Genomic DNA, 56,603 nt, shown 5'->3' with positions numbered 1-56,603 from the left:
CAGGAGAAGAAAATAATTGTGAATCCAGTTCATTACTATATTACTATGAACTTTCTTGGTTTGTGTTATAATAAACAGGAATTTATAGGTATAATATAATGGATCGAATGCATTTAATAGATGATTATCCAATTAAAAAGTGACTCAAGGAGGCTGTTCAAAATAGCTGCAAATTGTATGTCCCAATCCATAGGCAATGCTAAAATTGCTAATTCTGACTCTATCGATAAACTCACAAAGTGCCTGTATCAAACCGCCAATATCGAGCTCGGCAAATTAACAGCTTCGATAAACAGTGCCCAGGAAGAACTTAATTTATTAATGCAGGAAATTCAAAGGCTCCAGGGTAAATCCGTATGATGCCTGGATACATGCGAAGCACCTATCTATCAGCCTAAAAACAGACAGGGCATAGTGCCTCTGTCTGCTTTTAGGCTGCCCCTATTTTTTTATCCAAAAGGGCGGCGATAACGAACATAAAAATCATGCCGACGCTTACGACGAATAAGTCGGGCCCGATCCAGCGGGTGAATACAATGCTTAAAATTAATACAGAGAAAAAGGCGATAAATGTTACATTCGCTGCGGCGAACCGGTGCCGGCGGCCGTGCTGTTTAATGCGGGCGATGACGTAAATAGCGGCATTTAATGCCAGGCCGATAAATAAAAGGTAATACAGATTTAATGTTAGTTCCATGACTCATCGATCTCCTCAACTACGTTCTGGTATGTATTCGTGCATCGGGACATCTTTTCATATCACTTTACATGGTAACATGAACTTGAAAAAGGCGGTAGGAAAGATAAACCGTGCCTGCATATGCTACACTTGCCGTAGAAGTTAGTGATGGAAGGAAGGAACAATTACGATGCAGATAGAAAAATACGAAGGCATGCCTCCAAGCGAAGTGCTGCAGGGTATCCTATATTTACACGCTCAGCTTTTTGAAAAAATGGAACCAATGCACCAGACTCTCGAACAGGCAGAGGCGTCTCTCGTGCAGGTAGCGCGGGAGGAAGGGAAAATACTCGGCTACGACATCAGCTACGCGAAAGATGAAAGCGTATGGTACAGCTGGCTGAACGGCATGGAAGAAGCGTTTGAAGATGACGGATGGAGAAGCCGTCTTGTCGGCAACGTTCTTATTCATGCCCGGGAGCAGGGTTATGAGGTGGTGCAGACGAAGCTTGCCCACCGGTACCCGGAATTTATTGATATGCTGCAGGCCGCGGGCTTTCAGGTGAAAGAGGAGTTAACAGATGAACGCATCTGGCTTGAGAAAAAGCTGTGAAAAGGGACCGTTTCCGGTCTCTTTTTTTATAGGCAGAAATCACGTATCTTCGTATAGTGCCTTTTCAAATTTGCAGTAGTTCCGCATACTAATGAAAAAGAAAAAGGAGGAAATCATATGAAAAATATCGAAGCCGGACTGTTGATCCTCCGGGTCGTGACAGGCGTGATATTTTTAGCCCACGGAGCAGATAAATTACTGAACGGAATGGGTGACCAGGCTGCATCGTTTGGCAGCATGGGCATGCCGGAAGGCACGGCTTACGCTGTAGCAGTCATCGAAGCCGCGGGAGGAATTTTACTGATTCTAGGACTGCTGACGCGTGTCGTGGCGGGGCTGTTTGCACTCATTATGCTTGGAGCGATTGTAACGGTCAAATGGCAGCAGGGGCTGATTGGGGGCTTTGAGCTTGATCTTATACTGATGGCTGCCTCTATTCATCTGGCGCTTACTGGAAGCCGCATGCTTGCCTTGAAAAAACGAAAAAAGAAACGTTCTTTCTGAAGCAGTAAACGGCCTGCAGGGATAAACCCCTGCAGGCCGTTTACTGTTTATGCATTTTCATTTGACGTATAAGGCTCCATCTTTTTCCACTGCGTACGAATAGTGGACGAGGCCACGCCGTAGCGTTCGGCGATTTCTTTCTGGGTGCCGCCTCCTACTGCGTATTCAAGGGCTGCTGCCTGGGCTTCCGGCTTGCGGATAACAGGATTTTCCTGTTCACAAAAGCGTGCCCACAGCTCTGAAGCTGCAGCTGCTGCGTCTTTAGACAGCTGATCGGAGCTTTCGAGCGCCTCCACTACCTTCTGCTGGTCGTCGTTCAGGCCTGAAGTGGATGCCGCAGCGGTCTCTGTTGTATCGGCCGCAGCATCTGAACCTGTTTCAGACGGGGTGGTGGAGGTGCTATCTGCTTCCTGGTATTTTTCCTGAAGATCATCCTTAAGTGTGCGAAGCACGTCCGGCAGGTGATGCGTGATCCAGCCGGCTTTATCCGCTTCGTTATCCGGAACAGAGCCGGTAACACTTTTAATGACGTCATCGCCGAAGTCCGGATGAAACGGCAGCAGGCCGAGCATTGGATACCATTTGTCCTCCACAGGAACTAAAAAGGCGAGGAATACAATGTTTTCCTGCAGGTCGCGGAAAAAGGACAGTGGTTCAATGTGGTGAACTTCATCGCTCAACAGGTCAGTGACTTCGTACCAGTCGTCGGTCATTTTATTCAAACGAAATAATGACAGGTTATGCCCGGTCCAGTTGGAATAAAGCCGCTGAAGCCGCGGGTGCTGACTGTTCTGCTCTATCTGCTGATGGATATTCATCCATTCCCTGCGCTCATTGCCGTGCAGTAAAAAGTCGGCAAGCGCCAGGTTTTGGACAAATTTATGCCAGGCATAAGGGAAATAGTTCGGCCGGTAGACCCGGCGGTAATAATGGCTGAAATCCTTCCGGCTGTCTTTGTTCGCAGCGGCTGCAAGATCCAGCTGTATGTTGGTTACTTCTTCAGTCGTATAAGCTGGCTGGTTGGCGGGATCGCCGCAGCATTTTTTGTATTTTTTACCGCTGCCGCAAGGACACGGATCGTTACGTGAAATACTCATACATTCAGGCTCCTTCTCACTAGTATGTTACTATTCCTTCAAATTCTAACATACATTGCCCCGAAATGGGGAATCCGTGCGCTTCAGGGGGGTGGAGACGTGAAAAAACCCTTCGCAGTGGAAGGGCTGTATTTGTATAATAAGAGACCTGCTTAATTAGCAGCTTGGCCGTTCGCATTTTCCCATACGCTGCGGAGTGTCTCTGCGCTGTGGTGGAAGTCTTGGGCTTCCTCTTCATTCAGTGGCAGTTCGATCACTTCCCGTATTCCCTCGCGGTTAATGACGGCCGGCACACCGATGCACAGATTATTTTCTCCGTACTGGCCGTCAAGGTGGGCGCTGACGGTCAAAACGCTGTTTTCGTTTTTAAGAATCGCGTTTGTAATACGGGTGAGTCCCATTGCGATGCCATAGCTGGTGGCGCCCTTACGCTCAATGATCTCATAGGCAGCCCCGCGGACGTCTTTAATCATGCCTTTCATTTCCTTCACATTTTTGTTTTCTTTTTCATCTGCGAGTTCTACTGCGTTTCGGCCGCCGACGTTTGCCTGGCTCCAGACGGCAAGCGATGTGTCGCCGTGTTCACCAATGATATAGGCGTGGGCATTCTGGGCAGCAGTATCAAAATAGTCACTCAGCATAAACCGCAGGCGGGCGGTATCCAGAATTGTCCCGCTTCCAATGACCCGTTCTCTTGGAAGCCCGCTGAACTGCTGGGTGGCATACGTAAGAATATCCACAGGGTTAGTGGCAATAAGGAATATTCCGTCAAAGCCGTTATCCATCACCTGACCGACGATATTTTTAAATATAGCCGTGTTTTTGCCTACAAGATCGAGACGGCTTTCCCCGGGTTTTTGGTTGGCACCGGCAGTAATACAGACAATGTCGGCATCCTGGCAGTCTTCATAGGTGCCAAACCATGTTTTAGTAGGATGCGGGGCAAAGGCTTTACCGTGATTGAGATCCATCACGTCCCCTTCGGCCTTGCGCTCATCCAGATCGATGATCACGAGCTCCTCGACGACGCCCTGATTAATTAACGAAAATGCATAGCCGCTGCCGACAGCTCCGGCTCCGATAACAACAACCCGGTGGACGTGATTTCTTTTCATGTATAAAATCCCCTTTCGAATATGAATCATGTGAATGAATGAGCAATCTTTATCTATTTATATTGTGCACTATTTCACAAAGTGATGCAAGTACAGAAAATATATAATTGTGAACAAATGATGAACTTACGTGTTGGGAGGAAATCGAAACGGGAAAGGAGCAGAAGAGGGGGAATGACTCGATGGAAAATGCGTTAAAATATGCGCTGCCGACAGCGTTGACGTGGGCAGTGATTGGTCTGCTCGCCGGGTTGAATCTCGACAGAGGATGGCTGTGGGTGCTTGCTTTTGTAGTTTTCGGATTTCTCGTCAGCTTTGTTACAGTGATAATTGCGCAGTGGATTATTTCTAAAATAAATATGTAATTAGCGGCGGAGAAATTAGGGAATGGTGTATGTAAAGCTTATAAGGGAAAAGGAGCGTGCAAGCATGGAGGATATAAACGGCCGGAGACCGGTCATAGCTATTACTGGCGCTAGTGGATATATCGGAAGGAACCTGATGAAGGAACTGAAAAAGCACGCGGATATTATTGCTCTGTCGAGAAACATAGACACAAAAGAAAACGAGGAGCATGTAACATGGCGCTCGTGTGACTTATTTTCATTAAAAGACGCGGAACAGGCACTCGAAGGTGCAGATTACGCTTTATACTTAGTTCATTCGATGATGCCGACGTCCAAGTTAACTCAAGGAAGCTTTGAAGATATGGACGTTATCCTTGCCGATAATTTCGCGCGTGCCGCCGAGCAGAAGCAGGTGAAGCAGGTCGTTTATTTGAGCGGCATTATTCCTGAAGCCGACCGGCTGTCCCGCCATTTAAGCAGCCGGCTGGAAGTAGAAAATATCCTGAAATCGTACCGGACGCCGGTGACCGCTATACGTGCAGGGCTAATCGTCGGCCCGCAGGGATCCTCTTTTCCTATTCTCGCAAAGCTGGTAAAACGGCTGCCGGTCATGATCCTTCCGAAATGGACGCAGACCAAAACCCATCCGATCGCCCTTGCCGACGTATTAAACAGTCTGCAAAAAAGTATCGGGGAAGAATCGCTCTACAACCGTTCGATCGACGTCGGAGGGCCGGATGTAATGACCTACCGGAAAATGATGAATATCACTTCAAAGGTGATGGGGAAAAAGCGCTACGCAGTTACCGTGCCTTTTTTCACCGTGCGCCTTTCAAGACTGTGGGTGAGTGTAACTACCGGGACGCCGAAAAGCCTGGTTTATCCACTGATTGAAAGTCTGATCCATCCAATGGTGGCTGACCCTGCCAAAAGTGTGAAGGGCATCAGTGATGGAAAAATTCCATTCCGGGAGGCGGCAGAAAACTCTCTGAAGGAAAGCAGGAAGGAGCAGTCCTCGATTCTGGCACGCCTGAAGCCGGCACCTGTCGAGCGGAATGTACGCTCTGTCCAGCGTGTCACCATCCCAAGTGGAAGAGACGCAGACTGGACGGCCCGTTATTATATAAAGTGGCTGCCGAAGCTTCTGCGCCCATTCGTAAAGGTGGAAACGACCGATCGCTACCAGTACGGCCTGCGGCCTGCCTTTATGAAAAGAACATTTCTCGAGCTTTCCTATTCCAAGGAGCGCAGCGAAGAAGACCGGGCACTGTACTATATTACCGGCGGACTCCTTGCACAGGTAAATGAAGGAGAACGGGGCCGGCTGGAATTTCGTAAAATTCCTCACACGAACCAGTGCATTGTAGCGGTACATGATTATGTTCCGGCTATGCCATGGTACTTTTATCAATATACCCAGGCGTTTATTCATCTGTGGATCATGAACCGCTTTAAAGCACATCTTGAAAAAGACCAGTGGACGTTACGGAGGTCCCGTCAGCTCCAGCCGGAGTCATAATTTTCCTCGTTTAGTTTCACCTTTTTTAAGGAACACGGAAAAGGATATGAGTAGTCTGCATACAGAAGGGAGACGGTGCCGTATGAGCACCAACCAGTTGATCCGTGACTATTTTGTCAATCACGCAGCGGAAATGGCGAATTCATGGTACGAAACGTTGGAGGAATCAGACAGAGAATCTGCTTACGCAACGACTGACCCAAAAGAAGTTGAGGAACTGAAGTCTCAGACGTATGAGTTTCATTTATATTTCTCGAGTATTTTTATCGAGGACCGGAATACATGGGAGAATACCTTTGAAGTATGGATAGACGGCATTATCAGTGATCCTAAATACTTCCGGACGAAGGATGCGCGGGTCGTCCGGGAAATGATGAGGTACAGGGAACAGTATACTGCCTATTTGAAGCGCTTTTATGCGGAAGAGCACGCAGAGCTCTCTGCCAATATGAAAGAACAGCTTCGGGAGCTCGTAACAAACGGCATGGATCAGATTATTCTTTCTTACGTGGAAAAATCCAACCGGCTGCTCCTGCAGAAATTAGAAGCGAGGGAAAGCATTATTAATGAACTGAGCGCTCCGGTTATCTCTCTGAATAAATCCTCCGCCCTTCTTCCGTTAATTGGAGAAATTGACGAAGAACGGGCTGCAGTAATACTCGAGCACACACTTGAGGCGTGCTCGAAAAAGCAGGTCTCTGAATTGTTTATTGACCTTTCCGGCGTAGCCGGCATCGATACCCACGTCGCTCATCAGATTTTCGGGCTGATACGTTCGTTAAAGCTGATTGGCGTACAGCCTGTTCTGGCAGGCATGCGTCCCGAAATCGCCCAAACCTCCGTCAATCTTGGCATCAGATTTCAGGATGTACCGATTGCCTCGTCGCTTTCCCAGGCAATGGACCAAAAGCATTAAAAAAAGCCGGCTCCCTAATAAAGGATGCCGGCTTTTCTTTCATCTTTAACACAGATTCATCTGTACTTAGACTTTTTCTACAACGTACGTTGGCTTCTCAACGAATTTTTTACCAGCGAGTTCTTCGGAATGATCGAAGTAGCCGCCGAATTTATAAACGACTTTGTACTCGCGGTCCGGCTCTGTAAACAACTGATTTTCATTGTTGGAGATGACCGTGACATGGTTGTTTTCTACAAAGCTGTCGATTTCACTCGCTTTATAGTTTGTACCTGCAGTAAGTTCGGAAACGGATTGGCTTCCCATATATAATCGCTCCTTTGCGTTATAGTTTGTCCACTCGTTACAATACCCGGGTGAAACCTGTCTTAATCATACGATTTAATAGCCGCCCCGGATGCTTGGCTCTACGTCCTCTAAATAAAACTTTGTCAGCTTCTCCTGCTCCTCTTTCGAGAAGGAGGGCACACTGATCGCTTCGAGGCTGTCGGTCACCTGTTTTTCGTTACGGAATCCAGGTATGACACAGGTGACGTCCTCGTTATCCAGAATCCAGCGCAGAGCTGCCTGGGCCATTGTGCCCCGCTGCTCTTTAATCCACTGGAGGGAGGTGCTGAGCTCTACGCCTTTTTGAAAAGGAAGGCCGGCGAATGTTTCTCCGACATTGAAGGCGTCTCCGTCCCGGTTGAAATTGCGGTGGTCGTCTTCAGCGAATGTCGTTTCTTTTGTATATTTTCCGGTTAACAGTCCGCTTGCGAGCGGCACGCGGGTCAGGATACCGACGCCCTGCTTTTTCGCCTGTGGAAAAAGCCGTTCTGCCGGCTTCTGACGGAAAATATTGTAGATCACCTGAAGTGCCTTAACATTTGGATAATGCAGGCATTCCATGCCTTCCTCCACTGTTTCCACGCTGACTCCGTAGTGGCGGATTTTCCCCTGTGCCTGCAGGTCATCAAGTACCTTAAATACCGAGCCGTCTTTTAAAATGTCGATCGGCGGACAGTGAATCTGATAAAGATCCAGGCGTTCGCGTCCGAGACGCTTCAGTGTAGCATCCAGGTAGGCTGTGACACTTTCCCTGGAATAAGTATTTGGGTCATTAATATCGCCGCCGCGTGCAAATTTGCTGGCCACGTGAATCTTGTCTTCTTTGCCTTTGGTTGCTTTTCCAATCAATTCCTCGCTGTGTCCATCGCCGTACACGTCGGCCGTGTCGAAAAAATTCACTCCGGCGTCCATGGCAGCCTCGAGGCCTTTGAGCGCTTCGGTATCGTTTGTTGCTCCCCACGCGCCGCCAATGGCCCATGTGCCAAAGCTCAATTCACTTACTTTTAGATCGGTATTTCCCAACTGACGATATTTCACACCGTCCACCTGCCTTTTAATCAAAGTATGGTACGCTATTCCCGTTCTGCAGATATTTAAGCGTTCTCATGATTAATGGTTTTGATTTAGTGTAATGTTTCCTATAATAAAAGCAGCACATTTTAAAGGAGGCGGAGTCCTTGTATTTATTCAAAGAAAAACCGATCAGAAATACGATTGATGTCAATCAGCAGGCGCTTTCCCTTATTGAAGACGGCTTTCGGCGCCTGCAGGCAGGAGAAGTAACCATGCCTCCTGTACTCAGCATGCCCATTGCCGATAAAAATGGTGAAATGGATGCAAAAACGGCTTACGTCAAGGGCATGGACCAGTTTGCCCTGAAAATTTCGACCGGTTTTTTCGATAACCCGGACAAAGGACTTCCAAGCCTTAGCGGCATGATGCTTTTGTTTCATTCGGATACCGGCTTCCCGGCAGCAGTGCTTCAGGACAATGGATATTTGACCGATGTGCGCACAGGAATTGCCGGCGCCGCGGCAGCCAAGTATTTGGCTAAAGACGAGGCAAGGATTGCAGGTATCGTCGGAACCGGCACACAGGCGCGCTTTCAGCTGCGGGCGCTGAAAATGGTACGGCCGTCAATTGAAAAAGTGTATGTGTACGGACGCAAAAAAGAACGGATTGAAGCGTATCAGCGTGAAATGGAGCATGAGCTTGGTGTTACGACGGAAGCTGCCGATCTTGAAACAGTAGTACGAAACTGCGATGTGCTCGTTACGACGACACCGTCTACAGAGCCGTTCATCAAAAAAGAATGGCTGCATCCGGGGCTTCATATTACAGCTATGGGCTCAGATGCCTCGGAAAAGAATGAAATCGAGCCGGACGTACTCGGAGCGGTGGATATTCTTGCCTGTGATGCGGCTTCGCAGGTATTTTCCATCGGTGAACACCGGACGGCAAAAGAAGCAGGAGTTATCGATGAAAGCAGCACCGTGGAAATCGGGGCGATTATCAGCGGAGATGCCCGTGGCCGGGAAACGATGGAGCAGGTAACCTTCTGTGACCTGACAGGCACCGGGGTGCAGGATACAGCCATTGCCGTCTACACGTACGACCAGCTCAAGGCCTCCGGAGAAGGACTCGAAATAACAGAAGACGAATAAACAGTGGGCGCCGGGTCAAGGATCCGGTGTCTTTTTTATGCTCTTTCCTGGAGAAAGGGTGGCGATTTTTGGAAAAAGTTATATAATAATTTGTAAACGGCTTCAATAAAAGGGGGAGCTCGGTGGTGGGCGAACGGAGGAAGGGTTGGATGTTTGCTGTTTTCTTTCTCGGCTGTCTGGCCAGCCTGGCGGCAACCGTTTATTTTGGTACGAAGGCTTTTTACGTGGAGCCGGTAAATTCAGAGGAAAACGAAGTGTACCAGACGAGAGCAGCGCTCATTATGGAAGAAGCAGGAAATCCCTACTGGGAACAGATTAAAGAGGGCGCGACTGAAGCCGGAGAAGAAGCGGGCATTTACGTCGAAACTTACGGGCCGTCTAAAGCGGATAAAGATGAGCAGCTTGAAACGATGAACCGAATGATTGAAAGCAATGTAGACGCCATTATCACCCAGGGTATTGATGATCCTGTTTTCAGGGAGCTGGTACAAAAAGCGCTCGAAAAGGGGGTGCCGGTCATCACTGTAGACAGCGACGTATCGGAAAGCGGGAGGCGTGCCTATATCGGGACGGATAATTATGAAGCCGGGATTTTGGCAGGTGAAGAGCTGCTTCGGAATACAGAAGGAATGCAGTATGTCGGCATCGTTTCCGGAAGTGCAGAAACGGTCAATCAGCAGGAGAGGGTGGAGGGATTCCGGGATACTGTAGAAGCAAGCAGCCGCGTAGAAATCAAGGATATCGGGTATTCCGGGATTTCCGAGATCGGAGCCGCCCAGGCCGCTTATAGTTTATTAAAGGAGAACCCTGCCATTACGGCGCTGTATGGCACAAGTGCTTTGGATGCTGTCGGCATGGCGCAGGGAATCGAAGAGATTGAAGGGGTCGGCGACCTGTATGTGATCGGGTTTGATACACTGCCCGAAACAGTACAGCTGCTTGAAGAGGGCACAATTGATGCCACGGTCCGTCAGCACCCCGTGCAGATGGGGGAGCAGGCGGTATATGATGTGGCACGGCTGAATCAACAGCAGTACGTGCCGGCGGTACAGCATACAGACACCGTTATTTGGAGAGCTTCTGAAGCTGCCCGGGAAGGGGGAACGGAGCGGTGATACGGTCTATTCGTTCGAAAATGCTGTTTTTTTCCTTTGCGTTTATCCTGCTGTTTAACGCAGTAGCAATCGGTATTTACTGGAGCTCAGAGCGTATTACTAATGAATACAGTTCGAGCTTTGACCGCTTTGTATTACTGAATTCCATTTCCCGGCAGGCCGAAGAGTGGACAGCAGCGACGCAGCAGATAGCGACCAACCCTTCACAGGAAACATGGGCCGCTTATTATCAGGCATCAGGGGAAATGAAAGCACTGACAGAAGAGCTGGGTAATGAAGAAAATCAGCCTGGATCCGTCGAAATGCAGAGCTACATGCAGCTGCTTGATTCACTCGAGCAAAACAGCGAAACGACTGCCGGATTTGTGCTTCAGGGGGATATCGAAAAATACGGAAGCAATCTCGCAGAAACCGAACAGTCGAACGCATATATACAGGAAAGCACCCTGACCCTTATCGATCAGTCCCTAACAGAGTACCAGCAGCTGTATGCCCAGCTGCAGGAGCGCAATACCTCGTTTCGCTATTTTATTATATGCTTGTTTGCCACGTCGCTATTGATTGCTGCTTTTATCGCCTTCCGTTTCTCTTCAAGCATTACAAAGCCGGTCGGCGAATTATCCCGGGCAGCAGAGGAAGTATCACGCGGCCACTTTCAGGGGGAGCCTCTCCGTATCCGCTCCGGAGACGAACTGGAGCTTCTCGGCCGTACGTTCAACCGTATGCGGACAGACATTCATACGTATGTCGGCGAAATGGAAAAAAAGGCAGAAATGGATCAGCTCATGAAGCAGCTGGAGCTGAAGCATCTGCAGAACCAAATTAATCCGCACTTTTTATTCAATACCCTGAACACGATTTCAAAAATGGCTTATTTGGAAGATGCGGAGGAAACGTCGGAATTGATAGAGTCTGTTTCTTCCCTGTTGCGCTACAGCCTTGGAAATATCGAAAAAGAAGTAACACTTCGGGATGAGCTGGAAGTGATCCGGAGCTACTTTCATATACAGGAAACTAGGTTCCGGAACCGCTTGTCTGCGCATATTGAAATTGAAACAGATGAGCTTGATGTCCCGATACCGAGATTGACGCTGCAGCCGGTAATCGAGAATGCCTTTATTCACGGAGTGGAAGGAATGGAGGAAAATGCTGAAGTACGTGTGCAGGTGCGTCTGGAGAACAGTCAGATCGTCGTCCGGGTGATGGATAACGGTAAAGGAATGAACGAGCGGCAGCGCCAGCAGCTTCTTGGTGCGGGGGAAGAGCAGGAAGCGCACGTTGGTCATTCCACTGGTCTTGGCATGCAGAACGTACGCAGGCGTCTGGAATTATTCTTTCAGGCCGGGCAGCTTGTGGATGTAGAATCCGTGCCGGCACGAGGCACCACGGTAAAGCTGTGTATGCCGGTCAAAGAATGGCAGAAAGCAGGGGGGCAGGCAGGATGATACGACTTTTGATGGCAGAGGATGAATGGCTTGAACGTAAAGCGATGAAAAAGCTGATAGCGGCGCATTTACCGGAAATCACAGTGATCGGGGAGGCAGAGAACGGGCTCGACGCAGTGGAGCAGGCTATCGAAAGTAAGCCGGACATTGTGCTGATGGATATTAAAATGCCGGGATGTAACGGCCTCGAAGCCATACAGCGCATTCAGAAGGCGGCAGCCGGTATCCATTTTATTATGGTTACTGCCTATGATTCCTTCGACTATGCCCGGGAGGCGCTCGGACTGGGCGTAAAGGAGTATTTGCTAAAGCCGGGCAAAAAAGAAGAGACTATTCAAACACTCATACGTGTGCAGGCGGCAGTGAACCGCAGCAGGCTGGAGCAGAAGCAATACAGAAGCAGAATGCAAAAGCTCCTTTTCCAGAGCGTCTGTCACGGAGAAGCGTACGAAAACCATGCCGATCTTCTTACAGAAGCAGTGCCGGGCTGCTCATACGGTTTTGCAGCAGTCATGCGGGAGGAGGAAATGCCGGAGGATATAGAAGAAAGAATAGCCCAGTGGACCAATGATTCTTTTCTTACAGACCGTCAGCCGGGCGGCTGGTTTCGGACTTTTTTCTTCCATACGGGCAAAAACAGGGGATCTGAAGAGATCGAACGCCTGCGCCGCCGCATGCATTTTGAACTCGGGGAAAAAGCAGCGATAGGGGTTTCTGAAAAGGAATACGACATGAAACAGCTTTTCCAGGCTTATGTGGAAGCACTGTCCAGTCTTGAAAAAGATCAGTACGCGCTTCCGGAACAGAGCAGCGAGTGGGTCTCCTCCATTGTGAATGCACTGCGGACCGGGGAAGAAAAAGCTGCCGTCTATTATTGGAGCGAATGGTGGAACACCCAGCCCCAAAAATCATCCAGGAGACATTTGTGGCTTCAGCTTGAAGAGCTGGTTAAGGAAATGGGCGGTACACTAGAAGAGAACATGCCGTCGGATACTGCGGAATGGAAGCGTCTCCTTCATATTGTGGGAGCATACCGGGGGCTCCATTTTCGGGAGCATCACCAGATTGAAAAAGTAAAAGCCTACGTTAAAAATCACTATGCCAAGCCGCTCCAGCTTGAAGATATGGCAGGATATGTGCAGTGGAGCCCTGCATATTTTTCCCACCAGTTTAAAGAAGTAACCGGAGTGTCATTTGTTGATTACGTCACGCGTGTAAGGATGCAGGAAGCAAAACGGATGCTTCAGGACCGCGAACGACCGTTAAAGGAAATCAGCATCAGTATCGGGTACAAAGACCCTAACTATTTCAGTCGTGTCTTTAAAAAGCAGGTGGGATGCTCTCCAAAACAATATCAGCAAGGCAAAAAGTAATAGGATAAAGTAACCTAAAAATAATGCAGATAATCAAAAGATTGTATAGAAAATACTTCCATACAATCGCAGGAACCTAACTTATAATCAAAATTGTAAGCGTTATCATAAAATCATATTTATTCCTGCGAGGGGGAGGGTTCATGTTGAAAAAGAGTGTTGGTCTGGTAGGAAGTTCATTGCTGCTGTTCGGTTTGGCAGCCTGTGGGGGAGGCGGTTCGGATTCCGGCTCCGGTTCGGAAAATGAGGGCAGCTCCGGAGGCTCGGGGGAAGGTGGAAGCGACGCCGAAGTAGAAATCTTCAGCTGGTGGACGGGCGCTGGCGAGGAAGACGGCCTGATGGCTTTAATCGATATGTTTGAAGAGGAAAATCCCGATATTTCAGTGGAAAACGCCGCTGTAGCCGGTGGTGCCGGTACAAATGCTAAAGCAGTGCTCGCCACAAGAATGCAGGGTGACGACCCGCCATCCACGTTCCAGGTGCACGGCGGAGCTGAGCTGAATGACAGCTGGGTGGCAGCAGACAAAATGGAGCCGCTCAATGATTTTTACGAAGAGGAAGAGCTGAATGACAAGTTTCCGGAAGAGCTAGTGGATATGGTCAGCTCGGATGGCGATATCTACTCCGTACCGGTCAATATTCACCGCGGCAACGTCATGTTTTACAACATGGAAGTGTTTGAAGAAAACGACATCGAACCGCCAAGTGATATCGACGAATTTTTTGAAGTCGCAGAAGAGCTTGAAGCTGCAGGAGTGACGCCGCTTGCAATGGGTGATAAAGAATCCTGGCCGGCTACACAAATTTACGAAAACCTGCTGCTTGCCAACCTTGGTCCGGAAGACTACGAAGCTCTTTGGGAAGGGGAAGTCGGCTTTGATGATGAGCGCGTAGCAACAGCCACTGAACAGTTTGGGAAAATGCTTGAATATGTAAACGAAGATCACGCTTCGAGAAACTGGCAGGACTCAGCGCAGATGGTTGCAGACGGGGAAGCTGCCATGATTAACATGGGTGACTGGGCGAAAGGCTATTTTGTAAACGACCTTGGCCTGGAAGTGAATGAAGGCTTCGGCTACACGCCGTTCCCTGGAACATCGGAAGAATTCATGGTCATCACTGATACTTTCGGTCTGCCAAAAGGGGTGGAAAATCCGGAACAGGTTAAAGAATTCCTGAGCGTCCTCGGTTCGAAGGAAGGACAGGACGCGTTCAACCCGTTAAAAGGATCGATCCCGGCACGTGTGGACGCGGATGAGTCCAAATACGACGAATATGGCCAGGATACGATGGAAGACTTCCAGGAGACATCGCTTACGCCAAGTCTTGCGCACGGTTCAGCTGCCTCTGAAGGCTTCGTGACGAAAGCGAACCAGGCCGTAAATATCTTTGTTACTCAGGGCGATGAAGAGAAATTGATGGAATCGATGCAGACAGCACTTGAGGAAGAACAGCAATAGGATGAATTAACAGAAAAAAGCCCCGTGCCGGTGAAAGCGGTGCCGGGCTTCTTTTGTTCAAAGGAGGGATGGAAGATGGCCGACGAAGTAATGGACAAAACAGCAGCAAAAGACCGGGTGAAACGTAAAAAAGCAGTCAGGGACCGCTGGTGGGCCGTGGCGTTTATCGCTCCCTCGTTTTTACTGGTCGCTGTATTTGTATACGGATTTATCGGGTGGACAGGGTACGTCTCGCTCAGCAACTGGAACAGCCTGACACCGGACTTTTCTTTTGCCGGGTTCGCAAACTATATATACCTGTTCCAGGACTTCCGTTTTCAGGCGGATTTAAGGAACACTCTGTTTTTTACACTTTTATTTATCGGGTTTGTGATTGTAAGCGGCCTCGGCCTGGCGGTGCTTATCGACCAGAAGTTAAAAGCCGAAACGCTTTTTCGCAATATTTTTCTTTTTCCAATGGCGCTTTCCTTTGTCGTGACGGGGGTCGTCTGGCAGTGGCTTTTGAACCCGTCCACCGGCTACAATACATTTTTGGCATTCTTTGGTATCGAACCGCTCTGGTATACCGACACGAATATTCTGGGCGGCTTTCAGTGGGGGAGTATTGAATTCGGTCTTCCTGTTGCTATTATCGCGCTTGTCATAGCGGCCGTCTGGCAGATGACCGGCTTTTCCCTGGCGATGTACCTGGCCGGTCTGCGGGGCATTCCGGAAGAGCTCCGGGAAGCTGCCCGGGTCGACGGGGCGTCAGAGTGGAAGGTATACATGAAGGTAGTCATTCCGCTGCTTCTGCCAATTACAGTAAGTGTTGTTATTATCATGGCGCACATTTCGCTGAAAATATTTGACCTTGTTTACGCGATGACCGGCTCGGGGGCGAATTTCGTAACTGACGTTCCGGGCGTATATATGTTTGAAACCACATTCCGTGCCAATTACTATGCAAACGGGGCAGCCATCGCCATGGTAATGCTCATTCTGGTCGCTGTATTCATCGTACCGTACTTACTCGCCAATCGAAGGAGGGAAGGCTGATGGCCATTCGATTAACGCCGGTGTTCAAATACGCACTCGCCATTTTTATGTCGCTTTTGTTTTTATCACCGATCTACGTCATCGTAGTAACCAGCCTGAAGCCGCTCGATGAAGTGAGTCTCGCTACGATGTGGGCGTTTCCGACAGCGATCGACTTTTCAAGCTACGCGGAAGCCTTCGCTGCCCTGGCTCCGAACCTGGCGAACAGCTTTTATCTGGTTATTCCGGCAACGATTTTATCCGCGCTGCTCGGGGCGATGAACGGATATGTGCTGTCCAAATGGAAGTTCAAGGGCTCGGAAATTCTTTTTACCGTGCTGCTGTTCGGGATGTTTATTCCGTATCAGAGCATCCTCATTCCGCTCATCCAATTTCTCAGGAGTATTGAATTGTACAACTCGATTCCGGGGCTGATTCTCACCCACGTCGTGTACGGTCTGCCGATTACGACCCTGATGTTTAGAAACTTTTATGCCAACATCCCCGATACAATGATTGAAGCAGCGAAAATTGACGGCGCGGGTTTTCTGCAGATATTCCGGCGCGTCATTATTCCGCTATCCATTACGGGATTTGTCGTCGTGGCCATCTGGCAGTTTACGAACATCTGGAATGAATTTTTGTTTGCGGTAACGATCACAAACGCAGACAGCCAGCCGGTTATGGTGGCGCTGCAGAATTTATCCGGCAGCCAGATCGTGCAGTGGAACGTGCAGATGGCCGGTGCTATGCTTGCCGCCCTGCCGACGCTTATAGTCTATATTGTGCTTGGAAGATACTTTGTCCGCGGTCTGCTTGCCGGCTCGGTTAAAGGGTGATCAAAGCTTCTCTGCTCCGGCAGGGGAGCTTTTTTGTCTGCAGGCTTTTCAAATGATCAATTTTCCCTTCTCAATGCGTGAAGTCGTGTTAAAATAAGACAGTGATTAACCGGAACGTTAAAAGCGAGTATGTGCAGGCATAGAGAAAGGTGGCTCATCGTGGCAGACACAGCAAAGACCCCGGTAAAAGTCGCTATGACAACCAATATGCAGCAGGAAGATGAACGTGAAACCATCCAGCTGAACGCAGATGGCGAAATGTACGAAAAGCAGGAATGGACGTATGTCCGGTTCGAAGAAGAGCTTGAGGGCATAGGAAAGGTACAGACCACGCTGAAAATCGGAAATGCAGAGGTCATGGTACTCCGAAGCGGGGCCGTGGCCATGCGTCAGGTATACGCGTACGGCGAGCGTACCGAAGGCACCTACGACATGGGCTACGGCCGGCTTCATACAGAAGCGGTAACAGACCATCTGGCTGTGACAAAGGCCAACCTCGGCTGGGTGATGCATATTGATTTTCATTACCGGCTGGTACTGCAGGGGACGCCGGTAGGGCGTTACGAAATTTCGATCGTTATTGAGGAGGACGCATAAGCATATGAATATAATGGATCAGGTGAAAGAGCAGTTAAAAACAGAAATTGCGGCGGCAATTGAAGCGGCTGGACTTGCCCGGGGGGAGGACGTCCCGGAGATTGTGCTTGAAACCCCGAAGGAAAAAAGCCACGGGGACTTTGCCTCGAACGCAGCGATGAAGCTCGCAAGCGTGGCAAAAAAAGCACCTCGGGCGATCGCCGAAGATATTGTGAACCACTTAAACACAAACAAAGCCTCCGTCAAAGAGATTGAAATTGCGGGCCCCGGCTTTATTAACTTTTTTATGGATAACCGTTATTTGATTGATGTGATTCCGGAAGTGCTTGATCAGGGGGCAGAGTATGGCCGCTCTGATGTTGGAAAGCAGAAAAAGGTTCAGGTGGAGTTTGTATCGGCGAATCCGACCGGCAATCTGCATCTCGGGCATGCCCGCGGCGCGGCCGTTGGGGATTCGCTCTGCAACATTCTGGACTTTGCCGGCTACGACGTGACGCGTGAATATTACATTAACGATGCCGGCAATCAGATCGTAAACCTGGCAAGATCGGTCGAAAGCCGGTACTTTGAAGCCCTCGGCATGGAGATGGAAATGCCTGAAGGCGGCTATCAAGGAGCAGACGTGCGCCAGTTCGGCGAAGAGCTTGCAAGCGAACAGGGAGACCGGTTCGTCCACGTCGAGGAAGAGGAAAGGCTCGAGTTTTTCCGCGAGTACGGCCTGAAGCGTGAAATCGAAAAGCTGAAGCAGGATCTTGAGCAGTTCAGAGTCCGTTTTGATGTGTGGTATTCGGAAACCTCTCTTTATACAAACGGCAATGTTGAAGAAACGCTGCAATACCTGCACGACCAGGGAGAAACATACGAAGAAGACGGGGCGGTATGGTTCCGTTCGAGCCGTTACGGGGACGATAAAGACCGTGTACTTGTGAAAAACGACGGTACCTACACGTATCTGCTGCCGGATATTTCGTATCACCGGGACAAATTCAGCCGCGGCTTTGAAAAAGTTATCAATATCTGGGGAGCAGACCACCACGGCTATATTCCACGTATGGAAGCAGCGGTACAGGCGCTCGGCCATGATAAAGAACAGCTCGAAACGCAGATCATTCAGATGGTGAACCTGTTTGAAAACGGCGAGCGTGTAAAAATGAGCAAACGGACCGGGAAGGCAGTAACCCTCCGGGATCTAATGGACGAAGTCGGCATTGACGCCACCCGGTATTTCTTTGCGATGCGGAGTCCGGACACTCACATGGACTTTGACCTGAGCCTGGCTAAATCAGAGTCCAATGAAAATCCGGTATACTACGTGCAGTACGCTCATGCACGGCTTTGCAGCATTTTCCGTCAGGCGGAGGAGCGCGGCATCACTTTTGATCCGAAAGCCGATTTGACGCCGATCCACAGTGAAAAAGAAATGGACGTGCTGAAAAAAATCGGGGAATTTCCGGAAGAAGTGGCGATTGCAGCGGACAAATATGCTCCGCACCGCATGACCACCTATCTTCATGAACTGGCCTCTGCGTTTCACAGCTTTTACAACGCAGACCGCGTGATGGACGCGGAGGACGAGCCGAAAACCCAGGCAAGGCTCGTACTGGCGAAGGCAGTCCAGACGACAGTTCAGAACGGTCTCGATCTTATCGGCGTGAACGCGCCGGAAACGATGTAATAACGACGAAGGCACCGCCCGAAATGGGAGGTGCCTTTTTGTTATGCTTTCGCGGGAGCTTTTTCATAGGCGGATTCGATCTGTTCGTCGACTGGGAACCTGGTTCCCACATAGGCTCGGGCCCGTTTAACAAACAGGGCGATAACAATCAGTGTTCCGACAGCTGCAATAATATAACTCAATTCCATCGGAAGTCCGAAGCCGATCGGCGCGTTCAAAATGTAGGTGAACGTCGCCATGGTCATGAACGTGGCTGGAATCGAAGCGACCCAGTGGTTTTTCCCGGCGAGCACGAGGTACATGGCACCGACCCACAGGGCGATCATGGCGGTGGACTGGTTGGCCCAGGAAAAGTACCGCCATAAAATGGTGAAGTCCATGTTCGTTAAAGCAAACGAAGCGACAAACAATGGAAGCGCGATCCAAAGACGGTTCGGCATTTTCTTTTGATTGATCCGGAAATAGTCCGCAATGATCATCCGGGCACTTCTAAACGAAGTATCCCCGGACGTGATTGGAAGAACGATAACCCCAATGACTGCGAGCGTACCGCCGACAGCACCAAGCATCGTCATGGAAACTTCACTAACCACAGCTCCGGGACCGCCGGCAGCGATGATTTCATTCAGGGACACGCCGTTAAAAATGCTCATGGCAGCAGCGGCCCAGATCATGGCGATGATGCCTTCGGCGATCATCATGCCGTAGAAAATTTTTCTTCCGCTGCCTTCGCTCTGGGTGGTGCGGGAGATAATTGGTGTCTGGGTAGCATGAAAGCCGGAGATAGCCCCGCAGGAAATAGTTAAAAACAACAGCGGGAAAATAGGCGCCTGATCCGGGTGCATGTTTTGGAACGAAAGCTCCGGAATCGGCTGTCCCTGAACGATAAGTCCACCTCCGATACCGACAGCGCTGAGTAGAAGGAGCGCCCCGAGAATCGGATAGATCTTGCCGATGATCTTATCGACCGGAAGAAGCGTTGCGAGAGTATAATAGGCGAAAATAACGGTAATAATAGCAGCAAGGCCGATTCCTGCTGGAAGAATACCGCTCAGCAGCTCAGCAGGAGCAGTGACGAAAACGGTTCCAACTAATAATAGAAGAAGCACGGAAAACCCGTTTACAATATGTTTCATCGACTTGCCGAGAAATTTGCCGGCAAGCTGAGGAAGGTGGGCGCCACCGTTCCGGATGGAAATCATTCCGGTTAAGTAATCGTGCACCGCTCCGGCAAATATAGCGCCGAACACGATCCATAAAAAAGCAACTGGGCCGTAAAGAGCGCCCATAATCGGACCGAAGATCGGGCCGACGCCTGCAATGTTCAGCAGCTGAATCATGGAATTCCGCTTTGTCCCCATAGGAAGGTAGTCCACGTTATCCTGTTTAGTGAAGGCAGGAGTCGCCCGTTTTTCATTTGTAGTGAATAATTTTTCAATAAAAGCGCCATATGTAAAATAACCGATAACCAGTAATGCTACTGCGATGATAAAAGTAATCATGATGTCGTCCTCCTGGTAAATTTGAATACGCTTACAGATTAGTTATACAATTGGAAATCATAAACGTCAAGCAGAAAATGAAGCAGGTCCGCGCGGTTTTTATTGCAGATAGGAAGGGTAAATAATGGTAGATCGAGAAGAATAACAGGAAGACATGCTACCATGCAGAAGGAGGAAACGATATGGCCGTAGTTATCCGTTCGATGGAGTATAAAGACTTGGACCGAATCCGTGAAGTAGCAAGAGACTGCTGGTATGACGCCTATGAGGGCATTATTCCGCTGCCGGCCCAGGAGATGTATTTAAGTCAGGCCTACAACGATGAGATGTTAATGCGCCGAATATCCAAGCATACCTCCAAAGTAGCTGAAGTGGACGGGAAAGTCGTGGGATTTTCTGATTTAGGACCGATCGACGATAAGCGAAGCTGTAAAATGTCTGCTATGTACCTGCTTCCTGAATATCAAAGCCAGGGGATTGGAAAACAGCTGTTTGACGAAACGCTGATGGAAGAGCCGAATGCTAAAAAGATCCGCGTCTATATAGAGGAAAAAAATACACGCGGTCAGAAATTTTATGAAAAACAGGGATTCGAGAAAAAGGAAAAGCTTCAGGGGGAATTCGGCGGCTATCAGATTCCGATGCTGATTATGGAGAAAGATATGTAAAAGAAAAGCGGAGGAAGCCTGACCAGCGATGCGTACCCTGGAAGAGCTTTGGAAAATTGGCTTTTTCACTTTGACAAAGGTCTGAAGGGATGCGACATCGTTGGCTTCCGGAGCTGGACAGAGAAAAACGCGATTGGCGAATAGAGGAAACAGTAACACCCGGGTTAAAGGAAGTTCGACTAAGACCGCTACGTCCTGTAGCAGCGTCGAACTGAAATCACGAATGGATTGGGCTGGTAACGCATGGAGCTAGACATGGCCTGCCCCCGGGTCTGCGCTTTTATAAAATAAAAAAGCTGCTCCTCTTTTGTGAGGAAGCAGCTTTGCACTTGATAGATGATTATTTTAATGGGTTACTTCATTTTTTAATAGAACGATGCGGTGGTAAGGAAATTCTTCTTCTTTTCCCACAATTGGATAATCACTGAATTCTACAATAACCGTGCGTTCAAATTCAGAAATAACTTTCATTTCATATCCTTCATAATGAACGACTTCTCCAGGTTCGAATTGGTCAAATTGTTTTTCGCCAGCCATTTACATCAACACCTTTTGACTTTATTAAATTACATTACCCTTTTTTATAATGATTAAACATCACTTGAAAGTACAGGCATAATACGTATATTCTCGTGAAACAGGAACGATTTGTCAATATAGTTGCAGCAGACTTGTAAATCAGCTAAACTAATTGAAGTTTTTGAAGGAACGAAATAAATGGAGGATGATCATGAGCCTGGAAGAAAAAGAGAGAAAGCTGCAGCAGCTCACAGCCAGGGAAGCGCTTCTTGGTGTTGCTATTGCTGTAGGCCATTTTATTTGGTGGTTTGGTTTTGCATATGGGCTTGGGGGCAGAGACCCTCAGAATTATCAATACATACTGGGTATGCCTGACTGGCTTTTTTACAGCTGCGTACTCGGACCGGTGCTTTTACTCGTTACTCTTTGGTTTGTCGTAAAGTTCGTCCTCCGCGATATTCCTCTTGATCAGGAGGAAGACCGATGAATATAGAAGTGATTGTACCATTAGTCGTTTTTTTACTTTTTACGTTTGCGATCGGTATCTGGTCGGCTAAAAAAAGGTCGGGTGCCGCTTCTTTTCTTCATGACTACTATTTAGGAAGCCGTGAGCTTGGAGGACTGGTGCTGGCCATGACAATGGTTGCGACGTACGGCAGTGCGAGCAGCTTCGTTGGAGGTCCCGGCATTGCATACGACCGCGGGCTTGGCTGGGTGCTGCTATCCATGGCGCAGGTGGTTACCGGCTATTTCACGCTGATGATCCTCGGGAAGCGGTTTGCCGTCATGGCCCGCCGGTACCGGGCTGTCACACTGGTGGATTTTCTCCGCTCCCGCTACAATAACGGGCTGGTTGTCATTTTGGGAGCATTCAGCATTGTAATCTTTTTATTTTCCGCTATGGCCGCCCAGTGGGTAGGTGGAGCGAGACTGATCGAATCGGTCACCGGCATGAGCTATCAGGCGTCCCTGTTTCTGTTTGCAGCAGCGGTGCTGTTTTATGTAATCATCGGAGGCTTCCGGGCAGTGGTGGTGACAGATGCGGTACAGGGCATTATTATGGTCGTCGGTACGCTGATCATTTTTACCGCTACACTGATAGCCGGGGGCGGCATGAACAATATCATGACCTCCCTGTATCAGGAAAACCCAAACCTCGTTACACCGTTTGGCGCAGACGGGGATTTAACCGCACTCTATGTATCGTCATTCTGGATTTTAGTCGGTGTGGGAGTGGTCGGACTGCCCCAGGTGGCAGTACGGGCGATGTCATATAAAAGCTCGGCTGCTATGCACCGTGCGCTTCTTATCGGAACGGCAGTGGTTGCTTTTATGATGTTTGGAATGCATATGGCCGGTGTGATGGGCCGCGTCGTCGTCCCGGGCATTGAAGTTGCCGATACCGTTATGCCGGAGCTGACGATGAGCGTTCTTCCCGGATGGCTGGCTGGTATCGTGCTGGCAGCACCCATGGCGGCTATCATGAGCACCGTGGATTCTCTGCTTCTGATGATCAGCTCCTCAGTAGTCAAAGACGTATACATTAACTATATCAGGCCGGACGCTTCGGAAAACAGAATACGCCTGCTGAGTCTGATTGTTACAGCAGCAGTCGGCATTATCGTGGTAGCTATTTCGTGGAGCCCGCCGGAGTTTTTAATCTGGCTGAATCTGTTTGCCTTTGGAGGGCTGGAAGCCGCGTTTATCTGGCCAATCGTTTTAGGGCTGTATTGGAAAAAGGCAAATGGATGGGGAGCGCTTGCAGCGATGATTACCGGTATCGCGTCGTACATGATTATTTCGATCTGGCTCCCGGGGTGGCTCGGTATGCACGAAGTAGCCATGCCTGTTCTATTTTCGCTTGCAGCGTTTGTACTCGTGTCTCTTGTTACAAGCCGGCAGCAGAACGAATGGACGCCTCTGGAAAACAATTAGGCAGACGGCCGGTAAATTCTATCAGTAAGAATTGAATAATAATTATGGAATTTTCCTTCGAAATATGTTTATAATTTTAGGTATGAATTTTCGTAGCGATGAAGCGATTAATATAAAGGAATCAGCATAAGGGCATGTTCGTGAAAAGGAGCGATGAAGCTGTGAAAATAAACGAGTTGAGCGAAGAAAAAGTAAGGGAAATGTCTTCGATGGAGCTGGCGTATATGATCCTCGAAGAAGAGGGCGGAGCATCAGGCTATACGAGAGTTATGGACCGTCTGACGGAATTAAAAGGGTACACAGAAGAGGAAAGAAAAAGCCGGATGATCAAATTGTTTACATCCATGAATCTGGATGGACGGTTTGTGCATCTGGGCGAAAACCACTGGGGTCTTCGCGGATGGTATCCTCTCGATCAGTCAGATGAAGAGCTGAGCCATACAGTACAGGGTTCCGATGAGCTTGCTGAAGAGATTGATCCGGAGGAAGAAACGTATGACGACGACCTTGTGGATATCTCTGATGACCTGGACGCCATCTCTAAAAAAGACGATGCCGATGAAGACACGTTTGATGATAACGATCTTGAAGGCTTTGAGCCGGGTAACTCGGGACCAGGCTTCGACGAAGATGAAGAAGATGAGGAAGAAGACAGTGGAAGCGACAATACAGAGGAAAGTGAAGAGGAGAACCGGTAATTTTATCGTGGTGGAATCTTGACTTTCGAAACTCGTATAGGTACAATCATTTTTGGGCTGTGACGTAAAGGTGAAAATGATACCTATATAAGCATGAACGACAAACAAAAGTGTGCCCCCTCCATATGGTGGCAGGGCGCCACTTTTGTTTTTTTTATGAACAAAGAAAAGCGAAGGAAGCCTGTTTAGCGGTATGGGCCCTGGAAGAACTATTTTAAAGAACATTTATATAAAGAGAGGCAGATAGGTATATGGCGAGTAAATATATTTTCGTTACTGGCGGCGTTGTATCTTCGTTAGGTAAAGGCATTACAGCAGCTTCCCTCGGAAGACTGCTTAAAAACAGAGGACTTAGTGTTACTATCCAAAAGTTTGACCCATATATCAACGTGGACCCGGGAACGATGAGCCCGTATCAGCACGGGGAAGTTTTCGTTACAGACGACGGAGCGGAAACTGACCTGGATCTCGGACACTATGAACGCTTTATCGATATCAACCTCAGCAAAAACAGCAATGTTACGACCGGAAAAGTATACTCCTCCGTTATTCGCAAAGAACGGCGCGGCGACTATCTCGGCGGCACCGTACAGGTTATTCCGCACGTCACAAATGAAATCAAGGAACGGGTGTACCGTGCAGGAAGAGAAACAGGAGCCGATGTAGTAATTACAGAAATCGGCGGTACGGTCGGCGATATTGAAAGCCTGCCGTTTCTTGAAGCCATTCGTCAGATCAAAAGCGATGTCGGACGCGACAACGTAATGTACGTACACTGTACGTTAATTCCATACTTATCTGCAGCAGGAGAAATGAAATCCAAACCGACGCAGCACAGCGTCAAAGAGCTGCGCGGCATCGGAATACAGCCGAACGTCATTGTACTCCGGACAGAAAAGCCGGTACCAGAAAACATGAAGGAAAAAATTGCTTCGTTCTGCGACGTTCCTTCAGAGTCGGTCATTGAAGCAGGGGATGCAGAAGTGTTGTACCAGATCCCGCTTGAACTGCAGCGCCAGCATATGGATCAGATCGTCTGCGATCACCTGAAGTTGACAGCGCCACCGGCAGAAATGACGGAATGGACAGCGCTCGTCGACCGGGTGAAAAACTTAAGCAAAACGGTACGTATTGCCCTGGTGGGAAAATATGTAGCGCTTCCGGATGCGTATCTTTCAGTAGCAGAGTCGCTGAAGCACGCCGGCTACCACTTTGATGCAGACATCGAAATCGACTGGGTGCAGTCGGAGGATTTGGATAAAAATAATGTAGCGGAGCGCCTGAAGAATGTCGATGGCATTCTTGTGCCTGGAGGATTCGGCGACCGGGGTATCCAGGGCAAGATTGAAGCGATCACCTATGCACGTGAACAGAAAATTCCGTTTCTCGGAATTTGTCTTGGCATGCAGCTTGCAAGCGTGGAATTTGCAAGAAACGTGGCGGGCATAGAAGATGCGGGCTCGGCAGAATTTCATCCCGACGCCAAAAACGCAGTAATCGATCTGCTTCCTGAGCAGAAGGATGTAGAAGATCTTGGCGGAACGCTCCGGCTCGGTCTTTACCCTTGTAAGCTAAAAGAAGGCTCCCGGGCAAAGGAAGCTTACGATGAGGCAGAGATCGTCTACGAACGTCACCGCCACCGCTATGAATTCAGCAATGCGTACAGAGAGCAGCTCGAAAACCACGGATTTATTTTCAGCGGTACGAGCCCGGACGGACGTCTGGCAGAAATTATTGAAGTAGCAGACCATCCTTACTTTGTTGCTTCGCAGTTTCACCCGGAATTTGTTTCCCGTCCGACCCGCCCGCAGCCTTTATTCCGCGAATTTATCCGTTACTCCGCAGGGGAATAAATAAAAGTAAGCCTGGATGGTGTCTACGCCATCCAGGCTTCTTTTGTGCAGAATACTTCTGCTTTATTCGAGTTCATCCGATAATTCTTTAATATATAAATATAAAAGCTGACCGGCGAAGAAAGCCGATAAAGCAAATGGGTCCCCGTAGCGCTCTCCCTTTTCATCCGGAATGACCGGTTCGGCCGAGGGTGCTGTAATATGGCAGTTTAACGGCCCGAGCAGTTCATTTATCCGGGTGTCGTCCTGCGTGTAAATAATTAAAGGTGTTTCGCTGTTTTGGCATGTCTGGATAAACGAAAGCATCTCCTCGTGTTCGTCGGGGTGAATGATTAAAAGCAAACGGTCGACCTCGGACAGGGCTTCGGTCTCGGGAGAAGGTATAATGGCCGTTGTTCCTTCCGGGGCGTCCGGTTGAGCAGCAAGCGCCAGGGCAATGGAATGAGCGGACGGAGATCCCGCGACCCATAGCCTGCCCAGTCCCCTGACAGCCTGGACAGCCAGACGCGCTGCGTCTTCAAACTCTTCCTCCTGGTCCATGATGCTTTGAAATTTACCCTGAAGCTGGGTGGAAAAAATTTTCATGAAAATCCTCTTTTCTGCTGTGAAATTAATGGATGGCTGAAACATACGTGGTCATAAATCTCATAGTAATATATACTGCAGGGAGAAGAAAGTAGAGAAGGAGGAATTCATGCAATGGAACGGGTGTTAATTGTAGATGATCAAATGGGAATCCGGCTTCTCTTAAAAGAGGTACTCGAAGAAGAGGGGTACACCGTCAAAGAAGCACATAACGGCGAGCTTGCTTTACATATGGTGGAAGAATGGACGCCGGAAATTTTTATCATCGATATGAAACTCCCGGGGATCGACGGGCTTACCCTGCTTAAAGAGCTTCAAAGCGCCTCCCGCCTCGAAGACGCCTATGTGATTATAATGACTGCCTTTGGTGAAAAGGAACAGGTGGAAGCGGCCAGACAGAACGGAGCGGATTACTATATCGCCAAGCCGTTTGACATTGAAAACTTAAAGAGCGTCATCGGCAAACTTTCGCAAGAAGGGTGACAACTGGCCTCGATATGCTATAATGAAAAAAGAATTTGAGTAAGATCTACATAGCATAGTCGGTCTGTTTTCAAGCGGAAGTATCTGACAGTGAAGACGCCCTGATCATATTATTATTACGCTTTAATACACACTATCCGATGCAGCCTGAATAAAAGCTGCAGATGCTTTCGTGCGCTTAAATATATTTACTATGTATGGAAGCTGCTCAAACATTTTGCTTGAAACGAAGAGGGAGGATATTTTTTATGCCATTGGTATCAATGACGGAAATGCTGAAAACAGCACAAAAAAATCAGTATGCCGTAGGACAATTCAACTTGAACAACATGGAATTCACCCAGGCCATTCTTCAGGCGGCTGAAGAAGAAAAATCTCCAGTAATCTGCGGTGTTTCTGAAGGCGCAGCCCGTTACATGGGTGGCTTCGAAACAGTCGTTACTCTGGTAAAAGCGTTGATGAAAGAATACAACGTAACAGTACCTGTAGCCATTCATCTCGACCACGGTTCGAGCTTTGAAAACTGCATGAAGGCAATGAAAGCAGGGTTTACTTCTGTAATGATCGACGGATCCCACCATCCGCTTGAATACAACATTGAAATGACTAAGCGCGTTGTAGACGCTGCACACGCGATCGGCGTATCTGTAGAAGCCGAGCTCGGCCGTGTAGGCGGACAGGAAGACGACCTGGTCGTTTCTGAAGCGGAAGAAGCTTACGCTATTCCTGCAGAATGTAAAGAGCTTGTAGAGCAGACTGGTGTTGACTGCTTTGCAGCAGCGCTTGGTTCTGTGCACGGTCCATACAAAGGCGAGCCGAACCTCAGCTTTACCCGTATGGAAGAAATCCAGCAGCTCGTGGACGTTCCGTTCGTTCTGCACGGCGGTACAGGCATTCCAACAGAAGACGTGAAAAAAGCGATCCGTTACGGTCACGCAAAAGTGAACGTAAACACGGAAAGCCAGATGTCTTCTGCGGCGAAAGTACGAGAAGTGCTGGCAGAGCAGCCGAACCAGTATGATCCTCGTAAATACCTCGGCCCGGCACGCGATGCCGTCAAAGAAACAGTGAAGTTCAAAATGCAGGAATTTGGTTCTTCCAACCAGGCGTAATTAATGAGTATGAAGCGAAGAAAAGGGGGCCCATTACCGGGCCGCCTCTTTCTCCGCCTTACTTTCTTCTTCTCATAGTAAAATGATTTGCAAGCGTTTGCTTGAACTGGATAAAGAGTACTAAATAATAGGAGGGAACATGCATGAAGTTTTTTGTAGATACAGCGAATGTTGATGAAATCAGAGAGGCGAATGACCTCGGGATTCTCGCCGGCGTCACCACGAATCCAAGTCTCGTTGCCAAAGAAGGCGTCGACTTTCATGAACGGTTAAAAGAGATTACGGCTATCGTCGACGGTTCTGTCAGTGCCGAAGTCATTTCGACTGAAGCAGAAGGCATGATCACGGAAGGCCGGGAGCTCGCAAAAATCGCTCCGAATATTACGGTTAAAGTTCCAATGACACTCGAAGGCATGAAAGCCGTAAAGGTCTTTACAGAAGAAAACATTCAGACAAATGTTACGCTCGTCTTTTCTTCCGTACAGGCGTTAATTGCGGCAAGGGCAGGAGCAACATACGTCTCCCCATTCCTTGGACGTCTGGACGATATCGGCCACAATGGCCTGGATCTGATCAGTGAAATTTCCGAGATCTTTAACGTTCACGGCATTGAAACGAAAATCATTGCTGCATCCGTGCGCCACTCTACTCACGTGGCAGAAGCAGCGGCCCGCGGCGCCCATATTGCGACCATTCCATTTAAGGTCGTTCCCGGCCTTCTGAAGCATCCGCTTACAGATCAGGGAATCGAAAAATTCCTGAGCGACTGGGAAAACCGCAAGCAGTAAAATAAAACAGCACAGGCTTCTGCAGGGTTTCTGCAGAAGCTTTTTTTGTATGAAAATTCAGCCAAATTCTCTTGCTAATAAGTGGAAAAACATCTATGCTGAAAAAAGAAAACACTTTTAACGATTAGTAGGACACAAATAGTATAAAAAGAAGAGTTCCTGCCCGGATCCGGACCCGGGCTTCAGCTTTTACATGCCGTCCATACAGACTGGCTGAGGATGCTGGATAATGACTATAGAGGATGATTGCATGCAGAAAATGATTATTGAAGGCGGCAGGCCGCTTGAAGGACAGGTATCGGTCAGCGGAGCTAAAAACAGTGCAGTGGCGCTTGTTCCGGCAGCGTTGATGGCAAATGGCCATGTGACTCTTGAGAACCTTCCCGACATTCACGACATCGACACGCTGGCTGAAATTTTGCAGGACGCTGGAGCGAATGTAAAAACAGAAAATCACCGAATGAAAATCAATGCAAAGAATGTTCGTCCGATACCGATGCCAAACGGCAAAGTAAAGAAGCTGCGTGCTTCCTACTATCTGATGGGGGCGATGCTCGGCCGGTTTAAAAAAGCGGTTATCGGCATGCCGGGCGGCTGCTATCTTGGCCCGCGGCCGATTGATCAGCATATCAAAGGCTTCGAAGCTCTCGGTGCCACGGTCGAAAATGAACACGGCTCGCTCCATATTCACGCTAAAGAGCTGACAGGCGCCCGCATTTATCTGGATGTGGTGAGCGTCGGGGCGACGATTAACATTATGATGGCGGCAGTCATGGCTAAAGGCCGGACAGTCATCGAAAACGCCGCGAAGGAACCGGAAATTATCGACGTAGCCACGCTTTTGACAAATATGGGAGCAAATATTAAAGGCGCGGGAACAAACGTTATCCGGATTGACGGTGTAGAAGAGCTGAACGGATGCACTCATTCGATTATCCCTGACCGGATTGAGGCGGGCACCTATATGATTGCCAGTGCGGCTATGGGCAGTGAAGTAGTGATAGACAACGTCATTCCGGATCACCTCGAAGCGTTAACGGCCAAGCTCCGGGAAACAGGAACGGGCGTTGAATGGTATGACAATTCGGTCCGGATCACCGGGGCGGACCGGCTGCAGGCCGTGCAGTTAAAAACCCTCGTTTATCCCGGCTTCCCTACTGATCTGCAGCAGCCGTTCACAGCGCTTATGACAAGAGCAGAAGGAAAAACAATTGTTCACGACACCATCTATCCGTCCCGGTTCAAGCATGTGGATGAACTATCGCGCATGGGAGCGGACGTGACTACCGGTGAAGGCACTGCGATTGTGCGGGGGCCGGAGCAGCTCCAGGGAGCACAGGTGGCAGCAAGCGACCTGAGAGCCGGGGCTGCCCTGATTGTAGCCGGGCTGATGGCTGAAGGCCGTACCGTTATTACCGGGTTTGAGCATGTGGCCCGGGGCTATGAAAAAATTGAGCACAAATTGCGTTATTTGGGCGCTGACATTCGTTTAGAGACTATCAGCGAACAGGAAATGCAGGAAATTCAAAATTCTTAAGCTTGGGGGAGTATAACAATGGAAAGAAGTCTATCGATGGAGTTAGTACGAGTGACCGAAGCAGCGGCGTTATCGTCTGCACGCTGGATGGGCCGTGGAAAAAAGGATGAGGCCGACGATGCTGCTACAAGCGCAATGCGCGATGTGTTTGACACGATCCCGATGAAAGGGACTGTGGTCATTGGCGAAGGGGAAATGGATGAAGCCCCGATGCTCTACATTGGGGAAAAGCTCGGGACCGGTTTCGGCCCGAGAGTCGATGTGGCGGTAGATCCGCTTGAAGGTACAGAAATCGTCGCCAGCGGCTCCTGGAACGCTCTCGCGGTGCTTGCCATTGCTGACCATGGAAGGCTTCTCCATGCTCCGGATATGTATATGGATAAAATTGCGGTAGGACCTGAAGCGATCGGGACAATTGATATCGATGCGCCGGTCGCAGACAACCTGCACGCCGTAGCAAAGGCGAAAGGCAAGGATATCGAAGACGTTGTTGTCACTATTTTAGACAGAGAGCGCCATGCTAAACTGATTCAGGACGTCCGTGACACCGGTGCCCGCATTAAGCTGATTCCTGCCGGGGATGTGGCCGGTGCGATTAATACCGCCTTTGATGAAACAGGCGTGGATATACTGCTCGGCTCCGGAGGAGCTCCGGAGGGCGTTATCGCCGCTGTCGGACTTAAATGTCTAGGCGGGGAAATGCAGGGCAAGCTCCTTCCGCAGAACGACGATGAACTGGCCCGGTGCACAGAAATGGGTATTGACGACGTCAACCGCCCGCTTCTTATGTCGGATCTGGTCGGCGGGGAGGACTGCATCTTTGCCGCTACCGGTGTGACAGAGGGTGAGCTGCTGAAGGGCGTGAATTTTAAAAGCTCCAAAGCCACGACCCAGTCTCTTGTCATGAGGGCGAAATCAGGCACGGTCCGCTTTGTTGACGGCAAGCACAACGTGCAGAAAAAGCCGGATTTTGTTATCAGAGACGAATAGAACGGGCAGAGGGCAGGGATACCTGTCCTTTTCTCATTTTATACCGGAAGCGTTCCGTGCTGATAATTTCACTTGCAGACAGAGGCATTCAAAGTTAAAATAATGAAGTACTATCCGTATTCGTAAAACGTTTACTGCCATTCAACAGTTCTCCTCTCCTTTATGCAGAGCATCCGTTCCTTTTCTTATCTTCCAATTATCCCAACACTTTTTGCCGGAAAGCCATAACGGAAATAAAAAAGGCAGCTTACATTCACAAAGTGTAAGTGTTTCTTCACGTTGACGGAACTAATATACATGATTATTTTTTTACATTCATAATAGAAAAAGAAAGTGGTGACCGCATTGGCAGTCAACATCGCAGAGCTCGAAACAATGACGCTGAAAGAATTGTACCGGCTCGCCAAAGAATACAAGGTATCGTATTACAGCAAATTAAACAAACGGGAACTTGTCTTTGCGATCTTAAAAGGACAGGCGGAAAAAGATGGCCTGATGTTTATGGAGGGCGTGCTTGAAATTATTCAGACAGAAGGCTACGGTTTTCTGCGCCCGATTAACTATCTGCCGAGCACGGAGGACATTTATATCTCTGCCTCGCAGATCCGCCGTTTTGACCTGAGAAATGGGGATAAGGTTTCCGGAAAGGTACGTCCGCCAAAGGATTCGGAGCGGTACCACGGCCTGCTGCAGGTGGAAGCAGTCAACGGGGAGGACCCGGACTCTTCGAAGGAGCGCCCGCATTTTCCGGCTCTGACACCGCTGTATCCGGACGAGCGCATGCAGATGGAAACTCATCCCAATCGCGCCTCTTCACGGATTATCGACCTGATTACCCCGGTAGGCTTCGGTCAGCGCGGACTCATTGTGGCTCCGCCAAAAGCCGGAAAGACGTCGCTGTTGAAGGAAGTCGCCAACAGCATTACTGAAAACCATCCGGAAACCGAGCTGATTGTGCTGCTTGTGGACGAACGTCCGGAAGAGGTTACAGACATCGAGCGTTCTGTCGACGGAGACGTAGCCAGCTCTACATTCGATGAGGTGCCTGAAAACCACATTAAAGTTTCTGAGCTTGTTCTTGAACGGGCGATGCGGCTTGTGGAGCACAAAAAGGATGTCGTCATTCTGCTCGACAGCATCACCCGTCTTGCACGGGCATACAACCTGGTGCTGCCGCCAAGCGGCCGGACGCTTTCCGGTGGTATTGACCCGGCAGCCCTTCACCGCCCGAAGCGCTTCTTCGGGGCGGCCCGTAATATTGAAGAAGGCGGAAGCCTGACCATCCTGGCAACGGCCCTTGTAGAAACCGGGTCGCGGATGGACGATGTGATTTATGAGGAATTTAAAGGCACAGGAAACATGGAGCTCCACCTCGACCGCCGTCTGGCCGAGCGCCGTATTTTCCCATCGATCGATATCCGCCGCTCGAGTACCCGGAAAGAAGAACTGCTCGTTTCTAAAGAGCATCTGGATAATTTATGGGCGATCCGCAAGACGATGAACGATTCCCCGGATTTCGTGGATCACTTTATCCGGCGGATTAAGCAGACCAAAACGAACGAAGAATTTTTCGAGGAGCTTCAAAAAGACAAGCAGGGAAAAGTAACGACCGGAAAGAAATAAACGAAATGAACGATTGATAAATTTCGGGGAAGTTGTTATAATCTCGTTATGTGTGAAAAAGAGAAGAATCGAAAGGAAGTGACCAGCTATGAAACAACAAGTGCATCCGGAATATCATAAAGTTGTATTTATGGATACAAGTACGGGATTCAAGTTTTTGAGCGGTTCGACAGAAAGCTCGTCTGAAACTATCGAATGGGAAGACGGAAACACGTACCCAGTAATCAAAATTGAGGTAAGCTCCGACTCCCACCCTTTCTACACCGGCAAGCAGAAGCAGAACACTGCCGGCGGCCGTGTGGATAAGTTCAAAAGAAAATACAACCGCTAAGCACAATGGTTGGGTAAAGGCGGAAGCTGCGGCTTCCGCCTTTTTTATATCACGAGCACGAACCGAAACCGATAAGCAGGGGAGAAAAATATGGCGCAGTTATTTTTTAAATACGGAACAATGAACAGCGGCAAGTCCATCGAAATTTTAAAGGTGGCCCATAACTATGAAGAGCAGAACAAGCCAGTGCTTATCTTCACCTCCGGTCTGGATGACCGGCGCGGAGTCGGATTTGTAGCAAGCAGAATCGGAGTGGAGCGCGAGGCTGTGCCTGTGTTTGAAGAGACAAACATTTACGATATCGTTCGTCAGGAAGAAGAGCGCCCGTTCTGCATCCTCGTGGATGAGGCACAGTTTCTGTCCCAGGAGCATATCATTCAGCTCGCGGAAATTGTTGATAACCTTAATATTCCGGTGATGAGCTTCGGCCTGAAAAACGATTTTCAAAATGAACTGTTTGAAGGCAGCAAGCATCTGCTGCTCTACGCGGATAAAATCGAGGAAATGAAGACCATCTGCTGGTTCTGTCATAAAAAAGCAGTCATGAATTTAAGACTCGACGGTAAGGGCCGGCCGATTTATACGGGCGATCAGATCCATATTGGCGGCAATGATTCCTACTATCCGGTATGCCGGAGATGCCATGCCAATCCGCCCATCGCCCTTTAAATAAAAAATAAGCCAGCCGGAGCAGTGCCGGCTGGCTTTATCTATTGCAGGGGCACAGTCACTTCGCCCGCCGGATCACCTGCTGGAGTGGATCCCACACTTTGTTGTACGGCGGAGCGTAGCTCAGGTCCAGATCCTCAAAATCAGTTACGGTCATACGATGGAAGAGGGCGGTCGCCAGAACATCGAGTCGTTTATCTGTGCCGTCACCGCCGATCAGCTGGCCGCCGAGGATAATGCCTGTGTCCGGGCAGTACGTGACTTTAATATGAAGCTTACTATTTCCCGGGAAATAGCCGGCATGGCTCGAGGTAGTAAGCATCTCACTGCGGTAAGGAAAGCGCATGTCAGCAGCCTCCGCTTCGGAGATCCCGGTTTTCCCAAGCGTCAGGCTGAAAAAGCGGAGAATGGAGGTGCCGGTTACTCCTTTAAAGGACTTTACGCTTCCGGCCATGTTTAGGCCGGCGACCCGCCCCTGCTTGTTGGCATGCGTGCCGAGCGGAAGATAATCGTCGATCTCTTTGATCCTATGGAACTGGGTGGCACAGTCGCCGGCAGCATAAATGCCGGGAATGTTCGTTTCCATGTAGCGGTTCACCTGAAGGGCCCCGTTCGCTTGCCGGAACAGGCCGCATTTGGACACCATTTCTGTATTCGGGCGCAGTCCGACGCCGGCAATCACCGCATCGGTATCGATCACCCGGCGATCGGTATGAACGGCTTCCACCCGGCTTCTCCCCGACAGATGCTGAATGTTTTCCTCAAACAGCAGCTCAATGCCGTTCGCTTCCGCTTCCTCAGCGATATAGGCTGCCATATCCGGATCGAATATGCCGGCAAGCTGATCGCCGCGCTGCAAAAGCGTCACTTTCTTTCCGGCGTGAATACAGTTCTCCGCTACTTCAAGGCCGATATAGCCTCCGCCCACGACAGTGACGTGGTCGACGTGCGCAAGATCTGCTTTGATCGTTTCGGCATCCGGAATCGTTTTTAGCGTATGAACACCTTCAAGCTCCCGTCCCGGCCAGTCCGACAGAAGCGGGCGCCCGCCGGAAGCAATCAGAAGCTTATCGTACGTAACCTGAAACGGCTTGCCGGTGCCGGTGTGTATACCGGTCACTTCTCTTTTATCCGCATCGACACCGGTCACCTCATGGTTCACCCGGGCATCGATGCCGTACTTTTCCCGGAATGTATCGACGTCGCGGGCGATTAAATTCGCGCTGTCATCGACTTCACCCCCGAGTATGTAAGGGAGACCGCACTGGGCGTAGGAATAAATCTCTCCTGCTTCGAGCGTAATAATTTCTGCATTTTCGTCCTGCCGGTAGATCTGCATAGCTGCACTCATGCCGGCGGCGTCTCCGCCGATAATAACGTATTTCATCGTTTTTCCCCCTTCTGCTGAAACAATAGGCATTTACAGGGCGGTTTCCCCGCTCCCGCGCTAATCAAACGAAATTTCTGGATGCGGTGGTATTTTGACGCCCCTATGCCCCTGTATTATAATTAGTATACTGTAAAGGAGAATGAGAAGCGTGTAAAACGTAACGAAATACATTCCAGCCGGATAAAATTTAAAAAATAGAGGTGAACGGTGTGTTAGAGCGACTGCAGACGGTAGAAGACCGTTATGAATATTTAAACGAACAGCTGAGCGATCCGGAAATCGCAAACGATCCGAATAAAATTAAGGAGCTGTCCAAGGAGCAGGCACAGATGCAGCGGACAGTGGAGGTTTACCGGGAGTATAAAGAAGCCCGGCAGCAGCTTGATGAAGCGAAATCGATGCTTGAAGACGAGCTCGATGCAGAAATGAAAGACATGGTAAAATCGGAAGTCGAAGAGTTGAGCGAGCGTATTGAAAACCAGGAGGAAGAGCTCCGGAGACTTCTTCTTCCGAAGGATCCAAACGATGATAAAAACGTTATTATTGAAATACGCGGAGCCGCAGGCGGGGAAGAAGCGGCGCTGTTTGCCGCTGATTTATACAAAATGTACTCCCGTTATGCAGAGAAGCAGGGATGGAAAGCAGAAGTTGTGGAATCGAACGCGAGTGAGCTCGGCGGCTACCGGGAAATCATTTTTATGATTAACGGCGATTCGGCATATTCGAAAATGAAATATGAAAACGGAGCCCACCGGGTTCAGCGGGTGCCAAGCACGGAATCGGGCGGACGCGTGCATACATCCACAGCTACCGTAGCTGTCCTTCCGGAAGCCGAGGAAGTGGAAGTGGACATTCACGATAAGGATATCCGCGTTGACACGTTCGCAGCGAGCGGTCCTGGCGGCCAGAGTGTAAATACGACTATGTCGGCGGTGCGGCTGACCCACGTGCCGACAGGCATTGTCGCTTCCTGTCAGGACGGAAAATCCCAGATTAAAAACAAAGAAAAAGCGATGACGATTCTTCGTGCCCGGGTGTATGACAAATTCCAGCAGGAAGCCCAGGCGGAGTATGATGAAAACCGGAAATCAGCGGTAGGAACCGGGGACCGTTCCGAGCGGATCCGAACGTACAATTTTCCACAGACGCGCGTAACCGATCACCGTATCGGTCTGACGCTGCAAAAGCTTGACCAGATTCTCCAGGGAGAGCTTGATCAGATTATCGAGCCGCTCGTAATGGAAGAACAGGCCGAGCTTATGGAAAAAGCAGGCGAAGCGTAATGAAAGAAGAACTACTTGTATTTGAAGCCCGGAGATGGGCTTCTTCTTTTTTGAGTGAGCACGGAAGAGAAGAGACGGCAGCCGACTGGCTTCTGGAGCATCATCTGAAGCTTTCCCGGGCCCAGCTGCTGACCGCTGCGAGAGAGCCGGTGCCGTTACATGCATGGGAGCATTTTCAGCAGGACGTGCGTCTTCACGCAGCCGGGACGCCGGTGCAGCATTTAACCGGCAGCAGCTTTTTTTACGAGCGCGAGTTTCACGTCAATCCGGATGTGCTGATTCCCCGGATGGAAACCGAGGAGCTCGTCTGGCACGTGATCGACTGGGTGCAAAAAAACAAAGAGCTGAATGCTCCGAGAATTGTCGACGTTGGCACAGGCAGCGGCATCATCGCAGTTACGATCGCGCTGGAGCTTTCGGCGGCACAGGTGCAGGCCGTTGACATTGACACCCGGGCGCTTGAAACGGCTAAACGAAACGCAGAACGGCTGCAGGCGCCGGTCACCTTTCATCAGGAATCGTTTCTTGAAGGCATGGCCGCCCGGAAAGAACAGGCGGACGTTATTGTATCCAATCCTCCCTACATTCCAAAGGAGGAATGGGAGCAGCTCGACCCGCTTGTCCGGGACCAGGAGCCTGCGGTTGCTTTAATTGGTAAAGGAAAAGAAGGAATCCACAGCTATGAAGAAATTATCAAATATGCTGCCGAAGTTTTGGCTCCGGGCGGGCTGCTTGCCTTTGAAATCGGCTGGCAGCAGGGGAAAGCAGTGATGGAGGCAGCTGAAAAAGTGTTTCCGGGAAAAAGGATCCAGGTAATTAAAGACTTGAATGGGAACGACCGAATCGTTACAGTTGTGAATAAGTAAGAAAGTTATCCACTATTTGTGGATAACAAAAGACAAATACCTCCATATATGTGGAAAACATTAAATTTTCGTAAATAATGTGAAATAAAAGACTGAATTAACAGCATAAATTAAAGTTATCCACAGAAAATAAGCTCCTGTTAACAATGTGAAAAAACTAAATTAATGTAAAATAAACCCTGTTGTTAAGGCATTTTAAATTTTTGGAAGGAACGAAAGCTGAATGAGTTATAAACAGACGGTTATAAAAAATGTGGATAAAATAAATGAAGCATCGGCGGAAAACTCTGTACTAAAGGAGATGGGGCTGTGGATAAAGCAGGGGAAAACAGTGGCTCTCCCGACGGAAACGGTTTACGGTCTAGGGGCAAGCGCATTGTCTACGGATGCTGTCCGGGCAATTTTTGAAGCTAAAAACCGTCCGCCCGACAATCCGCTGATTGCCCATATTGCTGACCGTGCTCAGCTCCCTGCGCTCGGGGTTACATGGACAGAGAGCATGGAAAAGCTGATGGACGCATTCTGGCCCGGTCCATTGACGCTCATATTCCCATTGACGGAAGCAACCCCTCTGTCGCCTCTTGTAACGGCAGGGTTATCCACAGTAGCTGTACGGATTCCGGAGCACGAGGTGGCAAAGGCAGTATTGGCACACGCAGGTGTGCCGGTCGCAGCGCCGAGTGCCAACCGGTCCGGATCCCCGAGCCCGACCACGGCGGAGCACGTCTACAGTGACCTGCACGGGAAAATTGATGCGGTGATTGATGGCGGCCCGTGTGGATACGGAGTGGAGTCCACCGTCGTGGACTGTACGTCAGAAGTATGCTGGATTCTGCGTCCGGGAGGAGTTACTAAAGAGCAGATCGAGCAGGTGCTCGGCCCGGACACAGTCCGCTATTCGCAAAGTGCTCCTTCAGAGGAAGCACCTGCAGCACCGGGGATGAAATACCGTCACTATTCGCCGGCGACATCCCTCTATTTAATGAAAGGGCCGGAGGAAGCATGGCAGGAAAAGCTCCGGGCCTGCCAGGAGGAAGGAAAGAAGGTAGCGGTGCTTGCTGTGGAAGAGAATAAATCAGCGTGGATGCAGGCGGATGCTTTTCTTAGTTTAGGCTCGCGCCGGGTGCCCGAAGAAACGGCAGCAAAATTGTACGCTGTTCTTCGTGAATTAGATACAATGGAGGTGGACGCTGCTTTCTGTGAAGTTTTTTCAAAAGAAGGGATTGGGACCGCACTCATGAACCGTCTGGAAAAAGCAGCATCTTCAGAACAATGAAAACTTCTGCAAGGAGTCGATGACGATGAGTTATCACGTATTGTTTATTTGTACAGGGAACACGTGCCGGAGTCCGATGGCCGCTGCGCTGATGAAGCACCATTATCCGGAGGTGGAGGTGGCTTCAGCCGGTGTGATGGCTACAAATGGAGAGCCGGCAGCAACAGAAGCCGTCCGGGCGATGGATGAAAGACAGGTGGAGATGGATCATGAATCCCAGCCGCTCACAAAGGAATTAATCGACTGGGCGGACGTTATCTTTGCAATGACCCAGGGGCATAAAGATATTATGCAGCGGATGTTTCCGGGTACGGAAACGAAAACGGTGCTCTTAAAGGAATATGCCCAAAGCGATGGGGATAAGGATATTGGAGACCCTATCGGCGGAGGCCGGAAGGTATATCACGAAACGGCAGAGGAAATGGAAGAAGCGCTTCAGGCAGCATGGGAGCGGTACAGGAAAGAAAAGTCGCTGGACTGAGCCTGGAGATTTACAGGCGGATGGATACGTGAGAGACTGAAAACAGTACAATCAAACGGAGGAGAGGTTGACATGAAAGTAGCATTGGGTGCCGATCACGGCGGATATGAATTAAAAGAGGAAATTAAAGCTGTACTGGACGAAGCAGGGGTGGAATACGAAGACCTGGGCTGTGACTGCAGTGATTCTGTGGACTACCCGGACTATGCGGTGCCGGTGGCTGAAAAAGTAACGGCCGGCGAAGTGGACCGTGGGATTCTTGTCTGCGGTACGGGCATCGGCATGTCGATTGCTGCGAATAAAGTTAACGGTATCCGCTGCGCGTTGGTCCATGACGTATTCAGTGCAAAGATGACCCGGGCTCATAACGACAGTAATGTACTGGCGATGGGCGCTAGAGTTATTGGATCCGGCCTTGCCGGCGAAATTGTCAAAGCTTGGATCAGCACGGAGCACGTTGGGGGCCGTCACGCCGACCGCATTCAAAAAGTATCGGCTATTGAAGAATAAGGAACGAAGAAAGGATGAGTTGTCATGGTGAACAAAGCAGAATGGCAGCAGCCTTTACGGGAATTGTTAGCTTCATTAAAGGAACAGGCATCACTCCGCAGCGGCCAGGTGCTTGTGATTGGCACGAGCACCAGTGAAGTGCTCGGCGAGCATATCGGTAAGGCAGGATCTGAGGAAGTCGCCGAAGCGCTGTTTGATGTCTTTCAGGAGTTCCGGGAAGAAACCGGCGTACATCTTGCGTTTCAGGGATGTGAGCATATTAATCGTGCGCTTACGGTGGAAAGGGAGACGGCAGAGGCTTACGGTCTCGAAGCTGTAAGCGTGGTGCCCCACCCGAGAGCAGGCGGTTCGATGAGCTCGTATGCGTATAAACACATGAGCGAGCCGGTTGTCATCGAAGCAGTAAAAGCAGATGCAGGCATTGATATCGGATCCACCCTGATCGGTATGCATTTGAAGCCGGTGGCGGTTCCGGTACGCGGCCCGCAGAAGCAGATTGGTTCTGCCTATGTAACGATGGCAAAAACACGGCCCAAGCTGATCGGCGGGGAGCGTGCCCGCTACGAATAGTCTCCGGAAAAAGAATCGCATGCTGCGGTTCTTTTTTCTTCAGATGCAGAAAGGAAATAAAGAAATTCGAAAAAATTTCGTAAGGTACGGAATTTCCTAAAAAATACGTGTTACAATGAAAAACATAGTAACATGGAGAGAAAAATAACGAATGAAATATTCGCGGAAAAGATAATCGTTCGTTATTGTACCGAAAGGGAAGGGAGATTTACAGATGGAAACAAAGGTAAATGCAGAAAGTGTACAAACGCAGGATCCGGCCATATTTGAGGCAATGCAGAAGGAGCTGGGGCGCCAGCGCGACAAGATCGAGCTGATCGCTTCGGAGAACTTCACGAGCCGTGCAGTAATGGAAGCGCAGGGGTCTGTGCTTACCAACAAATATGCGGAAGGCTACCCGAATCGCCGCTACTACGGCGGTTGTGAGCATGTGGACACGGTCGAACAGCTCGCCATTGACCGGGCGAAGGAACTATTCTCGGCAGAATATGCGAACGTGCAGCCTCACTCCGGCGCCCAGGCAAATATGGCGGTTTACTATACGATTTTAAATCACGGTGACACGGTGCTTGGCATGAACCTTTCCCACGGCGGCCATTTAACCCACGGAAGCCCCGTCAACTTCAGTGGTGTTCAGTACAATTTCGTGGAATACGGTGTGACTAAAGAAGATCAGGTGATTGATTACGATGAAGTGCTTCGCGTGGCAAAAGAAACGCAGCCGAAATTAATCGTCGCCGGTGCAAGTGCGTATCCGCGTGAAATTGACTTTAAAAAATTCCGTGAAATCGCCGATGAGGTGGATGCGTACTTGATGGTTGATATGGCACACATTGCCGGACTGGTAGCAGCAGGAGTGCACCAAAACCCGGTTCCTCATTCGCACTTTGTTACGACAACAACACACAAAACGCTGCGCGGACCGCGTGGAGGGCTCGTGCTTTGTAAGGAAGAGTTCGGCAAAAAGATTGATAAAGCAGTATTCCCGGGTCTGCAGGGCGGACCGCTTATGCACGTGATTGCGGCGAAAGCTGTTGCCTTCGGCGAAGCACTGCAGAAGGATTTCGTCACGTATTCCGAAAACGTCGTGAAAAACGCGCGAAGCTTAAGCGACTCGTTGCAGAATGAAGGAATTAACGTCGTTTCGGGCGGCACCGACAACCACCTCGTGCTGATGGATACCCGCAGCCTGGAGCTGACAGGGAAAATAGCGGAAAAAGCGCTGGACGAAGTCGGCCTCACAGCGAACAAAAATGCCATTCCGTATGATCCGGAAAAGCCATTCGTTACAAGCGGTATCCGTCTAGGTTCTGCAGCTGTTACGTCCCGAGGCTTTGGGGAAGAAGAAATGAAGGAAATAGGCGCCATCATTGCCTATACGCTGAAAAACCATGAAGACGCGGAAGCATTAAAAGAAGCGGCTGAGCGCGTGAAAACTTTAACGGGCCGTTTCCCAATTTACGAATATCTGTAAGATGGCGGACCCCGGTCAAAAAAGGGGCATGAATACAGCTGTTCTCCTATTTAAAGGAGGCAGCTGTTTTTTTATTCCTTTTGGCGGACGCCTTTGTTTTTCAGGGGTGAATGCAAGTGTGTTAGGGTATATGTAGATTGGGAAAAGGAGGAGTTCAAATGGTTTTTGCACTAAATGAAAAAGCGCCGATGTTCACGCTTGCTGATGTAAACGGCGAAGAATTTAAACTCGAAGAAAAAATAGGTAAGGGATGGCAGCTGCTCGTGTTTTTCCGGGGTTCATGGTGTCCGGTATGTAAGGAAGAGCTGCAGGCCTGGGAAGAGCACCGCGGTTTTTTTGAAAATAATAATGTAAATATCACAGCCATCTCCACCGATAATCCTGAGGACCTGCGTACGATGACCGAAGAATACGGACTCACGTTCCCGGTGCTTGTCGACGAAGCACTGAAGGTACTCGACGATTACGGCGTCTTTTATCACAGCTCGGAAGCGCCATATGAAGATCACGGAGCCCACGGGGAGCCTGCATATTTTCTGATCGACGAAGAAGGCAGATTTTTATACCAGCACCGCCAGACAAATCCATTCGGCCGGCCGGGTCCGAAAGAGCTGCGCAAAACGGTAAAATACATTGAAGACAATTTAAAATAAACGTTCGCAGCAGTGCATCCGGGCGCTGCTGTTATTTCCAGCAGCACGCAGAAGTTGCGGCATATTTCTGTCATTTTATATAACCTTGAATCCATCACGCTTTTTAGGTAGAATTTCTAAAGAATATGTTCGATAGGGACATGGGTTAATAAGCACCGGCTGATGCCGGGGAAAAAGGAGCCGACTATACTTATGGGAAATGTACATGTACTGGATCATCCGCTCATTCAACATAAACTTACATTCATCCGGGACGTCTCAACAGGAACGAAGGAATTCCGGGAGCTTGTCGATGAAGTCTCTACCCTGATGGCGTTTGAGATTACAAGAAACCTTCAGCTTCAGGAAGTAACGGTGGAAACTCCGGTGGGACCGGCCAAATCCTATACGCTTGCAGGCAAAAAGCTGGGAGTGGTGCCGATTTTGCGCGCAGGACTCGGCATGACCGACGGTATCATCAAATTGATCCCGGCAGCAAAAGTAGGGCACGTCGGGCTGTACCGGGATCCGGAAACGCTGCAGCCGGTAGAATATTATGTGAAGCTTCCGAGTGATGTCGAAGAGCGGGAATTTATCGTGATTGATCCGATGCTTGCGACAGGCGGTTCTGCTATTGAGGCATTGAACAGCCTGAAAAAACGCGGAGCCCAGAATATCAAGCTCATGTGTTTAATCGCAGCGCCTGAAGGAGTGGCACTCGTTCAGGACGCACATCCGGACGTGGACATTTACCTGGCTTCGATGGATGAGAAGTTAAACGACAAAGGCTACATTGTTCCGGGCCTCGGGGACGCAGGAGACCGTTTATTCGGCACGAAATAATAGATGAGAGAGCTTTTCCGCACGTACGGGAAAAGCTCTTTGATTTATAAAAGGATATTCTGTTAATGAGGCGGGGCAGTGGCAGAACACGTTCATGCTTTCTGCCCAGCTTTTACCTGGCTTGAAGATATGAAAATGTCACTTAATAGACACAAAATAGAAAATGCCTGAAACACGCGACAATACAGGGTTTTCGTTAATTTCGTCCATTGACATCATGTGGCGGCTATTGTACGATGATGAAGAACGTATGATAAGGTTTACATATGGGAGAAATTTGTATTTCCTTCATGAACGGCAGGATCCACGCAATTGTTTCTTTTTTTTGCCAAAAACATGCAGGGGACAACCACGTTACATAAAGTTGTGTAAAAATTCTCTCAATGGATTTCGTAGTGTATTAACGGACTAATGAGTCTGTTTCGGAGGAAAAGGTGGCCCGCGCATGAATGATACAAGCTTGTATCTCCGCTCGTTATTTATAGGATTGGCTGGCATGCTTGTATTGTTTGGTGCTCCGGCGCTGATTCCAGCGTTCCGGCAGGAAGCAGTGAGCTTATTTGCAGGAGCGTGCGGAGGAGCTTTTAATATCTGGCACGCCCACCGGGAGACAAAACGAATCCAGAAGGCGGTACTCGCGGAAAAAAAGATTTTTCCGTTTGGCATGGCCACAAGGCTCGCAGTAGGAGTAGTCATTGCCATGCTCTATGTCCGGTTTCCGGAACAATTCCGTCTGCTTTACCTTGTGATTGGATTGTTCAGTCCTTATCTGCTGCTTTATGCTTTATCCGTTCACTTCAGCAAAGAAAAGTAGTTTTTCAGCTGCAGCGCACAATCGACTAACATAGTAAAGGGGTGACTGAGACTTGAATATAGAGCACGAATCGCCGTATATCTATGATTTGTTTGGTATACCCGGCTTCCACATCAATCTTTCCAATGTCATGATGCTGACTATTGCAGCAGCCATTGTGTTCATCATTGGATTGGTGAGTGCGCGGACTCTCTCTATGAGACCGACTGGCATGCAGAATGTGTTTGAAATGGTAATTGAATTCGTCCGCAATATGATTGGAAGCACCATGGACTGGAAAACCGGAGAACGTTTCTTCGGACTTGGAATTACGATTTTCCTGTTCATACTGGTAGCGAATCTGCTCGGGATTCCGTTCATGCTGATTAATGATGAAACTCACGTGCTTTGGTGGAAATCACCGACGGCTGATCCGGTTGTGACGATGACACTTGCCGTTATGGTAATTGTGCTTTCACACTTCTACGGCATCAAGCTTCGCGGAGCGAAGGAGTACGGAAAGAACTACTTCCGTCCAAAGAAATTTCTCTTCCCGATTAACATTCTTGAAGAGTTCACCAACACATTGACACTCGGGGCACGGCTTTTCGGCAACCTTTATGCCAAAGAGATACTGCTGACGCTTCTGGCGACGGTGGGTACAACCTTTCCAATCGGTACCGCTCTTGGTATTATCCCAATGGTTGCCTGGCAGGGATACAGCCTGTTTATCGGTTTTATCCAGGCGTTTATCTTCCTGGTACTAACGATGGTCTACATTTCACACAAAGTGGAAACGGATCATTAATCACAGCAGCATCTGCGGAAACAACGAAACAACAATATAGTTTTAAACTAATTTAAGGAGGATTTGCACATGGGTCTTTTAGCAGCTGCAATCGCAGCAGGTTTAGCAGCAATTGGTGCAGGTATTGGTAACGCAATCGTAATCAAAGGGGCAATCGACGGTACTTCCCGTCAGCCGGAGCTTGGTGGCAGATTGCAGACACTTATGTTCATTGGTATCGGTCTTGTTGAGGCAGTGCCGATCATCGCAGTCGTTGTTGGTTTTATCACGCTTTTCCAATAAACATACGTTTTGGAAAGGGAAGCAAAATGGCGGAGTGGGGGAACTGGCTTCGCCATTCCTTTTGTATATCTAAGAAAGGAGTGAAATCTTTTGCCATCTACATTTGCGTTCGGAGATGTGCTTTTCTCACTTTTTACGTTTGTCATTTTACTGCTTTTGCTTCGCCGGTTCGCCTGGGGTCCAATTGTGGAGCAGATGAAAAAACGTGAAAATCACATTTCCAATGAAATAGAGACAGCGGAAAATCACCGTCAGGAAGCGGAAAAATATTTAGAAGAGCAGCGGGTGGAAATGGAGAAAGCGCGCGAAGAAGCGCAGTCCATCATTGAAACGTCCCGTAAAACAGCTCAGGAGCAGTCCAAGGAAATTATCCGGGAATCCCACGAAGAAGCTAACCGTGTGAAAGATAATGCCCTCGCTGATATTACGAGAGAGCGGGAGCAGGCAGTTGAAGCGCTTCGTGCCCAGGTTGGCCAGCTTTCTGTGTTAATTGCGACGAAAATTATTGAAAAAGAATTAGATGAAGAAGAACAGGAAAAACTGATTCAGGAATACGTACAGGAAAGCGGCGGTCGCTTATGAGTAATCCAACCCTGGCGAAACGCTATGCCCGTGCACTGTTAAAGAGTGCGGAAGAACACGGGGCTCTTGAAGAGACCAAGCAGGAATGGGAAGCGATGCTCGAAGTGTTCCACACGCATCCGGAGATTGCTCAGGTTTTCAGATACCCGTCGATCAGCCGTGAAAGAAAGCAGTCTTTCATTGCGAGTACATTTGGTTCCTGGAGTGAGCGCAGCCGTTCAATGCTGAATGTGCTGCTTGACCGGAAACGGCTTCACCTGATTGATGAAGTGGCAGTGGAAGTAATTGCGCTGATTAACGACCGTCTCGGCATTGCCAACGCGGTCGTTTATACCGTGAAGCCATTAACGGATGAAGAGAAGCAGGCAGTCTCCCGCAAGTTTGCCCAGCGGGTCGGAAAGCGTGAGCTTTATATTGAAAACAGAGTGGATCCTTCGCTCATTGGCGGCATGAAGGTGCACATTGGACATACAATTTTTGACGGAAGCATTCAAGGTCAGCTAGACCGCTTGCAGCGTAATATAACGCAAACGAATTTATCATGAATGGGGTGAATCCTGGTGAGTATCAAACCCGATGAAATTAGTTCTTTAATTAAACAGCAGATTGAACAGTTTGAAGCGGAAACAGAGTCCAAAGAAGTCGGCATCGTCATTCAGGTAGGGGACGGTATCGCCCGCGCCTACGGCCTGGACAACGCGATGGCCGGTGAACTTCTGGAATTTGAAAACGGCGTCATGGGTATGGCGCAGAACCTTGAAGAAGGCAACGTGGGTATTATTATTCTCGGCGCCTATGAAGAAATTCGTGAAGGCGACCAGGTCAAACGGACCGGCCGCATCATGGAAGTGCCGGTCGGCGAAGAGCTGCTCGGACGTGTAGTTAACGCACTTGGCCAGCCTGTAGACGGACTCGGCTCCACCAACACGACCAAATCCCGTCCAATTGAAAGCGGAGCACCGGGAATTATGGACCGTCAATCGGTATCCGAACCGCTCCAGACCGGTATTAAAGCCGTGGACACAATGATTCCTATCGGACGCGGCCAGCGTGAGCTCATTATCGGCGACCGCCAGACCGGTAAAACGGCAGTTGCGATCGATACGATTTTGAACCAAAAGGACGAAGACGTTATCTGCATTTATGTGGCTATCGGACAGAAGGACTCCACCGTGGCAGAAGTCGTGGATACGTTCCGTCAGAAAGGCGCGCTTGATTACACGATTGTTGTAAACGCCGGAGCTTCCGAGCCTGCACCAATGCTTTACCTGGCTCCGTATGCCGGAGCTTCCATGGGCGAAGAGTTTATGTACAACGGCAAGCACGTGCTTATTGTGTATGATGACTTAACAAAACAGGCGAACGCCTATCGTGAACTTTCCCTTCTCCTTCGCCGCCCGCCGGGCCGTGAAGCCTTCCCAGGGGACGTCTTTTACCTTCACTCCCGCCTGCTCGAACGTGCAGCAAAACTGAGTGATGAGAGAGGCGCTGGTTCAATGACCGCTCTTCCAATCATTGAAACCCAGGCAGGGGACGTAGGTGCCTACATTCCAACAAACGTGATTTCCATTACCGACGGCCAGATCTTCCTGCAGGCGAACCTTTTCAACTCCGGCGTCCGTCCAGCCATCAACCCGGGTATTTCCGTATCCCGTGTCGGCGGCTCGGCTCAGACGAAGGCAATGAAAAAGGTATCCGGTACGCTCCGTCTGGACCTGGCATCGTTCCGTGAACTTGAAGCCTTCTCCCAGTTCGGTTCCGACCTGGACAAATCGACACAGGACAAACTGGCCCGCGGGGGAAGAACAGTAGAAGTACTCAAACAGGGACTGCACCAGCCGCTTCGGATGGAGCTGCAGGTCGCAATTGTGTTTGCCCTGACAAGAGGATTCCTGGACAACATCCCAACAGACGACATCCGCCGTTACGAAAAAGAACTGCTTGCGTATCTTGAATCAAGTCATTCAGAGCTTTTGGCAGGTATTCGTGACACTGGAAAACTTCCGGACGAAGAAGAGTTCAAACAGGCGATTCAATCGTTTGAGAAGTCATTTAACCCTTCAAAATAAAGAGTGCCGAACGTAAAAAGGTTCAAAAGGTGGTGAACAGATGGCTTCCTTAAAAGAAATTAAAGGCCGTATCCAGTCGACGAAAAAAACGAAGCAGATTACAAGTGCCATGGAAATGGTCTCTGCGTCGAAGCTGAATAAGGCCCAGCAAAATGCTCAGCGATATGAGCCGTATACGAAAAAAATTAAAGACGTTGTTTCCGGCATCGCTGCCGGCAGCAGCGGTATCTCCCACCCCATGCTTGAAGAACGTCCTGTAAAGAAGACCGGCTACATTGCCATATTTACAGATCAGGGGCTTGCAGGGGCATATAACTCGAACATTCTTCGGGACTTAATGCAAAAGCTGCGGGAGCGTCACCAGTCAAAGGACGAATACAGTGTGATTGTAATCGGCCGGACGGGACGGGACCTGTTAAAACGTTACGGCATTCCAATGTTCGATGAAATTACGGGTCTGCCGGACCAGCCGTCCTTTAACGATATTAAAAACGTTACGCGTCTTGCCGTTGATTTGTATGCAAATGAAGACGTGGACGAATTGTATATCTGGTACAACCACTTCATTAACCCGATCCAGCAGAAGGTAACAGAAAAGAAACTGCTGCCGTTGACGGAGGAAGTAAGTGAAGAGGACAGCAAAGGCACAGCCCAGTATGAATACGAGCCTTCGCCGGAAGCGATTTTAAAGCAGCTTCTTCCGCAGTATGCGGAAAGCTTAATCTACGGCGCCCTGCTTGATGCCAAAGCCAGTGAGTTCGGGGCCCGGATGACAGCGATGAGTGCAGCAACCGATAACGCCAACAACATGGTCGATGATTTAACCCTTTCCTATAACCGTGCCCGCCAGGCGGCCGTGACGCAGGAAATTACCGAAATCGTCGGCGGTGCAGCTGCGCTTGAATAGAAGAATCATTTCGTCCGGCCGAGCCGGACAGTAAGGAGGGGAACAATTACAATGAGTGAAGAAAACGGTCGAATTACTCAGATTTTGGGACCGGTTATTGATGTTCAGTTCCCAAGCGGTCAGCTTCCGGAACTAAACAACGCGCTCCGCGTATCACAGCCGGCCACCGAAAATAAGGATGCAATTGAAGTTACTCTCGAAGTTGCGCAGCATTTGGGCGACAACTCCGTGCGGACGATCGCGATGTCTTCGACAGACGGTTTAATCCGCGGAACAGAAGTGACCAACACAGGAGGGTCTATTTCGGTTCCGGTTGGAAATGACACGCTGAGCCGCGTATTTAACGTTCTTGGTGAACCTATTGATATGAAAGAGCAGGTGGAGGACAGCGTCGAGCGCAAGCCGATTCACCGTAAGCCGCCACAATTTGACGAGCTCGCTGTGGAAACGCAGGTGCTTGAGACAGGCATTAAAGTTGTAGACCTGCTTGCCCCTTACGTAAAAGGCGGAAAAATCGGCCTGTTCGGTGGTGCCGGCGTAGGGAAAACGGTACTTATTCAGGAGCTTATTAACAACATTGCCCAGGAGCACGGCGGTATCTCCGTGTTTGCAGGGGTAGGGGAGCGTACCCGTGAAGGGAACGACCTTTACTTTGAAATGAGCGATTCTGGCGTTATTAATAAAGCAGCCATGGTGTTCGGCCAGATGAACGAACCGCCAGGTGCCCGGATGCGCGTAGCTCTGACCGGCCTGACAATGGCAGAGCATTTCCGTGATGAAGAAGGGGCAGACGTGCTTCTCTTTATCGACAACATTTACCGTTTCACGCAGGCAGGCTCGGAAGTATCCGCCCTCCTCGGCCGGATGCCGTCCGCCGTTGGGTATCAGCCAACGCTTGCGACCGAAATGGGTCAGCTGCAGGAACGTATCACTTCCACGAAAAAAGGGTCGGTTACATCGATTCAGGCAGTGTATGTGCCCGCCGATGACTATACGGACCCAGCACCGGCAACAACGTTTGCCCACCTTGATGCGACAACCAACCTGGAGCGCCGGCTAACAGAAATGGGTATTTATCCAGCTGTGGATCCGCTCGCTTCCACCTCACGTGCGCTTGCACCGGAGGTTGTCGGTGAGGAGCATTACGATGTTGCCCAGCAGGTGAAACAAACAATCCAGAAATACAATGAACTCCAGGATATTATCGCAATCCTCGGGATGGAAGAGCTTTCCGAAGAAGACAAGCTCACGGTAAACCGTGCCCGCCGCATTCAGTTCTTCCTTTCACAGAATTTCCACGTGGCAGAGCAGTTTACCGGCCAGAAGGGTACGTACGTATCCGTGCAGGATACAGTGCGTGGATTTAAGGAAATTCTTGACGGGCAGCACGATGACGTACCGGAAGACGCCTTCCGCCTTGTCGGCCCGATTGAAGATGTAGTGGAAAAAGCAAAATCTATGTCCTAAGGACGACACGGGGGAGGGAGAACACAGATGGCAACGATGCATCTCAGCGTAGTGACTCCGGACGGGTCCGTCTTTGATGGAGAAGTAGAGATGGTCAGTGTTCGTGCGGAAAGTGGCGAAATGGGGATTCTCCCCGGCCACGTTCCAACCGTGGCTCCTCTAAAGATTGATGCAGTCCGCATTAAGTATGACAACAAAGTAAAATTACTGGCTGTGAGTGAAGGATTCGTAGAAGTCCGCTCTGACGCCGTTAATATCTTAGCGGAATCTGCAGAAACTCCAGGAGAGATCGATCCGGAACGAGCCCGCATCGCCAAAGAGCGGGCGGAGGAACGACTGGACCGGATAAATGAAGAGGAAATTGACATCATGCGGGCACGCCTTGCGTTAAAACGGGCCAATACCCGACTGAAGGTTTCCGAAGGCTCATAAAGTTACACCTGAAGAATCGTTTTTCCAAAAGGAGAAACGGTTCTTTTGTTTTATATGAGTATGGCCCCGGCAGTGAATAGTGAAATTAAATAGTAGCAGCACCTGTGTTTCTAAAGAAGATAGAACTATAGATGTTTGATTACGAATCCTTTATAATAAAATATGCTTATAGTTATACAAACTTTTATAAAAATAGTACAAGACCTCGTGAATCCAATGACCGCCGCACATAGTAGCAGAACCTTCGTCTCTTGTTTTCCCTTATGCATTTGGTTACTCTGAAACGTGGCTTAAAATTTGCAAAGAACGTTGTACAGCAACAAAGAAAGGCATGATGGCATGAATCCGGACGGCCAGGAAGCACTAATACATATCCTGCTTCATCTCTCTTTTTTTATCCTGACCTGGTGGTGTCTGCAGGCGTTTCGGTTTGACGTTTTTATCCGGAGGCCGGAAAGCCTGAAGGGAAGACTTTTGATTATATTGTTCGCTATTGCAATCAGCTACTCTGTAAGCAGTTTCTTTATCGATTATTTTGATTTTTCTTTGTATCTTCGTTACCTGTTTTTCACACTTTTGGCATAAAAGATTATGAAAATGCGGGAGCGGGTAAAGGATTCTGTATGAAACTCATCGATGCTGCTGAAATGGACACGGAAAAACTGTCTCTTTACCTCTGTAACGTTTTGAGACGGGAAGCGACTAATGAAAAGGTTAGACAAATGGACGAAAAAAAGCACAACTCTTTCAGGTAAAGTACGCAGCACAAAAAGATAATATGCATAAGTATAGCGGAGGGAATTAAATTGGATAAAATTATTGTACAGGGAGGCAGACGCCTAAAGGGGTCCGTCAAAGCAGAAGGAGCAAAAAATGCGGTTCTGCCTGTTATTGCAGCTACTCTTTTGGCAGAAGAAGGGCAAAGCACACTTTATGATGTGCCGCCGCTCGCAGACGTAGACACGATCTCCAATGTTTTGCGCCATGTCGGAACAGAAGTTAATTACGAGGACCACCGCTGGACAGCTGACGCCACGGGAGACCTCTCCACGGAAGCTCCGTTTGAATATGTCAGCAAAATGCGGGCTTCATTTCTCGTTATGGGTCCGCTTTTGGCAAGAAAAGGGATTGCCCACATCGCACTTCCGGGGGGATGTGCGATTGGCTCCCGCCCGATCGACCAGCACCTGAAAGGATTTGAAGCAATGGGTGCGCACGTGGAAATCGGTAATGGCTATATCGAAGCGAAGGTAGAAAAACGCCTGCAGGGAGCACGCATTTATCTTGATTTTCCAAGTGTTGGTGCTACGGAAAATATCATGATGGCCGCTGCTCTTGCAGAAGGTACGACAACGCTTGAAAACGTCGCAGAAGAGCCGGAAATCACGGACCTTGCCAACTTTATTAATGCCATGGGAGGCAAAGTCCGCGGCGCTGGAACCGGCACGATCCGCATTGAAGGTGTAGATAAATTAACCGGAGCGGAGCATACGATTATTCCGGACCGGATTGAGGCAGGAACCTTTATGATTGCTGCTGCGATCACCGGAGGAGAAGTATTCGTCGAAGGGGCAATGCACGAACATTTACGCCCGCTTGTAGCAAAAATGCGGGAAATGGGTGTGAAAATTGAAGAAAGCGACGGAGGCATGCTTGTCACTGGCCCGGATATTTTAAAGCCGGTCGATATTAAGACGATGCCGCATCCTGGCTTCCCAACAGACATGCAGGCGCAGTTTATGGCGCTTCTAACCCAGGCAAAGGGCACCGGCCTTATTACAGAAACGGTTTTTGAAAACCGCTTTATGCACGTAGAAGAATTCCAGCGTATGAACGCAAGCATCAAAATTGAAGGGCGCACGGCTATTATCAGCGGCCCGAAAAAACTGCAGGGCGCTGAAGTGTCAGCTACCGATCTCCGTGCAGGCGCCGCTTTGATCGTTGCCGGTCTCGTAGCAGAGGGAGAAACAACGGTAACAGAGCTCCGTCACCTTGACCGTGGATATGTAGACTTTCATAAAAAGCTGCAGGGTCTCGGCGCAAATGTAAAACGCGTAAATGCAGACGAGGAAGCAGACACTTCCATGAAAACAGCCCAGCGCTCTTAATTAAGTTTTCAATAAAGCAGGCCATCACTATTCAGTGGTGGTCTTTTTATGCTTTAAGAGTAGGTATATAGTATCCGTCGAAATAGGATATACTTCACTAAATGCGGGCTTATATTCCTCGGATTAGACGTTTGTGGTAAAATAGAACTAATTATAAATGTGGACGATTTGAAGATAGAAGCATGCCCAGCCAGGCTTACGTTCGGCCTACATTACGGAAACGGGGAATACAATTATGCTGAGGGGTTTTTATAACGCTGCGTCGGGGATGACAGCCCAGCAGAGAAAAACGGATATGCTGAACAATAATATTGCCAACGCCAACACACCGGGCTACAAATCCGATCAAAGTGCGATCCGGACGTTTCCACAGCAGCTGCTGCATGCGGAAAATGCAGGAAAAGGGCCGCATACGATCGGCTCACTTGGCACAGGCGTCTACATGCAGGACCAGACTCCTTCGTTTACTCCGGGAGAGCTGCAGGAAACTAACGCGCCAGCCGATGTTGCTCTGCTCGAAGCAGAGGTGCCGGATGAAAACGGCGCAGTGCTGTTCACGGTCCAGGGAGAAGACGGAACGGCCTACACCCGGAACGGAAACTGGACAGTGGATGCAGAAGGATTTTTAACGACCTCGGAGGGGCAGTACATACTAAATAACGAAGGCGCCCCTGTGGAAACGGGAAATGAGAATTTTCAAATTACCGAAGACGGCACGGTGCTGCTTGAAAACGGCGGGGAAGCCGGTCAGCTGGGCGTGGCTTATGCACCGGACACCAACGATTTAGTCAAAACCGAAGCGGGTCTTTTTGAAGCGGAGGAGGAGCTCGGCGCTGCAGCGGATAATGAAGACGTCCGCTATCAGATGAAACAGGGGTTTCTCGAACAGTCCAACACCGACTCCACCCAGGCGATGACGGAGCTGATGGAAGCGTACCGGATGTTCGAATCCAATCAGAAAGTTATGCAGACGTATGACCGCAGCATGGAAAAGGCTGTGAATGAAGTCGGACGGCTCGGTTAACTATACGGTGAACATATAAAATAGAATTCAGGAGGAAGAGAGCATGTATTCGGGATTACGCATACCATTTCAATCCATGGGGTCTGTCCAGCAGCAGATGGATACCATCAGCAATAACCTCTCCAACGCGGAGACAGCTGGATTTAAATCACGACAGGCGACATTCAGTGAAATGATGTACCAGCAGCAGGACAACATGCCAATGCCGGAAAACGGCACCGGCCGGCTTACTCCTCCGGGGATACGAACAGGCGGGGGAGCATCAGTCGGTCAGACAGCGCTTCGCATGGAGCAGGGATCGCTGAAAGAGAGTGAACGGGAGCTCGATTTTGCTCTTGAGGACACGGATGCTTTTTTCCAGATAGAAGCAGAAGACGGGGTGGTTGAATATACAAAAGACGGGCAGCTGTATCTGTCAGAAAACCCTGAGACGCCTGGAAGCTATACGCTCGTTGATCAGAACGGCGGATTTGTATTAAACGAAGCCGGAGGAAGATTTGATATTCCTGCAGGAGCTTCCGAGTTTTCAATGCAGGAAAACGGGGAACTGACAGCTGTAACGGCAGCCGGTGACACGGTGAACCTTGGTTCATTTGGCGTGGTACAGGTGGAGCGCCCACAGGCGTTAACGTCTGTCGGGGGCAATCGGTATCGTTTTGAGGATTTAGATGGACTCGGGGCAGCGGAAGATGATATGGTTATAGAAGCTGACCCGTCCAGCGTAAAGCAGGGAATGGTCGAGCAGTCTAATGTGGATTTATCGAATGAATTAGTAAATATGATGAATGCCCAAAGACAATACTCGTTTAATTCCCGCGCGTTGACGCAGGGAGACCAGATGCTTGGATTAATTAACAGTATTCGATAAGTCTTTGCGGTTAAGGGAGCATAGATAGTACATATGAACAATCAGGACAACCATACAAGGACTTCCAAACCGAATAGGAAAGAACAGCTGAAAAGAGGCGCGCAGAAGGTACGTGCACGTCTTCAGCACCTGCTCTGGTGGCATTGGCTGATTATTATTTTAGTTCTGGCTTTTATCTGCTCGATTATCGGCTTGATGATCGGCTATGCGGTCGGGGGAGGCAACCCTTTTCAGGCTTTAAACCCATCGACCTGGCTGGAGATTTACCGGTTAATCCGAGGAAATTAGCATAAAAAGTGAGGAAAAAATGATGCTTTCAATAGAACAAATTAAAGAGATTATTCCCCACCGCTACCCGTTTCTGCTGGTCGATAAAATTATCGAGGTAGAACCCGGGGAGCGGGCGGTAGGCATTAAAAATGTCAGCGCCAATGAAGAATTTTTCAACGGGCACTTCCCTGACTATCCGGTGATGCCGGGAGTGCTTATTATTGAAGCAATCGCCCAGGCCGGCGGCGTCGCGCTGATGCAGCAGGAAGACATGAAAGGAAAGCTCGCCCTATTTGCAGGCATTGATGAATGCCGGTTCAAAGGACAGGTGAAGCCGGGAGACCAGCTGCGCCTTGAAATGGAGGTCACCAAACAGCGTCGCTCCATCGTTAAAGGAAAAGGCACAGCTTCCGTGGATGGCAAGGTCGTAGCAGAAGCGGATCTGATGTTTGCGATTCAATAGTGAAAAGGACTGCAGCTTGAACGGGCGCTGCAGTCCTTTTTCGGTATGCGATTAATGGGAGGGTTCATTTTTGTACGCTTAACACTGACGGAAGCCCACCAGAATTTTCTAAAATTTTTAATTTTATTATGTTATAATAAATGAAGCAACTTTGAGGCTGGTATTTCTATTTAGAGAGTTCTTAAGATATTTTGTTATATTACTTAAATTAATGAAACCTTTTATTTTAACTTACGTCTTATACGTTAGGGAGATTAGATGGAGTTTTATCTAATTTTAAGAACGGGTATTGTAAGTTAAGAAAGATAAGCCTACAATGAAATAGGTTTACAAAAGAGCAGACTAAAGTGGGTGAATGACTCAATGAGCCTTTGGGAGTACGCGATAGCTTTTATAATAGCCTTTACTGTCGCATTGCTGACGAATCCTCTTATCATTCGTTATGCTGATAAATTTGGATTTGTAGATAAACCTGAGGAAAGAAAAGTCCACTTAAAGTCAATGCCCCGAGTAGGGGGACTCTCCATTATTCTTGGGACTATAGCTGGGTGTATATATTTGCAGGTGGACAGTGAATATCTCCCCCAAATTGGTATTGGGGCAGCTATGATCATAATAATGGGGCTGTTGGATGATCGTTTTACTTTAAATGCTAAATTAAAGTTTCTAATTCAATTAATCGCTGCGGTAGTGGTAGTTACCTCAGGTTTAACCATTGAATTTATAGAAATTCCGTTAATTGGTAGAGTAGAAATGGGCTTTTTAAGTTCTGCAATGGCTGTACTTTGGATTATAGGCGTGATGAATTCTATTAATTTGATTGACGGTCTGGATGGGCTGGCCGGGGGAGTAGCTACAATTGCTATATCTACTATATTAGTAATGGCTATTATAGACCCGTTGGCACATGTAGCAGTCATTTCAATCGCTGTAGTATTAATTGCGAGCACAATGGCTTTTCTGATATTTAATTTTCATCCAGCAAAGCTCTTTATGGGTGATACCGGATCATTATTCCTTGGTTACTCTATAGCAATAATCTCACTGATGGGTTTTTTCAAAAGTGTGACTTTGTTTAGTTTAATCGCTCCTGTATTAATTCTTGCAGTGCC

Annotated in this window: 62 protein-coding genes (1 of these 62 only partly in view); 53 read left to right on the top strand and 9 right to left on the bottom strand. The window is 49.2% G+C overall.

The annotated features are described in order from the left end of the window. Window positions 1-177: 177 nt before the first annotated feature. Complete coding sequence (locus tag ACTRXG_RS06505; protein ID WP_474262389.1) at window positions 178-360, top strand: hypothetical protein; 183 nt, start codon at window positions 178-180, stop codon at window positions 358-360. A 70-nt stretch (window positions 361-430) separates the two neighbouring features. On the opposite strand, the gene ACTRXG_RS06500 is transcribed toward ACTRXG_RS06505, so the two are convergent. Next, window positions 431-697, bottom strand: a complete 267-nt coding sequence (locus tag ACTRXG_RS06500; protein ID WP_474262388.1) for a hypothetical protein — start codon at window positions 695-697, stop codon at window positions 431-433. A 172-nt stretch (window positions 698-869) separates the two neighbouring features. On the opposite strand from ACTRXG_RS06500, the gene ACTRXG_RS06495 reads away from it, so the two are divergent. Continuing rightward, window positions 870-1,292, top strand: a complete 423-nt coding sequence (locus ACTRXG_RS06495; protein WP_474282136.1) for a hypothetical protein — start codon at window positions 870-872, stop codon at window positions 1,290-1,292. Between the two features lie 117 nt (window positions 1,293-1,409). Next, window positions 1,410-1,796 (top strand): DoxX family protein, encoded by a 387-nt coding sequence (locus ACTRXG_RS06490; RefSeq protein ID WP_474262386.1) that lies wholly within the window; start codon window positions 1,410-1,412, stop codon window positions 1,794-1,796. A gap of 47 nt (window positions 1,797-1,843) precedes the next feature. Here the strand turns inward: ACTRXG_RS06490 and ACTRXG_RS06485 are convergent, their stop codons facing one another. Then, window positions 1,844-2,893 (bottom strand): SEC-C metal-binding domain-containing protein, encoded by a 1,050-nt coding sequence (locus ACTRXG_RS06485; RefSeq protein ID WP_474284362.1) that lies wholly within the window; start codon window positions 2,891-2,893, stop codon window positions 1,844-1,846. A gap of 152 nt (window positions 2,894-3,045) precedes the next feature. After that, a complete protein-coding gene (locus ACTRXG_RS06480) occupies window positions 3,046-4,008 on the bottom strand; it encodes an L-lactate dehydrogenase (RefSeq protein WP_474284361.1) in 963 nt (320 codons plus the stop codon). Window positions 4,009-4,190: 182 nt separating this feature from the next. Between ACTRXG_RS06480 and ACTRXG_RS06475 the strand changes: the two genes are divergently transcribed. The 3 genes from ACTRXG_RS06475 to ACTRXG_RS06465 all read left to right on the top strand — a co-directional run bounded on the left by ACTRXG_RS06475 (window position 4,191) and on the right by ACTRXG_RS06465 (window position 6,790). Beyond that, window positions 4,191-4,373, top strand: coding sequence for a hypothetical protein (locus tag ACTRXG_RS06475; protein WP_091613249.1), 183 nt, complete (start codon window positions 4,191-4,193; stop codon window positions 4,371-4,373). A gap of 64 nt (window positions 4,374-4,437) precedes the next feature. Next, window positions 4,438-5,874, top strand: coding sequence for an NAD(P)H-binding protein (locus ACTRXG_RS06470; protein WP_474262383.1), 1,437 nt, complete (start codon window positions 4,438-4,440; stop codon window positions 5,872-5,874). 82 nt (window positions 5,875-5,956) lie between these two features. Beyond that, window positions 5,957-6,790, top strand: a complete 834-nt coding sequence (locus ACTRXG_RS06465) for an STAS domain-containing protein (RefSeq protein WP_474262382.1) — start codon at window positions 5,957-5,959, stop codon at window positions 6,788-6,790. A 66-nt stretch (window positions 6,791-6,856) separates the two neighbouring features. On the opposite strand, the gene ACTRXG_RS06460 is transcribed toward ACTRXG_RS06465, so the two are convergent. After that, complete coding sequence (locus ACTRXG_RS06460) at window positions 6,857-7,096, bottom strand: hypothetical protein (RefSeq protein WP_474262381.1); 240 nt, start codon at window positions 7,094-7,096, stop codon at window positions 6,857-6,859. 75 nt (window positions 7,097-7,171) lie between these two features. Beyond that, window positions 7,172-8,155 carry an aldo/keto reductase gene (locus tag ACTRXG_RS06455; protein WP_474284359.1) on the bottom strand — a complete coding sequence of 328 codons (984 nt, stop codon included), beginning with the start codon at window positions 8,153-8,155 and terminating at the stop codon, window positions 7,172-7,174. Window positions 8,156-8,295: 140 nt separating this feature from the next. Here ACTRXG_RS06455 and ACTRXG_RS06450 point away from each other — a divergent pair, with 140 nt between their 5' ends. From ACTRXG_RS06450 to argS, 9 genes are all read left to right on the top strand, one after another. Next, window positions 8,296-9,282, top strand: coding sequence for a cyclodeaminase (locus ACTRXG_RS06450; RefSeq protein ID WP_474277961.1), 987 nt, complete (start codon window positions 8,296-8,298; stop codon window positions 9,280-9,282). Window positions 9,283-9,407: 125 nt separating this feature from the next. Further along, on the top strand, window positions 9,408-10,397 hold the full coding sequence (locus ACTRXG_RS06445) for a substrate-binding domain-containing protein (RefSeq protein ID WP_474284358.1): 990 nt from the start codon (window positions 9,408-9,410) through the stop codon (window positions 10,395-10,397). Beyond that, a complete protein-coding gene (locus tag ACTRXG_RS06440; RefSeq protein WP_474277965.1) occupies window positions 10,394-11,842 on the top strand; it encodes a sensor histidine kinase in 1,449 nt (482 codons plus the stop codon). Before ACTRXG_RS06445 ends, ACTRXG_RS06440 begins: the two co-directional genes overlap by 4 nt. Further along, window positions 11,839-13,215, top strand: coding sequence for a response regulator transcription factor (locus ACTRXG_RS06435; RefSeq protein WP_474284357.1), 1,377 nt, complete (start codon window positions 11,839-11,841; stop codon window positions 13,213-13,215). Before ACTRXG_RS06440 ends, ACTRXG_RS06435 begins: the two co-directional genes overlap by 4 nt. 143 nt (window positions 13,216-13,358) lie before the next feature. Then, window positions 13,359-14,675 carry an ABC transporter substrate-binding protein gene (locus tag ACTRXG_RS06430; protein WP_474284356.1) on the top strand — a complete coding sequence of 439 codons (1,317 nt, stop codon included), beginning with the start codon at window positions 13,359-13,361 and terminating at the stop codon, window positions 14,673-14,675. Between the two features lie 90 nt (window positions 14,676-14,765). Next, window positions 14,766-15,710 carry a carbohydrate ABC transporter permease gene (locus tag ACTRXG_RS06425; protein WP_474262428.1) on the top strand — a complete coding sequence of 315 codons (945 nt, stop codon included), beginning with the start codon at window positions 14,766-14,768 and terminating at the stop codon, window positions 15,708-15,710. Then, window positions 15,710-16,528: a carbohydrate ABC transporter permease gene (locus ACTRXG_RS06420; RefSeq protein ID WP_474262374.1), complete on the top strand. Its 819-nt coding sequence runs from the start codon at window positions 15,710-15,712 to the stop codon at window positions 16,526-16,528. Before ACTRXG_RS06425 ends, ACTRXG_RS06420 begins: the two co-directional genes overlap by 1 nt. Window positions 16,529-16,687: 159 nt before the next feature. Beyond that, the gene (locus ACTRXG_RS06415; RefSeq protein ID WP_322525549.1) at window positions 16,688-17,125 is read left to right on the top strand and encodes a YwiB family protein; all 438 of its coding nucleotides are present in this window, start codon (window positions 16,688-16,690) and stop codon (window positions 17,123-17,125) included. Window positions 17,126-17,129: 4 nt separating this feature from the next. Next, window positions 17,130-18,800, top strand: coding sequence for an arginine--tRNA ligase (gene argS / locus ACTRXG_RS06410; RefSeq protein ID WP_474284355.1), 1,671 nt, complete (start codon window positions 17,130-17,132; stop codon window positions 18,798-18,800). 41 nt (window positions 18,801-18,841) lie between these two features. Here argS and ACTRXG_RS06405 read toward each other — a convergent pair whose 3' ends face one another. Continuing rightward, window positions 18,842-20,302, bottom strand: a complete 1,461-nt coding sequence (locus ACTRXG_RS06405) for a carbon starvation CstA family protein (protein WP_474277976.1) — start codon at window positions 20,300-20,302, stop codon at window positions 18,842-18,844. Between the two features lie 182 nt (window positions 20,303-20,484). Here ACTRXG_RS06405 and ACTRXG_RS06400 point away from each other — a divergent pair, with 182 nt between their 5' ends. Next, window positions 20,485-20,970 (top strand): N-acetyltransferase family protein, encoded by a 486-nt coding sequence (locus ACTRXG_RS06400; RefSeq protein ID WP_474262370.1) that lies wholly within the window; start codon window positions 20,485-20,487, stop codon window positions 20,968-20,970. A gap of 345 nt (window positions 20,971-21,315) precedes the next feature. Here the strand turns inward: ACTRXG_RS06400 and ACTRXG_RS06395 are convergent, their stop codons facing one another. Further along, a complete protein-coding gene (locus ACTRXG_RS06395) occupies window positions 21,316-21,507 on the bottom strand; it encodes a hypothetical protein (protein ID WP_022794603.1) in 192 nt (63 codons plus the stop codon). Window positions 21,508-21,700: 193 nt separating this feature from the next. On the opposite strand from ACTRXG_RS06395, the gene ACTRXG_RS06390 reads away from it, so the two are divergent. From ACTRXG_RS06390 to ACTRXG_RS06375, 4 genes are all read left to right on the top strand, one after another. After that, window positions 21,701-21,976, top strand: a complete 276-nt coding sequence (locus ACTRXG_RS06390) for a YhdT family protein (RefSeq protein WP_474284354.1) — start codon at window positions 21,701-21,703, stop codon at window positions 21,974-21,976. Next, window positions 21,973-23,424, top strand: a complete 1,452-nt coding sequence (panF, locus tag ACTRXG_RS06385) for a sodium/pantothenate symporter (RefSeq protein ID WP_474281075.1) — start codon at window positions 21,973-21,975, stop codon at window positions 23,422-23,424. The genes ACTRXG_RS06390 and panF overlap by 4 nt, the downstream gene beginning before the upstream one ends. A gap of 161 nt (window positions 23,425-23,585) precedes the next feature. After that, a complete protein-coding gene (gene rpoE, locus ACTRXG_RS06380; RefSeq protein ID WP_474262366.1) occupies window positions 23,586-24,122 on the top strand; it encodes a DNA-directed RNA polymerase subunit delta in 537 nt (178 codons plus the stop codon). 251 nt (window positions 24,123-24,373) lie between these two features. Then, window positions 24,374-25,975 carry a CTP synthase gene (locus tag ACTRXG_RS06375; protein WP_474284353.1) on the top strand — a complete coding sequence of 534 codons (1,602 nt, stop codon included), beginning with the start codon at window positions 24,374-24,376 and terminating at the stop codon, window positions 25,973-25,975. 63 nt (window positions 25,976-26,038) lie between these two features. Here ACTRXG_RS06375 and ACTRXG_RS06370 read toward each other — a convergent pair whose 3' ends face one another. After that, window positions 26,039-26,560, bottom strand: coding sequence for a DUF2529 family protein (locus ACTRXG_RS06370; protein WP_474284351.1), 522 nt, complete (start codon window positions 26,558-26,560; stop codon window positions 26,039-26,041). Between the two features lie 114 nt (window positions 26,561-26,674). Between ACTRXG_RS06370 and ACTRXG_RS06365 the strand changes: the two genes are divergently transcribed. From ACTRXG_RS06365 to ACTRXG_RS06330, 8 genes are all read left to right on the top strand, one after another. Then, window positions 26,675-27,043 carry a response regulator gene (locus tag ACTRXG_RS06365; RefSeq protein WP_474262363.1) on the top strand — a complete coding sequence of 123 codons (369 nt, stop codon included), beginning with the start codon at window positions 26,675-26,677 and terminating at the stop codon, window positions 27,041-27,043. 248 nt (window positions 27,044-27,291) lie between these two features. Next, a complete protein-coding gene (fba, locus tag ACTRXG_RS06360) occupies window positions 27,292-28,155 on the top strand; it encodes a class II fructose-1,6-bisphosphate aldolase (protein ID WP_319632668.1) in 864 nt (287 codons plus the stop codon). Between the two features lie 143 nt (window positions 28,156-28,298). Then, entirely contained in the window at window positions 28,299-28,943 is a 645-nt protein-coding gene (fsa, locus tag ACTRXG_RS06355; protein WP_091613202.1) for a fructose-6-phosphate aldolase, read from the top strand. 250 nt (window positions 28,944-29,193) lie between these two features. Then, on the top strand, window positions 29,194-30,480 hold the full coding sequence (locus ACTRXG_RS06350) for a UDP-N-acetylglucosamine 1-carboxyvinyltransferase (RefSeq protein WP_474284391.1): 1,287 nt from the start codon (window positions 29,194-29,196) through the stop codon (window positions 30,478-30,480). Between the two features lie 18 nt (window positions 30,481-30,498). Beyond that, the gene (gene glpX / locus ACTRXG_RS06345) at window positions 30,499-31,470 is read left to right on the top strand and encodes a class II fructose-bisphosphatase (protein WP_322525559.1); all 972 of its coding nucleotides are present in this window, start codon (window positions 30,499-30,501) and stop codon (window positions 31,468-31,470) included. A gap of 345 nt (window positions 31,471-31,815) precedes the next feature. Continuing rightward, the gene (gene rho, locus ACTRXG_RS06340) at window positions 31,816-33,093 is read left to right on the top strand and encodes a transcription termination factor Rho (protein WP_322525560.1); all 1,278 of its coding nucleotides are present in this window, start codon (window positions 31,816-31,818) and stop codon (window positions 33,091-33,093) included. A gap of 88 nt (window positions 33,094-33,181) precedes the next feature. Beyond that, on the top strand, window positions 33,182-33,424 hold the full coding sequence (locus tag ACTRXG_RS06335) for a type B 50S ribosomal protein L31 (RefSeq protein WP_022794589.1): 243 nt from the start codon (window positions 33,182-33,184) through the stop codon (window positions 33,422-33,424). A 90-nt stretch (window positions 33,425-33,514) separates the two neighbouring features. Next, window positions 33,515-34,093, top strand: a complete 579-nt coding sequence (locus ACTRXG_RS06330) for a thymidine kinase (protein ID WP_474262362.1) — start codon at window positions 33,515-33,517, stop codon at window positions 34,091-34,093. Window positions 34,094-34,151: 58 nt separating this feature from the next. Here the strand turns inward: ACTRXG_RS06330 and ACTRXG_RS06325 are convergent, their stop codons facing one another. Further along, window positions 34,152-35,480: an FAD-dependent oxidoreductase gene (locus ACTRXG_RS06325; protein ID WP_474284349.1), complete on the bottom strand. Its 1,329-nt coding sequence runs from the start codon at window positions 35,478-35,480 to the stop codon at window positions 34,152-34,154. Window positions 35,481-35,692: 212 nt separating this feature from the next. On the opposite strand from ACTRXG_RS06325, the gene prfA reads away from it, so the two are divergent. From prfA to ACTRXG_RS06200, 25 genes are all read left to right on the top strand, one after another. Further along, window positions 35,693-36,766, top strand: coding sequence for a peptide chain release factor 1 (gene prfA / locus ACTRXG_RS06320; protein ID WP_322525642.1), 1,074 nt, complete (start codon window positions 35,693-35,695; stop codon window positions 36,764-36,766). After that, on the top strand, window positions 36,766-37,632 hold the full coding sequence (gene prmC / locus ACTRXG_RS06315; RefSeq protein ID WP_474284347.1) for a peptide chain release factor N(5)-glutamine methyltransferase: 867 nt from the start codon (window positions 36,766-36,768) through the stop codon (window positions 37,630-37,632). The genes prfA and prmC overlap by 1 nt, the downstream gene beginning before the upstream one ends. Window positions 37,633-37,855: 223 nt before the next feature. Further along, window positions 37,856-38,908: an L-threonylcarbamoyladenylate synthase gene (locus ACTRXG_RS06310; protein ID WP_474284346.1), complete on the top strand. Its 1,053-nt coding sequence runs from the start codon at window positions 37,856-37,858 to the stop codon at window positions 38,906-38,908. A 25-nt stretch (window positions 38,909-38,933) separates the two neighbouring features. Further along, a complete protein-coding gene (locus ACTRXG_RS06305; RefSeq protein ID WP_474262358.1) occupies window positions 38,934-39,389 on the top strand; it encodes a low molecular weight protein arginine phosphatase in 456 nt (151 codons plus the stop codon). 72 nt (window positions 39,390-39,461) lie between these two features. Beyond that, complete coding sequence (gene rpiB / locus ACTRXG_RS06300; RefSeq protein ID WP_474262356.1) at window positions 39,462-39,899, top strand: ribose 5-phosphate isomerase B; 438 nt, start codon at window positions 39,462-39,464, stop codon at window positions 39,897-39,899. A 24-nt stretch (window positions 39,900-39,923) separates the two neighbouring features. Then, complete coding sequence (locus tag ACTRXG_RS06295) at window positions 39,924-40,469, top strand: TIGR01440 family protein (protein ID WP_474277992.1); 546 nt, start codon at window positions 39,924-39,926, stop codon at window positions 40,467-40,469. Between the two features lie 214 nt (window positions 40,470-40,683). Beyond that, a complete protein-coding gene (gene glyA / locus ACTRXG_RS06290) occupies window positions 40,684-41,943 on the top strand; it encodes a serine hydroxymethyltransferase (RefSeq protein WP_474284345.1) in 1,260 nt (419 codons plus the stop codon). Between the two features lie 158 nt (window positions 41,944-42,101). After that, window positions 42,102-42,596: a peroxiredoxin family protein gene (locus ACTRXG_RS06285; RefSeq protein ID WP_474262353.1), complete on the top strand. Its 495-nt coding sequence runs from the start codon at window positions 42,102-42,104 to the stop codon at window positions 42,594-42,596. Between the two features lie 192 nt (window positions 42,597-42,788). Then, complete coding sequence (gene upp / locus ACTRXG_RS06280) at window positions 42,789-43,418, top strand: uracil phosphoribosyltransferase (RefSeq protein ID WP_474262352.1); 630 nt, start codon at window positions 42,789-42,791, stop codon at window positions 43,416-43,418. Window positions 43,419-43,863: 445 nt separating this feature from the next. Then, on the top strand, window positions 43,864-44,232 hold the full coding sequence (locus ACTRXG_RS06275; RefSeq protein ID WP_474262351.1) for an ATP synthase subunit I: 369 nt from the start codon (window positions 43,864-43,866) through the stop codon (window positions 44,230-44,232). A gap of 58 nt (window positions 44,233-44,290) precedes the next feature. Next, window positions 44,291-45,019 (top strand): F0F1 ATP synthase subunit A, encoded by a 729-nt coding sequence (gene atpB, locus ACTRXG_RS06270; RefSeq protein WP_474262426.1) that lies wholly within the window; start codon window positions 44,291-44,293, stop codon window positions 45,017-45,019. Window positions 45,020-45,088: 69 nt separating this feature from the next. After that, window positions 45,089-45,301 (top strand): F0F1 ATP synthase subunit C, encoded by a 213-nt coding sequence (gene atpE / locus ACTRXG_RS06265; protein WP_022794575.1) that lies wholly within the window; start codon window positions 45,089-45,091, stop codon window positions 45,299-45,301. A gap of 90 nt (window positions 45,302-45,391) precedes the next feature. After that, entirely contained in the window at window positions 45,392-45,883 is a 492-nt protein-coding gene (gene atpF, locus ACTRXG_RS06260) for a F0F1 ATP synthase subunit B (RefSeq protein WP_474262350.1), read from the top strand. Next, window positions 45,880-46,428 (top strand): F0F1 ATP synthase subunit delta, encoded by a 549-nt coding sequence (locus ACTRXG_RS06255; protein WP_474262349.1) that lies wholly within the window; start codon window positions 45,880-45,882, stop codon window positions 46,426-46,428. Before atpF ends, ACTRXG_RS06255 begins: the two co-directional genes overlap by 4 nt. Before the next feature lie 15 nt (window positions 46,429-46,443). Further along, window positions 46,444-47,952: a F0F1 ATP synthase subunit alpha gene (gene atpA / locus ACTRXG_RS06250; RefSeq protein ID WP_474277996.1), complete on the top strand. Its 1,509-nt coding sequence runs from the start codon at window positions 46,444-46,446 to the stop codon at window positions 47,950-47,952. A 40-nt stretch (window positions 47,953-47,992) separates the two neighbouring features. Continuing rightward, window positions 47,993-48,859 (top strand): ATP synthase F1 subunit gamma, encoded by an 867-nt coding sequence (gene atpG / locus ACTRXG_RS06245; RefSeq protein ID WP_022794571.1) that lies wholly within the window; start codon window positions 47,993-47,995, stop codon window positions 48,857-48,859. A gap of 51 nt (window positions 48,860-48,910) precedes the next feature. Continuing rightward, on the top strand, window positions 48,911-50,326 hold the full coding sequence (gene atpD / locus ACTRXG_RS06240) for a F0F1 ATP synthase subunit beta (protein ID WP_474281053.1): 1,416 nt from the start codon (window positions 48,911-48,913) through the stop codon (window positions 50,324-50,326). 27 nt (window positions 50,327-50,353) lie between these two features. Beyond that, window positions 50,354-50,758, top strand: coding sequence for a F0F1 ATP synthase subunit epsilon (locus ACTRXG_RS06235; protein WP_462867445.1), 405 nt, complete (start codon window positions 50,354-50,356; stop codon window positions 50,756-50,758). Window positions 50,759-51,055: 297 nt separating this feature from the next. Further along, window positions 51,056-51,343, top strand: a complete 288-nt coding sequence (locus ACTRXG_RS06230) for a DUF1146 family protein (RefSeq protein ID WP_462867443.1) — start codon at window positions 51,056-51,058, stop codon at window positions 51,341-51,343. Window positions 51,344-51,564: 221 nt separating this feature from the next. After that, entirely contained in the window at window positions 51,565-52,866 is a 1,302-nt protein-coding gene (gene murA, locus ACTRXG_RS06225) for a UDP-N-acetylglucosamine 1-carboxyvinyltransferase (RefSeq protein WP_474262346.1), read from the top strand. A 235-nt stretch (window positions 52,867-53,101) separates the two neighbouring features. Then, window positions 53,102-53,890 (top strand): flagellar hook-basal body protein, encoded by a 789-nt coding sequence (locus ACTRXG_RS06220; RefSeq protein ID WP_474284344.1) that lies wholly within the window; start codon window positions 53,102-53,104, stop codon window positions 53,888-53,890. A gap of 43 nt (window positions 53,891-53,933) precedes the next feature. Next, a complete protein-coding gene (locus ACTRXG_RS06215) occupies window positions 53,934-54,758 on the top strand; it encodes a flagellar hook-basal body protein (protein WP_474262344.1) in 825 nt (274 codons plus the stop codon). 33 nt (window positions 54,759-54,791) lie between these two features. Beyond that, window positions 54,792-55,046, top strand: a complete 255-nt coding sequence (locus tag ACTRXG_RS06210; RefSeq protein ID WP_474284343.1) for a DNA-directed RNA polymerase subunit beta — start codon at window positions 54,792-54,794, stop codon at window positions 55,044-55,046. Between the two features lie 22 nt (window positions 55,047-55,068). After that, a complete protein-coding gene (gene fabZ / locus ACTRXG_RS06205; RefSeq protein ID WP_027847263.1) occupies window positions 55,069-55,491 on the top strand; it encodes a 3-hydroxyacyl-ACP dehydratase FabZ in 423 nt (140 codons plus the stop codon). Between the two features lie 363 nt (window positions 55,492-55,854). Then, window positions 55,855-56,603: the 5' portion of a glycosyltransferase family 4 protein gene (locus tag ACTRXG_RS06200; RefSeq protein WP_474284390.1), read on the top strand. 334 nt of this gene lie beyond the right edge of the window; the window shows 749 of its 1,083 coding nt (coding positions 1-749); the start codon lies at window positions 55,855-55,857; its stop codon lies off the right edge, out of view.

The organism is Marinococcus sp. LNSP9103-4 (genome assembly GCF_056034345.1).
Note: the sequence above shows the minus strand (reverse complement) of the source record. Positions and strands in the feature narration are given on the sequence as shown.

What these genes read in the sequence shown, in the direction of transcription:
- upp (WP_474262352.1), top strand. Translation starts at nt 42,789, where the DNA reads ATGGGAAATGTACATGTACTGGATCATCCGCTCATTCAACATAAACTT.
- fba (WP_319632668.1), top strand. Translation starts at nt 27,292, where the DNA reads ATGCCATTGGTATCAATGACGGAAATGCTGAAAACAGCACAAAAAAAT.
- ACTRXG_RS06425 (WP_474262428.1), top strand. Translation starts at nt 14,766, where the DNA reads ATGGACAAAACAGCAGCAAAAGACCGGGTGAAACGTAAAAAAGCAGTC.
- ACTRXG_RS06505 (WP_474262389.1), top strand. Translation starts at nt 178, where the DNA reads ATGTCCCAATCCATAGGCAATGCTAAAATTGCTAATTCTGACTCTATC.
- glpX (WP_322525559.1), top strand. Translation starts at nt 30,499, where the DNA reads ATGGAAAGAAGTCTATCGATGGAGTTAGTACGAGTGACCGAAGCAGCG.
- rpiB (WP_474262356.1), top strand. Translation starts at nt 39,462, where the DNA reads ATGAAAGTAGCATTGGGTGCCGATCACGGCGGATATGAATTAAAAGAG.
- ACTRXG_RS06460 (WP_474262381.1), bottom strand. Translation starts at nt 7,096, where the DNA reads ATGGGAAGCCAATCCGTTTCCGAACTTACTGCAGGTACAAACTATAAA.
- ACTRXG_RS06365 (WP_474262363.1), top strand. Translation starts at nt 26,675, where the DNA reads ATGGAACGGGTGTTAATTGTAGATGATCAAATGGGAATCCGGCTTCTC.
- ACTRXG_RS06480 (WP_474284361.1), bottom strand. Translation starts at nt 4,008, where the DNA reads ATGAAAAGAAATCACGTCCACCGGGTTGTTGTTATCGGAGCCGGAGCT.
- glyA (WP_474284345.1), top strand. Translation starts at nt 40,684, where the DNA reads ATGGAAACAAAGGTAAATGCAGAAAGTGTACAAACGCAGGATCCGGCC.
- ACTRXG_RS06435 (WP_474284357.1), top strand. Translation starts at nt 11,839, where the DNA reads ATGATACGACTTTTGATGGCAGAGGATGAATGGCTTGAACGTAAAGCG.
- ACTRXG_RS06285 (WP_474262353.1), top strand. Translation starts at nt 42,102, where the DNA reads ATGGTTTTTGCACTAAATGAAAAAGCGCCGATGTTCACGCTTGCTGAT.
- ACTRXG_RS06370 (WP_474284351.1), bottom strand. Translation starts at nt 26,560, where the DNA reads ATGAAAATTTTTTCCACCCAGCTTCAGGGTAAATTTCAAAGCATCATG.
- ACTRXG_RS06400 (WP_474262370.1), top strand. Translation starts at nt 20,485, where the DNA reads ATGGCCGTAGTTATCCGTTCGATGGAGTATAAAGACTTGGACCGAATC.
- ACTRXG_RS06330 (WP_474262362.1), top strand. Translation starts at nt 33,515, where the DNA reads ATGGCGCAGTTATTTTTTAAATACGGAACAATGAACAGCGGCAAGTCC.
- ACTRXG_RS06235 (WP_462867445.1), top strand. Translation starts at nt 50,354, where the DNA reads ATGGCAACGATGCATCTCAGCGTAGTGACTCCGGACGGGTCCGTCTTT.
- ACTRXG_RS06255 (WP_474262349.1), top strand. Translation starts at nt 45,880, where the DNA reads ATGAGTAATCCAACCCTGGCGAAACGCTATGCCCGTGCACTGTTAAAG.
- ACTRXG_RS06420 (WP_474262374.1), top strand. Translation starts at nt 15,710, where the DNA reads ATGGCCATTCGATTAACGCCGGTGTTCAAATACGCACTCGCCATTTTT.
- ACTRXG_RS06295 (WP_474277992.1), top strand. Translation starts at nt 39,924, where the DNA reads ATGGTGAACAAAGCAGAATGGCAGCAGCCTTTACGGGAATTGTTAGCT.
- argS (WP_474284355.1), top strand. Translation starts at nt 17,130, where the DNA reads ATGAATATAATGGATCAGGTGAAAGAGCAGTTAAAAACAGAAATTGCG.
- ACTRXG_RS06495 (WP_474282136.1), top strand. Translation starts at nt 870, where the DNA reads ATGCAGATAGAAAAATACGAAGGCATGCCTCCAAGCGAAGTGCTGCAG.
- prmC (WP_474284347.1), top strand. Translation starts at nt 36,766, where the DNA reads ATGAAAGAAGAACTACTTGTATTTGAAGCCCGGAGATGGGCTTCTTCT.
- ACTRXG_RS06215 (WP_474262344.1), top strand. Translation starts at nt 53,934, where the DNA reads ATGTATTCGGGATTACGCATACCATTTCAATCCATGGGGTCTGTCCAG.
- ACTRXG_RS06500 (WP_474262388.1), bottom strand. Translation starts at nt 697, where the DNA reads ATGGAACTAACATTAAATCTGTATTACCTTTTATTTATCGGCCTGGCA.
- ACTRXG_RS06405 (WP_474277976.1), bottom strand. Translation starts at nt 20,302, where the DNA reads ATGATTACTTTTATCATCGCAGTAGCATTACTGGTTATCGGTTATTTT.
- ACTRXG_RS06485 (WP_474284362.1), bottom strand. Translation starts at nt 2,893, where the DNA reads ATGAGTATTTCACGTAACGATCCGTGTCCTTGCGGCAGCGGTAAAAAA.
- atpG (WP_022794571.1), top strand. Translation starts at nt 47,993, where the DNA reads ATGGCTTCCTTAAAAGAAATTAAAGGCCGTATCCAGTCGACGAAAAAA.
- ACTRXG_RS06220 (WP_474284344.1), top strand. Translation starts at nt 53,102, where the DNA reads ATGCTGAGGGGTTTTTATAACGCTGCGTCGGGGATGACAGCCCAGCAG.
- ACTRXG_RS06210 (WP_474284343.1), top strand. Translation starts at nt 54,792, where the DNA reads ATGAACAATCAGGACAACCATACAAGGACTTCCAAACCGAATAGGAAA.
- ACTRXG_RS06350 (WP_474284391.1), top strand. Translation starts at nt 29,194, where the DNA reads ATGCAGAAAATGATTATTGAAGGCGGCAGGCCGCTTGAAGGACAGGTA.
- ACTRXG_RS06475 (WP_091613249.1), top strand. Translation starts at nt 4,191, where the DNA reads ATGGAAAATGCGTTAAAATATGCGCTGCCGACAGCGTTGACGTGGGCA.
- fsa (WP_091613202.1), top strand. Translation starts at nt 28,299, where the DNA reads ATGAAGTTTTTTGTAGATACAGCGAATGTTGATGAAATCAGAGAGGCG.
- ACTRXG_RS06335 (WP_022794589.1), top strand. Translation starts at nt 33,182, where the DNA reads ATGAAACAACAAGTGCATCCGGAATATCATAAAGTTGTATTTATGGAT.
- ACTRXG_RS06470 (WP_474262383.1), top strand. Translation starts at nt 4,438, where the DNA reads ATGGAGGATATAAACGGCCGGAGACCGGTCATAGCTATTACTGGCGCT.
- ACTRXG_RS06390 (WP_474284354.1), top strand. Translation starts at nt 21,701, where the DNA reads ATGAGCCTGGAAGAAAAAGAGAGAAAGCTGCAGCAGCTCACAGCCAGG.
- ACTRXG_RS06375 (WP_474284353.1), top strand. Translation starts at nt 24,374, where the DNA reads ATGGCGAGTAAATATATTTTCGTTACTGGCGGCGTTGTATCTTCGTTA.
- panF (WP_474281075.1), top strand. Translation starts at nt 21,973, where the DNA reads ATGAATATAGAAGTGATTGTACCATTAGTCGTTTTTTTACTTTTTACG.
- ACTRXG_RS06305 (WP_474262358.1), top strand. Translation starts at nt 38,934, where the DNA reads ATGAGTTATCACGTATTGTTTATTTGTACAGGGAACACGTGCCGGAGT.
- ACTRXG_RS06325 (WP_474284349.1), bottom strand. Translation starts at nt 35,480, where the DNA reads ATGAAATACGTTATTATCGGCGGAGACGCCGCCGGCATGAGTGCAGCT.
- atpD (WP_474281053.1), top strand. Translation starts at nt 48,911, where the DNA reads ATGAGTGAAGAAAACGGTCGAATTACTCAGATTTTGGGACCGGTTATT.
- ACTRXG_RS06430 (WP_474284356.1), top strand. Translation starts at nt 13,359, where the DNA reads ATGTTGAAAAAGAGTGTTGGTCTGGTAGGAAGTTCATTGCTGCTGTTC.
- ACTRXG_RS06465 (WP_474262382.1), top strand. Translation starts at nt 5,957, where the DNA reads ATGAGCACCAACCAGTTGATCCGTGACTATTTTGTCAATCACGCAGCG.
- ACTRXG_RS06275 (WP_474262351.1), top strand. Translation starts at nt 43,864, where the DNA reads ATGAATGATACAAGCTTGTATCTCCGCTCGTTATTTATAGGATTGGCT.
- ACTRXG_RS06310 (WP_474284346.1), top strand. Translation starts at nt 37,856, where the DNA reads ATGAGTTATAAACAGACGGTTATAAAAAATGTGGATAAAATAAATGAA.
- atpE (WP_022794575.1), top strand. Translation starts at nt 45,089, where the DNA reads ATGGGTCTTTTAGCAGCTGCAATCGCAGCAGGTTTAGCAGCAATTGGT.
- ACTRXG_RS06490 (WP_474262386.1), top strand. Translation starts at nt 1,410, where the DNA reads ATGAAAAATATCGAAGCCGGACTGTTGATCCTCCGGGTCGTGACAGGC.
- ACTRXG_RS06395 (WP_022794603.1), bottom strand. Translation starts at nt 21,507, where the DNA reads ATGGCTGGCGAAAAACAATTTGACCAATTCGAACCTGGAGAAGTCGTT.
- fabZ (WP_027847263.1), top strand. Translation starts at nt 55,069, where the DNA reads ATGCTTTCAATAGAACAAATTAAAGAGATTATTCCCCACCGCTACCCG.